The organism is Nocardia sp. bgisy118 (assembly GCF_057708605.1).
The window spans coordinates 56542-113996 of record NZ_JBYISM010000033.1 but is presented as its reverse complement, the minus strand read 5'-3'; the positions used below and the strand labels follow the sequence as shown (position 1 = coordinate 113996).

Here is a 57455-nt window from a genome sequence, read left to right as displayed (position 1 = left end):
GTCGAAGTCGACACCCCGTACGGCAAGCCCAGTGCCCCGATCGCGGTGGGCGAGGTCGAGGGACGGCCGGTGGCCTTCGTGCCCCGGCACGGCAAGCGGCACGAATACGCCCCGCACACGCTGCCGTACCAGGCCAACATGTGGGCGCTGCGCGCGCTCGGCGTGCGCCGGATCCTGGCGCCGTGCGCGGTGGGCAGCCTGCGCGCCGACTGGGGACCGGGCACCGTCGCGGTGCCGGACCAGCTGGTCGATCGCACCTCGGGTCGTCCGCAGACCTACTTCGACGGCGGCGGCGTGCACGTCTCGTTCGCCGATCCGTACTGCGAGGAACTGCGCGTCGCGGTGACGAAGTCCGAGGTGGAAGCCCTGCCGCTGAAGGCAGGCGGCACCATGGTCGTGGTGCAGGGCCCGCGCTTCTCCACCCGCGCCGAGAGCCGCTGGTTCGCCGGTCAGGGCTGGGACCTGGTGAACATGACCGGTCACCCGGAGGCCGTGCTCGCCCGTGAGCTGGAGATGTGCTACGCCGCGGTCGCTCTGGTGACCGACCTGGACGCGGGTCTGGAAGAGGGCGACGGCGTGCACGCCATCGACGTCTTCGCCGAGTTCAAGCGCAACCTGGCCCCGTTCAAGGAGCTCATCCGGGCCTCGGTGGCGGCGATCGGCGAAACCGACACGTGCGATCGGTGCCGTGTCCATACCGGCGTGTCGCTGCCTTTCGCACTACCGTAACCGTATGGGACGGTGCGACGTTCGTGCCGCCATCGGCTCGGAGTCGGCCGGGGGCGGCGGGGTGTGGTTGCGATGAAAGTACTGCTCACCGGAGCTGCCGGATTCCTCGGATCACATGTGCGCGGCGCGCTGACGGCCGCCGGGCACGAGGTGATCGCACTCGATCTGATGCACGGCGACGTGCACGGGCCCGACGCCGAGCCACCCGAGGGCGTCGCCAGGGTGGACGTCAGAGACGCCGACGGGCTCGCGCCGCTGCTGCGCGGCGCGGAGGTGGTCTGTCACCTGGCGGCCGTCACCGCGCCGAACGGGGAATCGGATTCCGGCATCGCCGCGTTCGCCGCGCACAACGACCACGGCACGGCGGTCCTGCTCGCCGCCATGAGCCAGGCGGGCGTCCGGCGACTGGTGCTGGCGTCCTCCATCGCCGTGTACGGCGAAGGCCGCTATCGCAGCGTGCGCGGCGGGCCGTTCTTCCCCGGCCTGCGCTCGCGCGCCGATTTGGATCGCGGCATGTTCGACCACCGCGCGCCGCGCACCGGCGAGGTGCTCACCTGGGAGGCCGTCGGCGAGGATGCGCCACTGCGCCCGCGCGGCTTCTATGCCGCGAGCAAGGCGGCGCAAGAGCAGTACGCGCTGGCCTGGGGTCTGAGCACCGGGGCGGCGGTGACCGTGTTGCGCTACCACAACGTGTACGGCGAGGGCGCGCGCTCGGGTCTGGCCACCCGGTTTCGCGAGGAGCTGCTCGCGGGTCAGGCGCCGCGGGTGTTCGAGGACGGCGGGCAGGTGCGGGATTTCCTGCACGTCCGCGATGCCGCCGCCGCGACCCGTGCCGCGATCGAACGACAGCTGCCCGGTTTCGTGCCGCTCAACATCGCCTCCGGCCACCCGATCACGCTGTGGGAGGTGGCGTCGATCATGGCCAAGGCCCGCGGCGGGACGTCGCCGATCGTGACCGGTCAATACCGGATCGGCGACGTGCGGCATTTCGTCGCCGATCCCGAACGGGCCAGGCGTGCACTGGATTTCAGCGCATCCGTGGTTCCGGTCGACGGGCTCGCCGAATTCGCGAGGAGCGCCGCGGAAGTCGCCGCAGCGGGCTGACGTGCGCGACTGCGCTCGCCGAATCGGTTCGCGATCGCGGATTGTCAGGAGGCCGCGGTCCGGAAGGCGTCGGCATGCGCTTCGGCCCACTGCCGGAAGGTACGCGGCGGTCGGCCGGTCACCTCGCGCACGGTCGGGTGGACCTCGGATTCGTCCAGTGTGCCGTCGATGAAGAAGCTCGTGAACGCCTCGGCGTAGGCGCGGGGCATGGTCGCCGCCAGTTCGGCGCGGGTCTCCTCCTCGTCGAGCTCGCGGCACACGAGCGGTCGGTCGAGAACCTCGGCCAGCACCGCGACCTGCTCGGCGGGCAGCAGCGCCTCCGGGCCGGTGAGATCGAGGATCCGGCCGTCGAGATCGCCGCCGGTCAGTGCCCGCGCCGCCACCGCGGCGATATCGGCGGGGTCGACGGCCGCGACCCGCACCCACGAGAACTGGGCTCGCACCACGTCGCCCGTAGTCAGTTGGGGAAGCCAGCGCAGCGCGTTGGACATGAACGAGCGCGGCCGCAGAAAGGTCCACGGCAGACCGGATTCGCGCACGGTTTGTTCGGACAGGGTCATGTACCGGGAGACCGCGTTGCCGAGATCCGCCAGCGCCGCGGAGCCGCCCGAGAGCAGCACCACCCGCGCCAGCCCGGCCTTGCCCGCCAGCGCGAGCAACTCCTCGAGGTTCTCGTAGCCCGGCATCAGATACATCCCGTGCGCGCCGTCGAGCGCGTCGGCCAGGGTCTCGGGTCGGTTCAGGTCGCCGGTGACGGCCTCGACGCCCGCCGGTAGCGACGCGCGCGCCGGATCACGCACCACCGCCCGGACCGGCTGCCCGCCCTCGGCGAGCGCGCGCACGAGTTCGGCGCCGATGTTGCCGGTCGCCCCGGTCACCACGTACATAGCGTCTCCTTCGGCTTCGTTGCAAAACATCGCCCCCGCAACGTCTTTCGGTGTCGCCCGTCCAATGTACGTGCCGTCCGCGCGGAGTGCCGGAATCTCGCGCTCGGCGTAACTCCGCTTGTCACGTGGACGTTCGCGGACTGCTTCCGGCAGCGTCTTCTATGCTCGCCGGATGGACACCCCGCTACGGCTCGAGGTCATCGTGGCAAGCGTGCGCCCGGAGCGGTTCGCTCCGGTGGTCGCCGATTGGTTCCTGCGCGTGGTCCGGACGCGGCCCGAATTCGACACCGGCGTCATCGATCTCATCGGGACGCCGCTGCCGACGGACCTCACCGACACGCCGGAGGCTCAGGCTTATCGGGCCAGGCTGGCGGCCGCGGACGCGTTCGTCGCGATCACCTCCGAGTACAACCACGGCTACCCGGCCTCCCTCAAAACCGCGTTCGACACCGCGAAGCGGGAGTGGCGCGCCAAGCCCATCGGCTTCGTCTCGTACGGCGGACTCTCCGGCGGCCTGCGCGCGGTGGAACAGCTTCGCCAGGTGGTCGCCGAGATCCACATGGTCTCGATACGGGAGACCGTCAGCATCCACCAGGCCAAGCGGCAGTTCGATGCCACCGGCACGCCGACCGACGGCGCGGCGATCGACGCGAGCGAGCGGCTGCTTCGCCAATTGGACTGGTGGGGACGGCATTTGCGGACCGCGCGGACGGCCGATCCCTATCCCGGCTGACGCCGGACCGTCAGTGCGCGGCGTTCGCGACGGGCCTGCGCCCGCGCGGATGCCCGATGTAGGTGGCCTCGCGAGGAATCGAGACGAGGGTGAGATCCACCTGCGCGGTTCCGGTGCGCAGCACCACGCGGTTGCCGATCGCGCCCGGCTGGTGGATGGACAGGTCCGGCCTCGTCGCGGGCCAGCCCATCGGGTCACCGGTCACATAGATCGTCGTGACACCGGCGTGCGGTGCGGGCGCGAGCACACCGTCCACCACCGTCGCGGTGAAACCCGCGTCGGACTGGTGGGTTTCGACGGCGATGGCGAGTCGTTCCGGGTTGCCGATGGTCTGCACCAGGTTCTCCCACGCGTGCGCCCGGTCGGTGCGGATCAGGATGCGCTCCCCGACGGCCAGCGCGCGGAACACCAACTGCTGCGCCAGGTAGAGCTCGCCCGCCACGTACACCGTCGAGATGCCGGTGCCGATGATGCGGACGGCCACACCTTGGTTGTTCTCGTCGGAGCCGATGAGCTGACCGCACCCGGAGGAGGGCAGGTGCAGTGCGCCGATGACGTCGATCGGGTACTCGGTCATCGGCACGGTGTCGTCGAGTCCCGGTACGGCCAAAGGCAAGTGCGCGAGCAGGCTGTCGCGGTGGCGTCCGTTCATCGACACCATGCCCTTGAGCTTGCCGTTCTCGGGCAGTTCGCGGGCGGTCAGTCGCCAGGCCGCGCCGATGCTCACCGATTCGGCGGAACTGCCTGGGCGCAGCCGCACGGTGACGGTGGTGCCGCGCGAGGGCGCGACCCACAGCTGCGCGAGCAGATCCGAGCCGAGCTGCTTCGGATCGACCGCGCTGCCGACGTTGACGGCGTTGCCGATCTCGGCGTAGCGCCAGCGATGAGTCAGGGTGCGCGGGTCGAAGCCCGAGGTGATCTGCAGGACCGCCTTGCGGATCTCGGGGGCGGTCAGGATGCGCGCGCTGCAGTCGGCGTCCTCCAGCGCGCGCATGATGCGTTGCGTCGCAATGGTTACCGCGCGTGACGCGCCTTCGCTGCCGCCGCCGCGGCGCGCCGCGGCCTCCGGGCAGGCGATCGCGTCGAAGCCGATCGCCAGCCAGACGGCGCGGTGCGCGGTGGCGGGCAGCGGGCCGAGCAGCGTTTCATAGATCTTGCCCGCCGGGGTGCCAGCGCGGCTGCGGTGTCCGTGGCTGATGATATCGATGCCGCTGAGCAGGATGTCGTGCTGGTTGAGGCAGGCGGCGAGTTCCGGCAGCGGGAGCAGGTGCGAGGCGTGCACGGTGCTGCTGGAGATGCGGGTCAGCCCACCCTTGGGCGGCAGCACCTCGACCACCGTCACCACGCGGGTACCGTCCCAGTACAGGCCGAGCGAGCGATCGTCGGGGCCGCGGAAGTCGACGGTGTCGCCGATCTCGTACTCGCGGTGGGTGACATAGCGCCACCAGGTCGCGATCCAGTCCAGCACGGTGCGTTTGGCGATCGGGATCAGCGGCAGCAGGCCGACGACAACGGCGACGCCGAGCGCGATCCACCCGCCGAGGCCTGCCACCAGCGCGATCACCGCCACGATCAAGCCGATCACCTGTGCGATCAACAGATTCGGCAGCGAGATGCGACCAAGCAGCGGGCGCGGTCCCACCCCTGTGGCTTCGGCCATCAGCGTCCCCCAAAGTACCCGGTATCGACCGTTTTCCACCGGCCGAGCTGAACAAGAGTCCCAGGGAACTGTACTGTGTTCCGCGAACGTGAGCACTGTTCGGGGGAGGAACCATGCCTTCAAAACCCACCACTCGCTGGCAGGTGAGCGGTTACCGCTTCCTGGTTCGGCGGATGGAGCACGCGCTGGTGCGCCGGGATGTCCGCATGTTGCACGATCCGATGCGCTCGCAGTCCCGCGCCTATGCGGCGGGACTGGTGCTGGCCTGCGTCGTGCTCGCCGGCTGCGGCATTCTCGCGTTGCTCCGCCCGCAGGACAAGATCGGCACCAACACGCTGCTGATCGGCAAGGAGTCCGGCGGCGTCTACGTGATGATCGACGGCGTGGTGCACCCGGCGCTGAACCTGGCCTCGGCCCGGCTCGCCTCCGGTGAATCGGGCAAGGCGGTGATCGTCAAGGAGTCCGAGCTCGGCAAGAAGCCGCGCGGCCAGCTGATCGGAATCCCCGGCGCGCCCGCGGCTTTGCGCTTCGACAAGGACGGCAAGGGCCGGGCGTGGACCGTCTGCGACGTGATGAAGGTCGACGGTTCCAAGGACCTCACCACCACCGTGCTGGCAGGTGATCTGGAGCTGGGTGAGAAGGCCTCGGAGGTGCCCGCGGACCAGGCGCTGCTGGTGAAGGTCAAAGAGCAGGCGTACCTGGTCTACAACGAGACCCGCGCCCGCGTCGACATGACCGACCGCAGGGTGACGGACGCGCTCGGCATCACCGGCGCCACCCCGCGTCCCGTCAGCGAGGGCCTGATCAACGCGATTCCCGAAGTGCCACAGATCATTCCGCCGAAGATCAACGACCCGGGCGCCGCCGTGAGCTATCAGATCGGCGGGCACCGCGTGGGCGACGTGGTGCAGGTGTCCAGCGAGCCGGACGTGGATTACGTGGTGCTCCAGGACGGTCTACAGCAGGTGTCCGAGCTGACCGCCGACATCATCGGCAACACCCACCGCCCGTCGTCCAGCAACACCGTCATCGCCCAGACCGACAAGGTGAGCGCGCCGCCCGCCAGGTCGCTTGCGGTGGACACCTATCCGCGGGCACGGCCGAGCATCGTCGAGGTCAAGGACCGTCCGATCAGCTGCCTTTCCTGGAAGCCGAACCCGGCTGCCGCCGACAACAAGGACGGCGGTAAGCGCGCCGACCTCTCGGTGATCGCGGGCGTCGCACTGCCGATGCCGGACAAGGCGAAGGCGGTGCCGCTGGCCCAGGCCGACGGCTCGGGTCCGAACGCGGACTCGGTGTACGTGCCGCCGGGCACCGGCGCGTTCGTCCAGACCACCGGCATCGAACCCGACAGCAGGCGCAAGGACTCCCTCTTCTACGTCGCCGACACCGGCGTGCGCTACGGCATCAAGAACGCCGACGCGCAGAAGGCCCTCGGCATGGACGCCCAAGCCGGAGTGAAGCCAGAGCCAGCGCCGTGGCCGATCATCGGTCTCCTCGCCAACGGTCCCACCCTGGGTCGCGAGGAAGCGATGGTGGCCCACGACGGTGTCGCGCCTGACCCGTCACCGGCCGCGAAGCCCGTGGGCAATCAGCAGAAGTAGCCGTTCGCCGGGTCAGCGGCGGTCGGCGTCGGCTTCGCGCAGCGAGGCGACTTCGCTGCGGAGCGCGCGGACTTCGTCGAGCAGCACGGAGATCTCGCGATCGGTGCGCTCGGCGCTGGCCTCGACGGACTTCAGCTGGTCGATCACCCAGCTCGTCGTGGTGCCGATCGCGAAGCTGATCAGGCCGATGCCGAAGGTCATCAGGATCAAGGAGATCAAGCGGCCCTCGGTGGTCACCGGATAGATGTCGCCGTAGCCGACGGTGGTCACCGAGACCGCCGACCACCACAGCGCGTCACCGAAATCGGTGACCTTGCTGTCGGCCACGCCGTACTCGGCATCGAAGAACGCCAGGCTGCACAGCAGCAGGATCAGTACCGAACTGGCGCCGACGAACACCGCGAGCCGGGCGCGCGTGACGGTGTTGCGATTCAGCGTGTCCAACAACAGCAGTGCCGCCCGCAACAGCCGCAGCGGGCGGAACGGCGGCAGCACCACGATCAGCAACTCCAGCGGATGACGCCGCACGAACCGAAGCCGGTCCGTCGACAGCCACAGCCGCACCGCGAAGTCGCCCGCGAACAGCGCCCAGATCAGGATGTCCACGCCGGTCAGCCAGGAGTCCAGCCGGGGCGAGGCCCCGGTGTCGAGCACGTGCCACGCGTACACCCCGAGAAACGTCACCGCCAACGCCATCATCGGAACGTTGGTAGCGCGCTCCCACGCCTGCCTGCGGGTCGGTTGTTGCGAGTCGATCATGGAAACTGCCTACGTGCCTGGTGGAAAGGTCCGCCGCGCCTTCGGGCGCGAACTTTCGCAGACACTACGCGACGCGTGGGGCGCGGCGGGCGGTGATCAAGTCCGGGAACATCTGAAGCGGTACCGGATCGACTGACAGGTGGGGCTCGAGCATCCGCGGGATGTTCGAGCCCCACCTGCGTTGTCACTCGATGCCGGTCGACTTTCGCTGCGGAAAGTCGATCTTCACCGCGACCTCATAGATCGTCGGAGGCAACACCGAACCGTCGCCTTATCGGAAATGACGCGAGATAGCCGAGGAGTAGTAGGCCGGCGATCGTGCCGGAGCCGATCAGCGCGACATCGCGTGCTCGATTATCCGGCGGCGGTGGCGGCGCGGGCACCGCCAGCTGCTGGTTCTGAGCGGGACTCGGCCGCTTGGGAGGGAGCTGGTTCGGCACCGCATTCGTCAATGCCGCGATCGGGTCGACCGCGCCGTACCCGAGGAAAGGGTTCCAACCCTCGGCGGGCGCGTGGGCCGTCGCCTGCAGACGTTTGATCACCTCGAGGGCCGACAACTCGGGAAAGCGAGCGCGCACGAGTGCGGCAACCCCCGAGACGTACGGCGCCGCGAAGCTCGTACCTTGCATGGGGCTCGGCTGATTCTGCTTTCCGATCGTCCCATTGGCGGTGCCATTGCTGTTCGTGTCCAGTGAGACGATGTTCTCGCCCGGCGCGGCGATGTCGACCCACGGGCCCGGCACCGTGAACTGTGAAGGCTGACCATTCTGGTCGATGGAACCCACCGCGAGCACATAATCGTCGAACCGCGCGGGTGTCACATTGGTGGACAGCTTTTGCCAGAGATCACCCCCCGGGTCGAGCGGGTTCACGTCAGGGTTCCCTGCTTGACATTTGTCTTCTTTGTTCCCGGCGGCAACTACTACCACGACATCTCGCTCGATCGCGGCGTACTGAAGCGCCGCGCCGAGGGGGCCGTCGTTCGGACTCGTCGAGCCTGCCACGCAAGCGACAAGCGAGATATTGATGACCGTTGCCCCCATATCCGCCGCGCGCCGCACAGCCGAGGCCAGCGCTTCGATGCGGCCGTACCCCTCCGGCGGATCCTCCGGACGCTGCTCTTGCGATCGACCAGCGACCTGGAACAGTTTGCTGGTTTGCCTGATCGACAGGATTCGCGCGTCGGGGGCTACGCCGGAGAATCCTTGACCGTCGATCTGTTCGGCCGCGATGATGCCGGCCACCGCAGTGCCGTGGGCATCGCAATCGCTGGTGCCGTCGCCGCCTTCGGCGACGTAGTCACCACCCGGTTCGAGGCCAGGAAGGCGGGGGTGTCGCGCGACACCGGTGTCGATGACGGCGACGACTTGACCTGAGCCGCGGGAGAATTCCCAGGCGCGGGGCAAGTCGAGCGAACGCTGCGGCAGCGGGATGAGAGGACCGTCCCCACCCGATTGCGTACTGACGCACGGGTTGTTCGCCTTCTGCTCGGTCTTCTCCGGCGGGACGGCGGGGTCGCCAGGTGGGAGCAGAGCAGGATTGATCGGAGGCGGTCGATCGGCGTAAGCGGTGCCTTGTCCGAGACCGATCGATGCGCTCAAGCCGAGTGCCACCGCGACGATGAGCACTCGGGGACTCGCGTTCACAGCCCGCGGACGAGCGAGTAGAGCGAGGCCACCCAGAACACCAGCGGCAGCACCGCCGCGACGAACGCGTACTCGAGCAGCTCGACGCCGCGCCGCATCGGCGGCGTCGCCGTCTGGTTCGGGATGATGATGCCGAGAATCAGCGCCGCCACCAGAATCAGCATTGCGGCACCGAAGACGGCCAGCGGCATGTCCATCGCGAAACCGGCGCCGACCAACATGATCAGCACGATCGATGCGCCACCGGCGATCAGCACGACGGCCTGTTCGGCGCCCGCGTAGGTGCGGCTGCGGAACATCAGCACCGCCGCGCAGACCAGCGCCAGCGCGATGCCCTGCCAGTACGGGTCGCCGGACTCGGGATCGGTGGCGGCGAGCGCGCCCGCGACGGTGACCAGCGTGGTGGCGGAGACCAGACCCGCAAGGTACATCCGGGCCCGTTCCGACTTCACCCGCAGCGCCTCCATGGTGGGCAGCGCGCGGTGGTCGTCAGGGTCGTCTTCGGTGGGGTCGATCGGGGTGCCCGGCGAAGGCACCGGCGGCAGCGGCAGCTTGGCCAGCAGCATCGAAACCCGCGGCGACAGCGAAAGACCCGCGAGGCCGAGCGCCGCGGCCACCGCGCCGATGGCCTTCAGCGGCTGATCGGTGAGCAGCCCGACCAGGGCGGCGGGCACCGCGTACACCGCGAGCGTGGCCGCGCCGATGAACAGCGCGAGACCGACGCCGGTGACGCGCCACGCCAGGATCGCGGTGGCCCCCACCAGAACCGATCCGAGCAGGATGTGCGCCCAGCCGTAATGATCTGGCACATAGAGCATTCCGGCCGTGAACGCGGCGGGAAGCGCGCAGCCGCCGAGGACGAGCGCGGTCGCGGTGTCGCCGTACATCCGGCTCAGCACCATGCCCGCGACGACGAGCAGGATCGCCACCGCCAGCGCGATCGAACCGCTCACCCACTCCGGTAGCTCGTCCGGCGCGAGCAACAGTCCGAGGCAGCCGACGATCATCGTCAGCGCGGCCAGGATGGAGCCGGTGATCCGCGCGACCTTTGGGGTCCAGCTGCGGTAGTGGTCGGTGTCCGCGATCGCGACGTTGTACATGATGTCGTCGAACAGCGGCGTCGGCGCGGTGTGCGAAGCGCTTTCCAGCATCAGGAGTTCGCCGTCGCGCACGCCGTGCTCGCCGAGGCTGAGCGAGTTGGAGAACGGCGGGTGGCCGATTCTGGCCAGCACCCACTCGGCGGGCTCGAAGCGCTCGCCGTCGTTGTCGAAGTCGTTGGTACGGCTGTGCTGGGCGACCATGTCGACGACGCTCGGGATGACCAGCGCGACCGGCACGTCGACCGGAATCGCCATGTCCACCTGGGTGTGCTTGGCCAGGATCGTCACCCGAGCCAGGTCCGGCGCACGGACGATACCGCGCGAGGAGTCTTCGTCGATATGGTCAAGTCGCGCGTGCGTCAAACTTCCCCCAACCTGGTGTTCTACCTCGATTTTCCGCTGACCCGTCGCGCTGGGGGGCGAGCTTGCGACCCTGGCGTCGGGGCAGCAGAATGCAGGTCGAACTGTACGACATGTCGGCGGTGGCCTCTACACTGAGCCCGAAGTCGCAGCATGTGAAGAGGGGGAATTCTCGTACGATGAGCGAACGCAGTGAGCGATTCATGTGCCAGCGCGCATCGCGCATGCCGGAGCCGAGCGTCAGCGAGGCGCAGGCATGAGCGAACGCGGTGAGCTAGTCATGTGCCTGTGCACATCGCGTATGGCGGAGCCGAGCGAGGCGCGCGCATGAGCACCGTCCGGTTCCAGCGCCGTGCTCGTCGGGAGATGCCGCGTACGCCGGGTGGCGAGGTCACCCTGCAGCCGCCGCCCGAGATCCCAAGGGTGACACCGGGAAATCTGCTGATGAAGCTGATGCCCGTCGTCATGGTCATCGGCATGGTCGGCATGATGGCGCTGATGTTCACGCAGGGCGGCGGCATCGCGTCGAACCCGATGAGCATGATGTTCCCGGTCATGATGCTGTTCTCCATGGTCGGCATGTTCGCGGGCCAGGGCGGCGGCAAGGGCCAGAAGGCCGCCGAGGCCAACGAGGACCGCAAGGACTACCTGCGATACCTGGACCAGGTGCGCAAGGACGTCGACGACACCGCCAAACAGCAACGCGCCTCGGTGGAATGGAGCCACCCTGAGCCCGGGCTGATCTGGATGCTCGCGGGTACCAGCCGCATGTGGGAGCGCCGCGCGGGGGACAAGGACTTCTGCCACGCCCGCATCGGCATCGGCGGGCAGCGCCTCGCCACACGGCTCGTCGCGCCGGAGACCGGCCCGGTCGAGGAACTGGAACCGATCGCGGCGGTGTCGCTGCGCCGTTTCGTGCGCGCCCACTCGACGGTGCCCGACCTGCCGACCGCGATCGCGGTGAAGGGCTTCGCGACCATCGCGCTGGACGGCGACCGGACCGAGGCGCGCGACATGGTGCGCGCGATGTTGTTGCAGCTGTGCATGTTCCAGGGCCCGGACCAGGTACTCGTCGCGGTCGTCTGCGGTCCGGACACCGCACCCGAGTGGGAGTGGACCAAGTGGCTGCCGCACACCCAGCACCCCGACGCCCAGGACGGCATCGGCACCCAGCGCATGTTCTTCGGATCGATCCGGGAGGCCACCGCCGGCCTGCATCCGCTGCTGGCCAACCGCGTCCGCTACTCGCGTAACCAGCCGGCGAATGCCGGTCTCGTGCAAGTCATTCTCGTGGTCGACGGCGGTCTGCTCGAGGCCGAGGACGACCACCTGCGCGAATCCGGCTACGAGGGCGTCACCATTATCGACCTGTGCGGATACGCACCACGGCTGGCGGTTTCGCGCGGCATCAAGATGATCGTCGAGAACGGCGAGTGCGTCGGTCGTGGCGCCACCGGCAACCAGGAGCGGTTCGCGCTCATCGACCGGGTCAGCGCGCACCAAGCGCAGCAGGCCGCGCGCAGGCTCGCGCCGTACCGCGCCGCCACCCAGCGCAGCAGCGACGTGGAAACCGAGGACGCCGAGGTCATCTCGACGTGGGCGCAGCTGATGAACCTCGGTGACATCGGCTCGTTCAACCCCGAGAGCGCGTGGCGCCCGCGCTACGGCCGGGAGCGGCTGCGCGTCGCGTTCGGTGTCGACGCCGCGGGTCTGCCCATCGAGCTGGACATCAAGGAAGCCGCCGAGAACGGCATGGGCCCGCACGGTCTGTGCATCGGCGCCACCGGTTCCGGTAAGTCCGAGTTCCTGCGCACCCTGGTGCTGAGCCTGCTCGCGACCCACTCGCCCGACCAGCTCAACCTGGTCCTGGTCGACTTCAAGGGTGGTGCGACGTTCCTCGGTCTGGACGGCGTGCCGCACGTCGCGGCCGTCATCACCAACCTCGAGGAAGAGGCCGACCTCGTCGACCGTATGAAGGACGCGCTGGCCGGTGAGATGAACCGCCGCCAGGAAGTGCTGCGCCAGGCGGGCAACTTCGCCAACGTTTCCGAGTACGAGAAGGCCCGCGCGGCGGGCGCCGATCTCGACCCGCTGCCCGCGCTGTTCGTGGTGCTCGACGAGTTCTCCGAACTGCTCACCCAGCACCCGGATTTCGCCGAGCTGTTCGTGATGATCGGCCGCCTCGGCCGCTCGCTGCATGTGCACCTGCTGCTCGCCTCGCAGCGGCTGGAAGAGGGCAAGCTGAAGGGCCTGGAGAGCCACCTGTCCTATCGGATCGGTCTGAAGACGTTCTCCGCCAACGAATCCCGCCAGGTGCTCGGCGTACCCGACGCCTACAACCTGCCCAACAGCCCCGGTGGCGGCTACCTCAAGTCCGACTCCGGCGAGATCCAGCGGTTCCAGGCGTCCTACGTCTCCGGCGCGTACGTCGGCGGCGGCTCGCAGCGCGAGGTCACCCAGGCCGGTGTCGCGGGCGGCGAGATCGACGTGAAGGCAAGGCCTTTCACCGCCCACCACGTGGACTTCCGTGCCATCGACCGGGTGCCGCTGCCCTCCCAGGCGAGCCACGAGCCGGAGGAGCATCGCACCGAAGAGGGCGAGCAGATCTCGAACGTCAACATGCTCGTCTCGCGCATCCGCGGGTACGGCCGTCCGGCGCACGAGATCTGGTTGCCGCCGCTGGACGAGGCGTCCACCCTGGATCAGCTCATCCCGCGCTCGATCCTCACCGGCGAATACTCGGCCGTCGCGACGCTGCGCGCGCCGATCGGCATCGTCGACCGCCCCTACGACCAGCGTCGCGATCCCTTGGTCGTGGACCTCTCCGGTTCGCGAGGCAACGTCGCGGTGGTCGGCGGTCCGCAGTCCGGCAAGTCGACCGCGCTGCGCACCATGATCATGGCGATGTCGATGACGCACACCGCCGAGCAGGTGCAGTTCTACTGCCTCGATTTCGGTGGCGGTACCTTGGCCAGCCTGGAGGGCCTGCCGCACGTCGGCTCGGTGGCCAGCCGTCTGGAAGAGGACAAGGTCCGCCGCACCATCGCCGAGATGACCACCATCGTCCGCCAGCGCGAGGCCCGCTTCCGTCAGCTCGGCATCGAGTCGATGGCGGAGTTCCGCCGCCTGCGGTCGATGGATCCGTCCAGCAGCCCGGGCGCTGCGGGCGCGCACGAGGACCCGTTCGGCGACGTCTTCCTGGTGATCGACGGCTTCGGCTCGATCCGCCAGGATTTCGATCCGCTCGAGCAGCCGATCATGAACCTTGCGGTGCAAGGCCTTTCGTACGGCGTGCACGTCGTCATCGCGCTGGCCCGCTGGGCCGAGGCCCGTCCCGCGCTCAAAGACCAGATCGGCACCCGCATCGAGCTGCGGCTCGGTGACCCGATGGACTCCGACCTCGGCCGCAAGTTCGCGGCGCTGGTCCCGATGGGCCGCCCCGGCCGCGGTATGACGCCGGACTGCCTGCACATGCTGACCGGTCTGCCGCGCATCGACGGCAGCGCCGACCCGACCACCCTCGGCCAGGCCGTTGCCGACGCCGTCGCGACCATCGCGCGCCTGACCCCGGGCAGGCACGCGCCCGCCGCGCGCATGCTGCCCGAGGTGCTGCCCCGCGAACAGCTGCTGCACCTGGCCGGGAATTGGCCCTCACAGCTCACCGTGGGTGTCAAGAACATGCGAATCCCGCTTGGCATCAACGAATCCGAGCTCGCGCCGGTCTACATCGACTTCAACGAGAGCCCGCACTTCGTCATCATCGGTGACACCGAGTCGGGCAAGACGACGCTGCTGCGCTCGATCATCGAGGGCATCGCCGCCGCCAACTCGCCGAACGAGGCCCGCTTCATCCTCGGCGACTACCGGCGCACCATGCTCGGCCTGGTGCCCGACGGCTATCTCGCCGGATATGGTTCCACCGCACCGCAGTTTACGCAGAACATGACCGACCTAGCCGCATACGTCGCCCAGCGAACGCCCGGCCCGGACGTCACGCCGCAGCAGCTGCGCGAGAGGTCCTGGTGGAGCGGACCGGAGCTGTTTGTCATCGTCGACGACTACGACCTGGTCGCCACCTCCATGGGCAACCCGGTCTCGGCCCTCGTCGAACACCTGCCGCACGCCCGCGATCTCGGCTTCCACCTGATCGTGGCTCGTCGCGCGGGTGGCGCCAGCCGGGCCATGTACGAGGCCACCATGGCGCGAATGAAGGACCTCGGCTCGGCAGGTCTGATCATGAGCTGCCCGAAGGACGAGGGCGTGCTGATGGGCACGGTGCGGCCGAGCCCGCTGCCGACCGGCCGCGGCACGTACATCACCCGTAACGCGCAGGAGCTGATCCAGCTGGCATGGATGCCGGCGGCCGAGTGATGTCGACGGTCGACCTTGTCCTGACGGACACCCGTATCTGGGCGCGCGGCCCAGCCACGCACTGGGACGCGCCGCCCTCGGTCGTGTTGGGCAGCAACGGAAATCTGGTCATCGGGGAGTCGTTGAACCCGCCGACCCAGGTCAGCTCCGCCGTCCAATTCGTACCCGCGGACCGGATCGCGCTACTGCCGCGCGTCCCGGCGGTGTCGGAGGCGTTGACCGCGGTCTTCGGCACGGCGTTGCAGAACCTCGGCGTCGCCGTGCCGTGTGAACGCATCACCCTCGTCTGCCCGACGCAGTGGGGCGGCCCGCGGCGCGCCGTGCTGGACGCCGCCGCCCGCCGGTTCGCGCACGACGTGGCATTCGAGGACATGGCCGCGCGCGCGGTGGCCGCCGACGAGCGCACATCGCGCAGCCGCCGCACCATCGTGCTGGAATTCGGCGCCACCACCACCGCCGCCACCGCGGTGACGCGCAGCCATCTCGGCGTCCACGTCGAAGCCTGCGAATACGAACCGAATCTCGCCCTGGCCGACCTCGGTCTCGACCAGCGAGCGTTCGACCTGCTGACCGCCCTGATCACCCGTCTGCTCGACGGCAGGCCTGCGGATGTGATTCAGGCCGTGGGTGTTTCCGATCCGGCCAAGCTCGACCTCATCGGCGCCGCGGTGCAGCAGTCCTGCGGTGCAGACGCCGAGCTGCGTCCGATCTCCGGGGCTGAACTGGTCCGCGGGACACATCAGGAACCGGAGTACCGGCCCGAAGCGGCCCCCGCCCTGCCTACCAACGAATGGCTCCAGCCGCTGCGCGAACGCGCCGCCGCCCAGGCCCCGGACCGCCCTATCGCCAAGTACGTCCTCGCGGGCGTTGCCGCGGTCGCGGTGATCGCTGCCGTCGTCGGTGGTGTCGTCGTGGCGGGCGGTTCCGACGAGGCCACGACCGCAGCCCCGACCTCCACCACAGCGGCCGCAGCGACGACCACTGCTGCCCCTGTCCGCCCGCCGCACCCGACGGGTGCACCTGGGGCACAGGAAACCTTGGGCCGCATCCGTTTCCAGGTTCCGGAGGGCTGGCGCCTCGCTCCGCCTTCCGCTCAGAGTGGCGGTCGCGTCGACCTGTCTCCACAAGACGGCGCGCGCCTGCGCATGACCCTCGTCCAGACCCCGGTCGCCCCCAACGCAGGCTACGAACAGATCGCCGCCAATCTCGAAGCCCAGATGAGAACGAAGCCGTCCATCGGCGACCTCCGCAGCGACGTCGTCTTCGGCGGCCGCTCCGGCCTCTCCTACGTGGAACGCCCGGAAGGCTCCACGGTCCAATGGCATGTGCTGGTGGAACACGGAATCCAGGTCAGCATCGGCTGTCAGTACGTGGGCAACACGTGGAGCGGTTTCGAGCCCACGTGCGAGAATTTCGCGTCGACGGTGCACGTGATTCCATAAGCGGGAACCTGCTCGGCACAAACTGATTCGGGCCCCCAGCGAAACGCTGGGGGCCCGAATCGTTCGAGTCGATCCAGTCGAACTCAGAAGAGGTTGGCGAGCGCGACGTCGGTGCCCTGCAGCTCAGCATTGCCCGTACTGACGAGCTGGCCCGCGCCGCGAAGCGTGTCGTTCAGCTGGCCGACATGCTGGTTCCAGACCCCCTGGAACTCGAGGACGGCGTTGCGGGCCTGACCGCCCTGCTCCATGAAGAACGCTTTGATCTCCGAGTGGAACCGCTGCAGCTCATCCCCGATGTCCTCGGCGCGACGGACGATCTGCTTCGCGCCCTCGTCGACGCCGGCGAAATTGGCGGAAATCGGCTTGCTCATGTTTGAAGCTCCTTCTGTGCGGGATTCTGGGTTAGACGGCAGGAAGGTCGAGGCTCGAGACCTGTGCCTGCACCTTGGCGGCGTGATCCTGGTCGTGTTCCGAGAACTGACTGGACATCTTGAAGAGCTTCTCAGAGGTTTCCATCAGCTTGTCGTTCATCTTGTCGGCCTGGAAGTAGTACCGCTCCATGAACGCGTTGAACGCGTCGCGGGCCGCTCCCTGCCAGTTGGCGCCGTTGGTGACATTGTCTTCATCCGACTTCAGCTGCCGGATGGCCTGCATGAGCCGGTCATGCTGCTCCTGGAACTGCTTCGCCTTCGCATTGATGCCCTCGGTATCAGCACTGAAGTTCGTGGAATTCCCTGCTTCAGACATTGCGATTCGCTCCTGCTTCTGCTCACGGTCAACGTCGCAACAGTCAGCTGACCTCGTTCATATGGTTGGACGCGTCTTCGGCTCGATCGGTTCCATCGAATGACGAAAAATTCGATGGATTCCGTCGCGTCTTGCCGTCTTGCGCGTTGTCGACTGGCTACACCGTGGACTGGCGGGCCTGGATGAGATCCCCCGGACATCTCGGACCGCGGTGTCTCCACGTCGGTCGCTGCCAGCGCTACGCTCCCCTCCTTCCCCCTGCTCGCGACCACTTGAACTGGCGAGTGGGCTGGCTTCGCATACCCTACCGAATGGCGCCTTGGAACGCTACAGCGTTAGCGACACTGCGGAGCGTCCGTGAAGCTTGCACGCCTGGTGGTAGGCCTATTTCACTACCTTTGCGATGACGGGCACCATCTTCTCCGCGAGTCGGCCGGGGGACTGGTCGGTCCACACCTGGAACGCTTGCACAGTCGACAGGTCGTCCACCACGACGATTTTCGCCGCACTGTTGAGCAGACTGCTCGGAAGTCCGCGCAAGCCACCGTTTCCGGCTTCGCTGTCACTGCGCAGAACGATCACCACTTCGGAATCCAGGTCGGACAGTGTGCCGCTCACCGACAATGGACGCGGTGACTTCTCCTCACCAACGGCTTTGTACTTGTTGCTGTACCGGAAACCGATGTCCTGCAGGAACTCCGCCTGATCACTCGGATTCAAGATCGCCGAGAGCGTTGCGTTGCCGAAATTCAATGCAGTGACTGTCTTGCCGTCGAATTGCGGATAGTTCTTTCGGACCTCGGCCAGCGTCTCGCCGCCGGGTCCGGCATCGGAAGGGCGAGTGAAGAAATACGTGCCCGCTGCGACGGCGATGGCGGCCACCAACGCGACAATCGCGGGCGCAAGCAGCTTGCGTGCCCGTGACGGCCGGTTCCCGTTACGCAGGGTCGTTACGCGACTCTGATCGGTGCTCTCCTGCGGCGGTTCGTACCTGGCCACCGACATGTGCGGAGCGGTCGGATAGGCGGCGCTAGGCGTGTGGGGTTCCGTCGGCTGGTGGGTAAAAGACGTGCGAGGATCGGTGTCGTGCGCGGGGCCGGGCGCCCGAAAGTGCTGCGCGCCGTACAACGCAGCCTCCGCATCGTGGATGAACTCGCGGCAGGTGCTGTATCTGGCGTTGGGATTCTTCGCCAGTGCCTTTTCCAGGACCGCGTCCAGCCCGTGGGGCAGCCCAGGGCGAGTCGCGCTCAGCTTGGGCGGCTGTTCATGGAGATGCCCCATCATGACAACCGCCGGCATGGTCGACGGATACGGGTTTTGCCCCGTCAGGAGCCGGTACAGGGAGCAGCCGAGACTGTAGATGTCGGCGCGGTGATCGAGACGGTTGCCTAGCAGCTGCTCAGGAGAGGCATACGCCACCGTGGCCATGAAGTTGCCTGTGGCGGTTAGATCCTGGCCGTCTTCGGCGGACTTGGCGACACCGAAGTCGGTCAGCAGCACGCGTTCTTCATCGCCCTCGTCAGCGGCGGAGAGCAGGAAGTTGGCGGGCTTGATGTCACGGTGCAGCAACCCTCGCCGATGCGCGTAGTCGAGTCCCTTGCCGACCTCGGAGATGATCCGCAGCGCCCGCTGCGGCGTCATGATCGACGGACCCTTCTTTGCTTCTTCCGCGGCGTCGGTGCCATCGACATACTGCATCGCGATCCAGAGCTGGCCGTTTTCCTCACCGCGGTTGTACACCGCGACGATATTCGGATGATCAAGCCCCGCAGCTAGATTCGCCTCCCGCTCGAAGCGGGCGCGGAACTCGGCGTCGGTCGAGAGTTCGGCGCTCAGGACTTTCAGTGCGTCGCGTCGCGGCAGGATCGGGTTCTGGGCCAGGTAGACCGTGCCCATCCCCCCACTGCCGAGAGTTTGGATCACCCGGTATCCACCCACGATTGCGCCGGGTCGCAACGCCATTCGGTCCTCCTAGCGATATCGAAAGCACGGGCCCCGAGCCTTCCGAAGAAAAATCTAGCAAGCCGCCGTCGGGTGCACGACTCAGATCAGGCGTCGGACGAGGGTGTCCGCGGCGAACATCTGCTCAGGTCGCGCCCGCGAGGAGATCGTCTTTGCCGCGATTCACCGCGCGAGGCCCAGTCTCATCGGCAGTGCGGGACAGCGCGAGCCGGTTGGGGCTCGGCGTCGGTCACCTGCTGGTAAGCAAGGCGTACTGTGCCGAGGTCCGCTGGTGCAGGTCTTGCAGCTGCTTCCCGGATGCCTGCACCACGTAGCGATCCACCTGGAACGTGCAGAAATTCATGAGGACGGTTTCCACGCCATCGGTTTTACGAACGATCGCAAGGCATTCGACGCGATCTCCCAACCCGGACGGGCTGGCGACGATCTTCTGGTCCGGCTTCAGGTCTGCCGACGACTTCATATGCGCCCAGAACTTCTCAGAAGACTTGCTGGTTCGGCTGCGAAACACGACGGCATCTCCGAATGCGACCAGATCGACTTCACTCTGTTCCAACTCGGTGAGCAGGCTGTGGCCGGGCTGCTCCATCAGCGACAAGATGCCGCGGCCGGTGTAAGTTCCATCGGGCTCGCCTCTTGCCGGCGACTCGGGATTGCTCGCGAGCGTGCGCCCGAGGAGGCCCTGGGGGTCGAGCGGAATGCGGGGCAACTCGGCAGCCGGTGTGGGCTGGAACTTGCCGAGCAGTGGGATCTGAACATCGAGCATGCGCTCGACATGTCCGACCAGCGCCGGTAGATCGGGCGCTGCGGTGTCGTCCACGAGCTTTATGAAGACGACATAGCGGTCGTGTACGGTCCAAGAGCCGATCGATGAGACGCCAGGGCGCCAATGAGCCTGGGTATTTGGGTATTTGGCAATCTCGACCGGCTGATTGTCATGGTTGTAGGTGAAGTCGTCGTGCTCTAGCGCCGGCCCAACCGCTGCGGCCGTTGCCGCGTCGGGGAACATCAGCACGGCAATGTTCATTGTGCGCCGCTTTTCGTCTGGAGCGCCACCGGTCGACCATGAATTGACCCAACCGGCGACAAGGTCCTCTGCCACATCGTCGAACGTGTCGTTGATGACAAGATTGCCCAGTGTCTTTCGGTTGAGCACGATGTGCGGGCGAAGAAACCACGCATCCTCCACGTACGAGGGGTCGGCCTCGTAAGGAAGGGCGACATAATCCGCGAGGCGTTGCGACTCACGGGCCCTGGCTTGCTTGTCGCCCTTGGCGTTTCCGATGGTGCGCGGCTCGGTGGGGTAATTGCCGACTTCGAGTGTCGACTTGTCCGGCTCGACGCGCACGGCGGTTCCGGAGATGCTCGCGGAGCACGCGGCCGACCCGAACACCAGCAAGCCCGTTGCGCATACCGCCCAGATCGCCTGGGCTGGCCGCGATCTCGTGGTTCTGAACCTCATTCCTGCTCCCTAGCGATCGTGAGCTAGCAGCTTGTATTGCGCGGCTGCCTTCTGGTGCAGTTCTTGGATGTTCTTGCCCTGTACCCGCGCGACGTACCGGTCGTAGGCGAAGTAGCAGACCGGCGGGTAGCGATCAGTGCTGATCTTGGGACTCTTGGCTTCGAAGCACTTCGCGCTCGGCAGATTGGGCGGGCCGTCGATCGACTTGTACCCCTCGGAGGCTTGGTCGATCAGCGCGGCAATCAACCGCACCGTGCTGGCTGCGTTTTCGGTCCGATACAACCTGCCCGCGGCATTGGCAACGAGATCGACCCCGGCGTCATCGAAGGCCGCCTTCATGCGATCGGGTCGATGTTCGCGGTGCAGAGCGGTCTGTTTCGGTCCGACCGTGGACGGATCCTCGCCGTTGGCGTACTTCTCCTTGTCCTCCAGTGGCAGTGTGCGTCCGAGGAGTCCTTCCGGGTCCATGGGCAACGAAGCGAGTTGATCGACGGGGGTCGGCGTATAGCCTTTCAACATCTCCAGTTGGGTATTGAAGGCTCGCGTGGTGAAATCGATCAGCGGCGCCGTTTCGGAGGGCTCGGTGACCGGGTCTTCGATGTGTGTGTAGAGCAGAAGTGTGTCGCGGGTTAGCCAGGAGTCGAGGGTTCTCTTGCTCTCCGACCATCGCGCCCTGACTTGCGGGTGGTCCGGAATCGTTACCCGCTCGCCAGCGGTGGTCTCTGCTTGCCGATCGGCGATCCGCTGCGCAGCGGTCTCGGCCTGCGCAGCGGTTCCGAAGCGCATGACCTTCATGACAACCTGACGACCGAGCGACGGACTTCGCCGACGCTCGCCGTTGGTTTCCCATCCCGCGATGAGTCCCTCGGTCAAGCCCGAGAATTCCTCGAGGGAGCTCACATGCGGAATGTATCCCCTGAGAACCGAGCTGAGCCGCGGATCTGGATAGATCAACCGCATGTACGCGTACTTTCGATCCACGTCGTATGCCAGCGGAAACGCGTTGCCGATACGCATCGCCTCGAGGGCGAGACCCGTCTTATCCGTCCTGGTGGCATTGACGTCACGAGGTGCCGTCGGGTAGTTGCCGGAGTCCAGCTTCGAGATGTCGACTGCGGGCTCATCGAGGCGATTGTCGTTGTCGCCGCACGCGGCCGTCAGCGCGACGGTGGTTGCGATCATTGCACACAGCGCATGCCGAATTCGCATGAGTATCACTCGCTTTTCGCCAGGACGGCATACTGCGCGGCGGCCCGCTGATGCAACGTGTAGTCGACCCGGCCCGACAAGCGTGACTTCGCCACGACGACCCCGACGTAGCGGCCGAACACGACGGCGCAGAGTTCGTCGAAGTTTCGGTTCTCGTCGATCTTGTCCAACTTCACGCAGCGGGCATCGGGTAGACCCGGTGGTGGCTCGAGCTCCTCATCGTTCTTGCCGATGCGGACAAGCGTGGACTGGAGGCGAAACGCGCCGGCCAAGTCCCGAGCGCGGTACACAACGCCGCCGCGGCGCCCGATCAGGTCGACACCGCTCTCCTCGAATGCCTTCTCGAGCTCGACCGGATTGCGCTCGAAATGCAGCTCGCCTGCGGGTTGGTAGGCGGCGAAGTCCTGGTCGTCGCTGAATGGGTCACTGTAATCCGGCGCCTTCGGTAGCGCGCGTCGCATGATGCCATCCGGATCGAGCGGTGTGTCCAGAATGTCGTCCCAAGCCGGTGGCGTTTGGTTGTCCAATGCGGCGATCTGTTGATCGAGGGTGTTCTTCAGCACGCTCGACAGCGCGGCTCTATTCGGCTGTGGAACTCCGGGATTGGCCAGAATCACGTACGTCCCGTGTGCGAGGAAAGACAGCGCCGTGATGTCGTCGCCCGAAGACACCTTGGCCTGAGGATGGCCCTCGACAGGAATCGAGTGCCGTCCCGGAGCCGCGTTGGTCGCCTGATCGAACTGCTCGACCGCCTTGACGCTCGCGGCCGCGGTGGGGAATCGAAGCACTCCTATATTCAGCTTCTTGTGAGCTCGCGCGTTTCCGTTGGAGCGGGAGACGTAGGCTCCAGCGAGCATGTTGTTATCGACTACGGCGGGCCGATAACTCTCCGGGAAGACCTCGCGGATGAATGGGTACTCAGGTATGTGGAATAAATGGACTTCGCCGACCTCGGAAAGTTCGTTGTCGATATCGAACGGATGCACGACGTGGTTGATCAGGCGTTGTGCTTCGATCCTCCGCAGGTCAGTCTTGTAAGAGAGCGAACTAGGTTCGTAGTCACTAGGTTCTGGCGAATGGGCCCCGGTGTTCAGCGTCGATACGTCAACGGGCGCCAGCCCAGGCAGTGGGTGGCCGACAACAGTCGCGGAGCACCCTGCGCAGGCGACTGTCGTCGTCGCTACCAGCGCCAGCAAGCCGCTTCGAAACCTCATGGTTCCCCCTCGGATTCGCGGACCGAGTCCGCACGACTCAGCGTCGTCCTCACACACAGCATTGCCGCCCCCATAGATCGCGTACTTCCTGCCGGATCCTACGTCAACCCGCTGCACTGTGGGCGAGCAGCAGGTACTGGGCGCTCGTCCGCTGCGCGAGGTCCTGCGGTTGATTCGCCGTGACCTCTGCGACGTAGCGGCCGTGGGAGAAGTAGCAGCGGTGTTCCAGGATGATGCGGGCGCTCTGCGGTGGACCCGAGTCTTCGCGGAAGCATCGAGCCTCGGGGAGGCCGGGAGGGGCGGCTATCGGGTCGTAGCCCGATGGGGCTTGGGCGGCAAGGAAAGCGGTGAGGCGGGCCGCGGCGGCGGGGTCGCCCGCACGGTAGACACGAGAGCCCGCGTAGGCGACCAGGTCGACCCTCGCGTCGTCGAAGGCGCGGCGGGCCAGATCCGGGCGGCTTTCCAGATGCAAAGCGGCGGGCACGGTGTAGGTGCCGGTCACGTCGTCGAGGGTGCCGGGGCGTTCGGCGGCGAGAGTGCGGGCGAGCAGGTCGTCTGTGGGAGTGTCGGCGAATTCGCCGACGGGAGCCGGGGTGAAGCCGCGCAAGAGCTCGAACTGCCGGTCGAAGAGCTTCTTGGTGAAGGCCAGCAGCGGCGCGGGGTCGGGTGGGGTTGCGAGACCGTCGGAGACGAAGGTCCATAGCAGGTATACGCCCTGGGCGGTCCACGACTGCACGGAATCGTGGGCGCTGAGATAGGTGCGGCCGGTGGGGTACCCGGGCATTTCGAGGGTCTGCTTGGGCGGATACTTTTCAATTCCCTTGTTCGCGAGCAGGTGCATGGCATGGGTGGCCTGCTCGGGCGTGCCGAATCGCAGCAGCGCGATGCTGACATCGAGTCCGAAGTTGCGATTCGCGCGGCGGGAACCGCCGGTGTGCCACCCGGCGACCAGACCGGGCACCCGCTCGCCGAAGTTCTCGAGATTGCTGATCCCGCTGCCTCGGTACGGTGGATTCCGGGCTGTGTAGTGGTGACCCGCGAAGTTGGTGCGGCCGTAGACGAGCCGACTATCGAGATCCATGGGCAGCGGGACCAGGCTGCCGAGTCGGATGGATTCCCGGACGGCTCCGCTGTCCGCGGTGCGCAGCGCGGACAGGTCCCGAGGTGCGGTCGGGTAGTTGCCTGGATCGAGAGCCGAGGTGTCGACGCTCGCCTCGGGCTCGGAGCCGCAGCCGACGGTGAGGGCGAGCAGCGCCGTTAGGCAGGCGAAGGCGATGCGGGAACGGGGCATTGGTCAAGCACCCCGCGACAGGATCGAATATTGCGCAGCCGCACGCTGATACAGGCTCGGATCGAATGGCCCGCCGGGCAGCCCGTCGGCTTCGACGACCGCGACGTAACGACCGTGGACCAAGACGCAGGTGTAGTCGTAGCGCGGGTCGAAGGCGTCCGCATCGCGCTGCAGACACTGGGCGTCGGTGATGCCAGGCGGGCTCTGGAAGAGTTGCTCGTCGTCCTGGAGATCGGTGAGGGCGTGCTGGAGGCGGAACGCCGAGTCGAGATCGCGGGTGCGGTACACGGTCGCGTCGTTGCGCGCGACCACGTCGACGCCCGCGGTCGTCAGCGCTGCCTTCAGCTCGGCGCCGCGCGGCTCGAAATGCGCTTGCCCCATAGCGTCGTAGACGCCGACCGGCTGGGCGCGCTGTGAGGTCGGGCTGCCGCCCGCGGGCAGCGGCGGCAACGCCAAACGCATGACGCCGTCCGGGTTCAGCGGCAGATCGAGGATCTGGTCGACCGGTGTCGGCACGAACCCGGACAGCCGTTCGAGCTGTAGATCGAGCATCTTTCGCATTTGTGTCGCGAGGGCGGTCGGGTCGGGCTGCGGGACCGTGGACATGCTCATGATCACCATCGGTCCGCGGGCGGTGAACACATAGCCCTTCTGGTCGTTCGCGGTGGAGGCCAGGACGGCCGGGTGACCCGTGATGTCGAGGGCGTGGCGGTTCAGTGTGAGTTCGTCCATGGCGCGGTCGAATTCCGTTGCGGCGGATCGAGCCGCCTCCTCGGAGGGAAACCGCAGCAACGCGATCGACATGTTGCGCATGGCCCGCAGTTTTTGATTCGAGCGGGTGGTGACGACACCCGCGATCAGCTGGTTGCGTTCGGCGATCGGCTCGAACTGGGCGGGCAGGGCGCCGAGAGAATCGCTGAACACCGAACCCGGGGCGGAGACAATACGCGTTGTGTCGAGGGCGGACATCTCGCTGTCGACTTCGTACGGCGCGACGAGATAGCTGAACAACCGCCGCGATTCGATCGCGAAGACGTCGACCTTGGTTTCCAACTTCGGCTCGTAGTCGACGGGCGCGGAGGGAAACGGTCCGACTGTGAGACTCGCCGGATCGACGGGAGTCATACCGGGCACGCCCCGCCCTTCGACAGTCTGCGCGCCGCAGCCAGACGTCACACCGGCGATTACGACGAGCGCCGCGGCAGCGAAAGGAAGGGCGCGGAATCCCGAAGCGGGGCGCGGCACGGTTCTCCCTTCGATCGAATGCGCGCGGCGACGGACTTTTTCACAAGGACGTGCCGACGTCCGGGTCCGGCGGGTCCGGTCCGCCGCCGTGCTCACAAACTGTTCGCGAGCAGCGCGTACTGGGCCGCCACTTTCTGGCGGACGTCGGGCTCCTTGTCGCTGGTCACCACGCCGACGTAGCGCTTGTACGGCACGTAGCAGCGGTACTTGTACTCGCGCTCCGGGTCGCCTTTGCTGTTGAGCTGCAGGCATTTCGCGCCGGGGACGTCGTTGGGGGCGCCGATCGGGTCGAATTGGTCGCCGACGGTATCGATGAGGCCGGTGACGAGTTTCTGGGCGGCGTCGTTGTCGCGGGTGCGGGTCACCGAGCTGGCGTCGACGATGGCGATCTTGTCGACGCCCGTCTCCTCGATGAGGCGCTGGGTGGCGGCTTCGTCGTCGGAGGAGTGGATGCCGTGGTTGCCGCTGTAGATGGCGAAGGTGTCCGGATCGGGGGAGTGGCCGCCGCGGTCGGCGACGGCGACGCGTGCCAGCAGGCCGTCCGGATCGACCTTCAAGGTGTCGAGCTTGGCGACCGGGGTCGGTTGGAACTTGTCCAGTGCGGGCACCTGGGCGGCGAAGGTCTTGTCCACCCAGTTCACCAGGTCGGTGCTGTCGGCGCGGGGACGCTGCACGAACAGTGAGATGACGAACTCGCGGTGGGCGAGGAAGGCGCCGACGTTGGGAACGCCTGGGCGCCAATGCAGATAGGCATCGGGGTATTTGGTGGATCCGAGCCTGCGGTTCTGGTCGGAGACGCCGATGTCGGCGTCCTCGAGTTCGCGGGCGGCGAGCTTGGCGGTGGCCTCGTCGGGGAAGCGGAACACGACATTGGTGACCGCGGTGGCGTCGGAGGCGGGGCGGGTCTGCCCGGCGGGATCGGCCTTGTCGGAACCGCTCGCGGCGAACCCGGTCACCATCTTGCGGTTGTCCAGCACCGGTTTGGAGACGTTGGCGACGAAGTCGAGGGCGGCTTCGGTGTCGGTGAGCACGGTGCTGCCGCGGCCGAACTTCAGCGACGGATCGATGCGCACGGTGGGCACCACGGCTTCGGACATGCGCATGCCCTCCAGCAGCGCGCCGTCGCCACCCGAATCCTGGTCGTAGGCATGCTTGTCCACCGGATAGGTGCCCACTTCGAGTTTGCGGACGTCGAGCTCACCTGGTAGCGCGGTGCCCGCCACGCCGCTGCACCCGGTCAACGCACCGGCCGCCACCACACACGCCGCCAAGATCGCGATGCGCGAAGTCCGAACCATGACAGGCCCCTCGTTCCTCCCGTACCTGCCCTTGAAGTTACCCGACGAACGCCGGGCAGAGCGACCGATCAGACACCGATTGCAATACGCTGGGGGACATGGCGACGACCTTGAACCAGACCCCCGGTGGAGGCCGATAACGGTGAAGGATCGGCAGGTCGAGGTCGTCGCGGGAAATCACGCCGTCGCCCGGGTCGCGGGCGCGGTGCTGGTGGTCGCGCATCGGGGCCGGGACGAGCCGACCGAGAACGCGCCGGCCGTCATGGCGCTGGAATCGCTTGCGGAACTGGTCAGAGCGGCCGTCGAGCAACAGCCGAACGGCCCCGGCGCGCTGGTCGCGCGGCAGGCGACGCGCTGGCTCATGAAGCACGCCGAGCAGATCAGCCCCGGCGTGCCGATCGATTTCGGCATTCTCTCCGCCGCGGAGAACGGCGGGGTGGCGATCTTCCTGCACGGCGCGGTGACCGCGGTGCTCGCGGGCGACGACAGGGTCGAGCGGTACCGGGGCAGCGACGCGGCGTTCACCGTCGACCGGGTCGCGTCCGTTCCTGCGCTCGGTGTCGCGCTGTTCGTCGACGACACCAAGGGCCGGGTCCCCGAAATTCCCGAGCAGCGCGGAATCGGCTGGCTGGTCGAGGGCATCGCGCAGGCCGGAGGCGCGATCGTCTGGTCGGACGGCGCCCGTTCGCGTCCGGCGCCGGTCGCGCAGCCGGAGACCGCCGAGCAGCGAGCGCCGCAGCACCACCGCACACCCGCCGCGCCGCTGCCGACCGCCCGCATCGATCCGGAACCGCGTCAGCGGCCCCGACCCGAACCGCAACCCGCGGCGACGCAGGCGTCGACCTCGATGCTGGACTCGGTGACCGACCAGGCCGATCCGCACGAGGCCGACACCCAGATCGGCGGCACCAACCCGGCGCCGCTGCCCGATCCCGATCTGCAGCGTCGCCTCGAGGCCACCGCCAAGGCCACCGCGCTCACCGTGAAGGTGATGGGATTCAAGTGCGCGCGAGCCCATCCCAGCGATCCGCGCGCGGCGTTCTGCACCGTCTGCGGCATGCCGGTGGATCAGACTCAGGCGCTGATCGAGGTGGTCCGCCCACCGCTCGGCATGCTCATCCTCGATGACGGCATGACCTACATGCTGGCCGCCGACGCGGTGCTCGGCCGCGATCCTGAGCACTCCGAGGCGGCGCAGCGCGGGCTGATTCCGCTGAAGGTCGAGGACAACTCCGGCGGAATGTCGCGCGCGCACGCGGAGATTCGGCTGATCAACTGGGACGTGACCGTGGTGGACCGCGGCTCGACCAACGGCACCCGCACGCGGCTGCCCGGCTACCGCGACTGGATTCGCCTCAATCCCAACCAGCCGATGATCCTGGTGCCGGGCACCGAGGTGATGATCGGCAACCGGGTCCTGCGCTTCGAACCGGCCGCGCCGCCGCCGTTCGGGGGCTGACGGCCCGATCGACGCGTTCGCGCGGGGCCAGGGCTAGGAGTACCGCGACATGCAGGTGTTCTCGCCGTTGAGCACACCTGCGCGGAAGGCGTCCACCCTGGCGAACCCGCTCGGCACCGTCTTGCCCTGCACGTCGCTGGCCGCCAGGCCGTCGGTGAGCAGCCCCGACACCGCCTCGTCGAGATCGCCCGCGGCCAGGGAGATATCGCCCTGGGTGCGTTGGCGATTCGGGTCGGCCAGCTTGCCGGTGACCACGCCGGCCAGGCAGGCGGCGCGCAGCCCGGTCTTGGCGCCGACCAGCGACTGGCCGTGGCTCTGCTGCACCGCGAGGGTGTAGCGGGCGATGAAGACGACGTAACCGTTGTAGTCGCCGGTCACCTTGAGCGGTAGCGGATTGTCTTCGTCGATGTCGGCGGTGCCGCGTTTAGCCAGTTCGGGGATGTCGGTGGCGATGAGATTCTCGGCGGGACAATAGGAGACCGGTTCAGTGGTGGTGCCGTCGCGGCAGTCGATCTTCGCGCCGTTGTAGTCGTAGGTCGGGTTGTCCTCGACGGGCAGGATCGCGGCGAGCGCCTTGGTGAGCTCGATCAGGCTCTCCTTGTCGATCGGGTACTCGCCGGTGCTGCTGCCCAGCGTCTGCGGCAGACCGCCACGGCGCTGGTTGATCTCGTCGATGTCGATGCTTTTGCACGCCTTGGGGCCATCGGTGAATCCGATCTGCACCGCGGTGACCCGCTCGAACGCGGAGCCGTGCACGCTCTCCGGGTCGTCGGGGTCGGAGTCGCGGATCGCGACGGTGGCGGCGAGCACCGTGTTCAGGCCGTCGGAGGTGTTGATGGTGAAGTGCTTCGACTTGCCCTCCGCCACGTGACGAATGAACGCGCCCGCGAAGCAGTCGGCCTGCTGTTCCTTCACGATCACCGGATCCTTCGGATCGACGATCTTGGCCTGCGCCTGCACGGCGTGCCCGTACTCGTGGGCGAGCACCATGACCACGGCCATCTTGCCGAAAGTGTCCTCCATGGTGGGCAGCAGCACTGAGCGGTCCCACCCGATGGAGTTGTCCAAGCGACAGAAGGCCGCGTTCACCAGTCGGTAGGTGGTCTCCTTGCAGAACTCCGGCGCGTCGTTGCGCGGCGCCTTCGCACTCCAGGAGATGAGCCGCTCGACCGGTTCGAATTCGCCGTCGAACTCCTTGCCGTATTCGCCGCGCCAGTAGGTCTGGATGTCGTCGATGGCGTTGAGCGCCAGGGTGTCGGTCGCGCCGCCGTCGCCGTTGGCCGCGGTGAGGTCGGAGTCGGTCACCCCGGGACGCGGTCCGCTCGGGCCGCTCGTCGTGGGCAGTCCGGCCACCTTGAACGGGTCGTCGTAGACCGAGACCGCGCGGCCGTCCACCTCCCGCGTACATCCCGCGATCAGGGCCATCGCGCACAGCACAACCGTAATGACAGCGGTCGCTTGGAGTTTCGGCAAAGCTCCCCCTAGTCGGCCGGTAGCACGTTCTCGTCGGTCGCCGGATCGGGGCGAGAGGCACGTCGGGGGCACCGCCGATGTCCGGTTGATGGCATAGTATCCGCTGCATGTCTTTACCGGGGGCGCAGACCATCACCGTGCGCCATGATGGAACTGAACGGGTCTTCGATTCGAATCAGAAAGTCACCATGGGCCGTGCGCCCGAGGTGACGCTGTTCGTCGACAGCCCGCTGGTATCGCGGGTGCACGCGACGCTGGCCTGGCAGGGGAGCGGCTGGGTTCTCACCGACAACGGCAGTACCAATGGCGTTTTCGTGGACGCGCGCCGGCTGAGTCAGCCGGTGTCCATCGATCGGCCGACGCAGGTCAGGCTCGGCGATGCGATCAGCGGTCCGCTGCTGCACCTGCTGCCCGCCGCGGCGCCGGTCCGGCACGCGCACACGCCGCCGCAACCGTCTTCGCAGCCGCAGCAGGCGGTTCGGCAACGGCCGAGTTACCAGCATCCGAACCGTCCGCCGATCGGGCAGGCATCGCATCAGCCCGCCCCATCGCATCAGCCGCCGACGCCGCATCATCCGCCGCAGCAGCACCAACCTGTCGGTGCGCACCCACCGCCTTCGCAGCCGACGCCGCAGCAGCCGAACTTCAACATGACCACCAAGGCCGACACCTCGGCGCTGCCGCCGCTGCGCACGAGGGCGTCGACCGCGCCGATCGCCAGGGCCGACCGGATCCCGTCCGGCGGCTTGGCCATCGGCCGCACCACCGACAACCAGATCGTCGTCAACGATCCGCTGGCCTCGCGCAAGCACGCTCGGCTCGTCGCGGCCACCGAGGGCCTCACCATCGAGGATCTCGGCTCCGCGAACGGCACTTTCGTCAACGGCACCCGCCAGCAGCGCGCGGCGCTGCGCGAGCGCGACATCGTCACCATCGGCAACGTCGACTTCGTCGTCCAGCAGGGCACCCTGGTGCACCGGCAGAAGCCGGTCGCCGAACAAGGTCTGCACGTGCACGGCGTCGGATTCACCGTCGAGGGCAACAAGCAGCTGCTCGTCGACGTGAACATGCAGGCGGGTCGCGGCACGCTCACCGCGCTCATCGGTCCGTCGGGCGCGGGCAAGTCGACGCTCTCGAAGCTGATCGCGGGTACCACTCAGCCGTCCGGCGGTGTGGTGACCTTCGAGGGCCGCAACCTGCACGCCGAGTACGAGGCGCTGCGTTCCCGTATCGGCATGGTCCCGCAGGACGACGTGCTGCACCGCCAGCTCACGGTGCGCCAGGCGCTCGGCTACGCCGCCGAGCTGCGGCTGCCGCCGGACACCACCAAGGCCGACCGTCAGCAGGTGATCGACGGTGTGCTGAAAGAGCTTTCGCTCACGGAACACGCCGACACCAGGGTCGACCGGCTCTCCGGCGGTCAGCGCAAACGCGCCTCGGTGGCGCTCGAACTGCTCACCGGTCCCTCGCTGCTGATCCTGGACGAGCCGACCTCGGGTCTCGACCCGGCGCTGGACCGGCAGGTCATGGTGATGCTGCGCGAGCTGGCCGACGCCGGTCGCGTGGTCATCGTGGTCACTCACTCGGTGGCCTGCCTCGACATGTGCGATCAGATGCTGCTGCTGGCGCCGGGCGGCAAGACCGCGTTCTGCGGGCATCCGGCCGGTGTCGGCGGGGCCTTGGGCACCAGCGACTGGGCCGAGATCTTCGCGAACGTGGCGGCCAATCCGGATCAGGCGTTCGCCGCGTACCGATCCAGACAGGCGTTCGCGCCACCGCCGCCCCCGCCGCCGCGCTACGGACCCGCGGGCAGCCCGCCGCAGTCGAGCGGGTTCAAACAGTTCTCCACATTGGTGCGCAGGCAGATCCGGCTGATCTTCGCCGACCGCGGCTATCTGGTCTTCCTCTTGCTGCTGCCGTTCATTCTCGGTGTGCTGTCCCTGGTGGTGCCGGGCAAGAACGGTTTCGCGCCCGGCGGACTGACCACGTTGCCCACCGGTGAGATCGTGCGCGTCGGCGGCGGCGAGACCCAGCAGTTGCTCGTCGTGCTCATTCTCGGCGCCTGCTTCATGGGCGCCACCCTGACCGTGCGCGACCTGGTCGGCGAGCGCACGATCTTCTACCGCGAGCGCGCGGTCGGCCTGCTGCCCTCGGCATATCTGATGGCCAAGATCGCGGTGTTCAGCGTCACCGCGTTCCTCCAGGCGGCGGTGCTGGTCGGGATCACGCTGGCGGGCAAGAACCCGCCCGGCGCGGGTTCGTTGTTCTCCTCCGGCAGTGCCGAGCTGTACATCGACATCGCGCTGACCGCGGTGTGCTGTGTGGTGTTCGGTCTGCTGATCTCGAGTCTGGCGAAGTCGAACGAGCAGGTCATGCCGATGCTCGTCGTCATGATCATGGTGCAGCTGGTGATGGCGGGCGGGCTCATCCCGGTCACCGACCGTGTCGTGCTCGAACAGCTGTCCTGGGTGTTCCCCTCGCGCTGGGGTTACGCGGCCGGGGCGTCGACGGTCGATATCAAGACGATCTTCGCCAACGCCCAGCAGGACAAACTCTGGGACCACACCTCGGGAATCTGGATCCTCGACGTGACGCTGCTGCTGGTGATCACCGCGCTGCTCGCGTTCGTGACCTGGCAGCGGCTACGGCTCAAGAAGTCGGCGGCGTGACCACCTACTCGGGCCGCCACGACCTGGGGTCGGCCGGGATCGCGCGCGTGTCGCTCACGCAGCAGGCACACTTATGACTGTGACGGTGCGAGTAGGGGCAGTGCATCTCGGCTGGGATGTGGTGTCCGTGGCAGCGGGCGGTGGACGTACTCCGATCCGGCCGGTGCAGGTGGAGGGTACATACACGCCGCCGGCGTATTTGCTGGCCGATTCGTCGGGACGGCTGCACACCGCGGGCGTCGACCGGCAGCGTCCCGATCTCGGGATGGCCATCGCCGACGTGCGCGACATCCTCGGCCACCCGCAGATCGTGGTGGCCGGGGCGACCTGGCCCGCGGAGATGGTCTTCCGCGCCCGGATGTACAACCCGCTCGCCGCCATCGGCAAATACCTGCGCGGCAAACCGGATGTGGTGGCGCTGCCCTTCCCGGACGGCTGGCCGGACGAGAAGGTCGAGGTGTACGCCGAACTCGTCGAGACGCTCGACGTGGTGGTGGAACCGCTGCCGGAGAGCGTCGCGCTCTCGGGGTACGTGCGGGCCCTCGGTTTGGTGCGCGCGCCCGATGAGCGCAATCCGCGCGGAATCGGCGCCACCGGCGTGTACTCCGACGGCCGCACGATGCTCGTCGTCGCGGTGCACGGGGACGACGAGCAGCCCACCGAATCCGTCGACGTACCGGTGACCAGCGACGCGATGCGCGACGCGCGCTCGGCCGACAACGTGGTGATCGAGGTCATGGCCGCGGCTCGCTCCATCGGGGCGGACACCTCGACGGTGCTGCTGAGCGGCAATGTCTGTTTCAACGAGGCGTTGCGGCTCGCTTTCCAGAACCACCTCGGCCATCGGTTGCATGTCGCCGATCATCCGATGCACGCGCTGGTGCTCGGGGCCACCCATCTGCTGGTGACAGACAGTGAGGCGGGCGAGCCGGAGCAGGGCGGCAGGCATGCCGAGGGCGGGCCGCGCAACGACTACGCCCCGCCGCAGCAGGCGCATCCTCAGCATCAGATGCAGGCGCCGCAGTGGCAGGCGGATGCTGGGCAGCGGGCGCCCGAACCGCCTCAGCGTCCTGTCGAGCCGCAGCGCCCACCGGAAACGGTTCAGCGGCCCGACCTCGGTCCGCCGTCTTCACCGGGATCGCCCGTAGTCACCTACGGCCCCGGCTACCCGACCGCTCCACCGAACGCCGAACCGCCGCCCAGCGAGGAGCCGACCACCCGCGTCACCCGCGAGGATCTGGCGCGCGGTCTCCCGCCGAACCTGGCGGAGCTCGGCAGCCGGTTCACCAGGCCGCCCGGCCAGCACCCCGAGGATCAGCGGACCACCGCGCTGGGTCGGCAGGCGCCCGGCTCGCAGCCGCCCGGTTCCCCGACACCGTACCCGCCGCCCAGCCACCAGGGCTCCTGGCAGGAGCCGTCCGACGAGGACGACGAAGACGGCAGGGAGCGCAAGGGCAAGCTCTGGAACAAGATGAAGGGCAATCTGTTCGGTGCGAACGCCGTGGTGGGCGTGGTGGCGCTTGCCGTCGTGGCCATGCCTTCCGACGGCAACCGGGTCGAGCTCACCGGCGCCGCAGAGCCGGTCCGCTCGGTGATCGGCGAGGTCGTTTCCGTATCCTGCGGGCTGACGCCGCACGTCGCGCCCGAGGACCGCAGGCAGGGGATCGCCACGGTGCGGGTGCCCTCGTCGACGGAGTCGGAATGCGCGCCGCCGAGCATGGACACGCTCCGGTATGTGGTGCCGGGACCGCCGGGCGCGATCGATCCGGGGGCCCCGGTCGAGATCTGACCGGATTCGGGTCCTTCGATACCTTCCTGGTATCGTTCTGCGTTGGCGTGTGGGCGGCCGGGCGATTCCCCGTGGATCATCAGGTCGTACACCGAGGCCCGGGTCTCAACCGGCCGCCGGGGTCACCTCGACCGCACGCTTGGCCGGCAACACCGACTACAGACAGGGAAGCACTGTGCCTACGTACAGCCCCAAGGCGGGTGACGTGACCCGTAAGTGGTACGTCATCGACGCCACTGACGTAGTGCTCGGCCGTCTTGCCGTCCAGGCAGCGAATCTGCTGCGTGGCAAGAACAAGCCGACCTACGCGCCGAACTTCGACGGTGGCGACTTCGTCATCATCATCAACGCGGACAAGATTGCCATCTCCGGCAACAAGCGCACCGACAAGCTCATCCACCACCACTCCGGGCACCCGGGCGGCCTCAAGTCGCGCACTGTCGGTCAGGTGTTGGAGACCCGTCCGGACCGTCTCGTGGAGAAGGCCGTCAAGGGCATGATCCCGAAGAACAAGCTGGGCAACGCCATCGCGGGCAAGCTCAAGGTCTACGCGGGCCCGAGCCATCCGCACGCCGCTCAGCAGCCCGTTCCGTTCGAGATCAAGCAGGTGGCCCAGTGACCGCTCCCGAAGAATTCAACGAGGACTTCGCCGAAGAGGCCGCCGTCGAGGTCGTGGAGGAGGACTACGGCTACGAGGCCGAGCCCGCCGCCTACGCCCCGGTCGTCATCGACCGTCCGGTGCAGACCGTCGGCCGCCGCAAGGAGGCCGTCGTCCGCGTCCGGCTGCTGCCCGGCGCCGGTAACTTCGTGCTCAACGGCCGCACCATCGAGGACTACTTCCCGAACAAGGTGCACCAGCAGCTGGTGAAGTCGCCGCTGGTGACCGTGGAGCGCACCGAGTCCTTCGACGTGCACGCCCGCCTGGTCGGCGGCGGCCCGTCGGGCCAGGCAGGCGCCCTGCGTCTGGCCATCGCCCGCGCGCTGATCGAGGTCACCCCCGAGGACCGTCCCGCCCTGAAGCGGGCGGGCTTCCTGACCCGTGACCCGCGTGCCACCGAGCGCAAGAAGTACGGTCTGAAGAAGGCGCGTAAGGCGCCTCAGTACTCGAAGCGCTGATTTTGGCTTCGTCGATCTCCGCCATCCGGCACCCTGGAGGTGCCGGGGGCGGTATGGTCGGCGCTGCAGCTGTACGAGAGCAGGCTTCCAGCACCGCTGGTCGCCTGCTCTCGCTGTATTGACGTTCGCGGGCCTCGCACGGTTGACAGGCCGACGCCTGCGGGATCATTCGCATGTCGCGAAACCACCTATGAGGGGCGAGGTATGGGACGTTTGTTCGGCACCGACGGTGTCCGCGGGCTTGCCAACGGATCGCTGAGTCCGGAACTGGCCCTGCGGCTTTCCGGAGCGGCGGCGCAGGTGCTCGGCCGCGGCAAGAAGCGTGCGCTCGCGGTGGTCGGCCGCGACCCTCGGGCATCCGGCGAGATGCTGGAGGCCGCCGTGACCGCCGGGCTGACCGCGGCGGGTGTCGACGTGCTCTCGGTGGGGGTGCTGCCGACTCCGGCGGTCGCCTACCTCACCGGCCTCTACGACGCGTGTCTCGGCGTGATGATCTCCGCCTCGCACAACCCGATGCCGGACAACGGCATCAAGATCTTCGCCGCGGGCGGTCGCAAACTCGACGATGCCGTCGAGGATCGGATCGAGGCGCTGGTGGCCGAGGACGCCATGGTGCGCCCGACCGGCGCTGGCATCGGGCGGGTGCTGAACGCCTCCGGCGCGCGCGATCACGGCCTCGTCATCCCGGACCAGTACAGCCTGGAAGGCACCCACGAGCGGTACGTCGAGCACTTGGTCGAAGCCACCGGGCAGGACCTGAGCGGGCTCACCGTGGTGGTCGACTGCGCGCACGGCGCGGCCGCCGAGGTCGGTCCTGCCGCGTACCGCGAGGCCGGCGCGACGGTGTTCGCCATCAACGCCGAACCCGACGGCCTCAACATCAACGACGGCTGCGGTTCGACCCACCTGGAGCAGGTGCAGCGCGCGGTGCGCGAACACGGCGCCGATCTCGGCCTCGCCCACGACGGCGACGCCGACCGCTGCCTCGCGGTGGATGCCGAAGGCAATGTCGTCGACGGCGACGCGATCCTCGCGATCCTCGCCCTCGCCATGAAGGACGCGGGCGACCTGGTCGGCGACACGCTGATCGCCACCGTCATGAGCAACCTCGGCCTGCACATCGCGATGCGCGAGGCCGGAATCACCCTGCGCACCACCGCCGTCGGCGACCGCTACGTGCTGGAGGAGCTGCGCCGCGGCGGATACAGCCTCGGCGGCGAACAGTCCGGTCACGTGGTGCTGCCGAAGTACGGCACCACCGGCGACGGCATCCTCACGGGCCTGCGCCTGATGGCCAGGATGGCCCAGACCCACCGCACCCTCGCCGACCTGGCGAGCGTGCTGCGGACCGTGCCCCAGGTGCTGGTGAACGTGCCGGTTGGCGACAAGGCGGCTGTCGCCGCTGCGCCGGAGGTGCGGGATGCGGTGCTGGAAGCCGAGCGTGTGCTTGGGGATACCGGACGGGTTCTGTTGCGGCCCAGCGGTACCGAGCAGCTGGTGCGGGTGATGGTCGAGGCGACCGATCTGGTGCAGGCCAAGCAGCTTGCGGACGATCTGGCGAAGCGGGTTGCGTCGGTTTAGGTTTCGCTGAGTGATGCGGCTCGGGCGGTAGGATTTCGCACCGCGTTCAGTGGTGGCATCTGCCGCGATACTCCTGGCTCGGTCGGGTCGGTGACGGCGGCTGAGCTGCGGGGTTGCGTGTGTATCCCTGGGGTTCTGCCTGTTCGGATTTGCCTGCCTGCCATGGTTTCACCGTGAGCGGTGCTGGGCGCGTCGTGCGGCGTACCCGGCTTACCTCCCGCTGCCGGGTGGGCTGGTTCGGCTTCCGGCGTGGTCGACCGGCTGTGGTTGCGTTTCGGTCGGGTTGAGGGGGAAGTGATCGCACGTTCGTTGAGCGGCTGAGTACTTCGGACCCGAGCACTTTCGACCTGCCTTGGCTGTCAACCCCCGAACCACCATTTGACTACCGTCGATAGAGAAATGGTTTCGACGGTAGTCAAATGGTTGCTGAAACCGCCTCGAGAACCACCATTTCTCTCCCGTCGATTTCCTCTCCTCCTCCAGCTCTTTGGACGGGACCACAGGCGGTTGACCGGGCTGGGACTTGCGCCCACTCACCTGACCGCGGGAGGTAAGCCGGGTACGGCACGCGACGCGCCCAGCACCGCTTCGAGGAATACCTGAGCAGGCACCCCTTAAAGAGGACCCTCAGCAGCGGGAGTCTCGCCTCAGCCACCGCGATCACGCGAGTTGTCGGCGGAATCCGGCCTTGGCGGGCTCGCCTCAGCCACCCCGATCACGCGAGCTGTTCGTGGAATCCGGTCCGGCGGGCTTGCCTCAGCTACCGCGATCACGCGAGTTGTCCGTGGAATCCGGTCGGCGGGCGCGTCTCATCCACTCCAATCACGCGAGTTGTCGGCGGAATCCGGCCTTGGCGGGCTCGCCTCAGCCACTCCGATCACGCACGTCGTTCGCAGAATCCAGCACCAGCGGTCTCGCCCCGCCCACGCCGAACAGGCGAGTTATCTTCCACCCAGCGGCGGTCTCGCCTCGGCCGCGTTGATCAGGCGAGCTGGTCGCAGAACCGAGCGGCGGTCCCACCACGGCCGCCAGATGAGGCGAGTTGGCCGCAGAATCCGGCGGCGGTCTCACTTCAGCGAACACGGATTGCTGAGTTGCCGCGAGCCCAGTCACGGAAGCCTCACCGCACCGGCCGGACAGGGCTGTTGACCTGCAATCCAGCAGAGAGAGCCCCGAATCCGCCACCATGTACAGCCGAGTTGTCCACAGCTCCCGCGTTATCCACCGCCCAACCATTTCCGCAGGTCACCGAAAACGCGTTCGCGGCGAGGTGACCGATGGTGGTCTCATGCGACCGGGACTGATGGAAGTTCGAGACAAGCAATTCGGCGCCTTCACCGCCTGGCAGGCCTTGTGCGAGTACACCCGCGCCGAAATGCGCACTCGCGTGGACCGTGGCGATTGGGTGCGCGTGTTCCACGGCGTCTACCGCGAGGCCGCGACACCGCCGACTCCGCAACTGCGGGTCGAGGCGGCGCGGCTGTCGATCGGCGCCCAGTCACTGGCCGCCGCATACGGGACCAGCGCGGAGCTACATGGATTCGCGGTGGGCGAAAGCCGGGCGACACATGTGCTCGGCGCTCAGCGGTCGCGAACCTCGCGTCTGGTCGTGCACAGCGACCGGACCGAGCCGGGCGAACTGGACCTGATCAAAGGCACCGTGACGACGAACGCCATCCGCACCACGGTCGACGTCGCGCGCACCACCGATCGGCTCGACGCACTGGCGACGCTGGATTCGGCCCTGCGCCTCGGGGTCTCCCGTACCGCATTGCTCGCGGAGAGTGAGCGGCACCGAGGACGTCGCGGCTATGTGCAGGCGGTGGAGCTGATCGAACTGGCCGATGGCCGCGCGGAGTCGCCGATGGAGTCGCGGACGCGCCTGCGCTGTATCGACGCCGGATTGCCGCGACCCGAGCCGCAGGTGGACGTGCTGACCAGCAATGGGCTACGAAGACTCGACCTGGGCTGGCCCGAGTGGCGTATCGGCCTGGAGTACGACAGCGCCGCATGGCATTCGGGCGACGCGGCGGCAGCGCGTGACGACCTGCGGCACAACTGGCTCTCGGCGGATGGGTGGACCGTCTACTACGCCACCGCCTCCGACGTGTACTTGCGACCCGAGAACTTCGTAGAACCCATCCGATGCGCGATGAGGGGGCGGTAGCTAGTGGTTGGGTTTCGCATGCTGAAGCCGCGTCGTGCGCGAGGATCAGTCTTCGATGAGCCGCCCGTTGTCCATATGCCAGCGGCGGTTCGCGCGGACCGAGTCAAGCATCCGCCGGTCGTGCGTGACGAGCAGCATTGTGCCGGTGAAGGATTCGACGGCCTGCTCGAGCTGTTCGATCGCGGGCAGGTCGAGGTGGTTCGTCGGCTCGTCCAGCACGAGCAGGTTCACTCCGCGTGCTTGCAACAGCGCCAGCGCGGCGCGGGTGCGCTCGCCGGGCGAGAGAGTGTCGCAGGCGCGCAGCACGTGCTGCCCGCGCAGGCCGAACTTCGCCAGCAGCGTGCGCGCCTCCGCGTCCGGCCAGTCCGGCATTTCCGCACTGAAAGTGTCCGCGAGGGAAGCGGTTCCGCGGAAGAGTCCGCGCGCTTGGTCGACCTCGCCGATCTCGACACCGGAGCCGAGCGACGCGGTCCCCGAGTCGGGCTGGATCTTGCCGAGCAGCAGCGCGAGCAGCGTCGACTTGCCGGAACCGTTCGCGCCGGTCAGCACGATCCGATCGGCCCAGTCCACCTGGGTCGTCACCGGGCCGAGGGTGAAGTCGCCGCGGGTGACCGTCGCGTCGGAGACCGTGGCGACCACCGATCCGCTCCGTGGCGCCGCGGCGATAGACATCCGCAGCTCCCACTCCTTGCGCGGTTCCTCCACCACTTCCAGCCGCTCGATACGGCGTTGTGTCTGACGGGCTTTGGCAGCCTGCTTCTCGGTCGACTCCGCGCGCATCTTGCGGCCCGCCTTGTCGGAATCGAGTTTCTTCGGGTCGCGTGCCTTGCGGCGGGCGTTGCGCACCCCGTGCTCGAGCCAGTTGCGCTGCATCTGCGCACGCGCCTCCAAGCCCGCCTTGGTGTCGGCATACTCCTCGTAGGCGTCCCTGGCGTGCTGGCGGGCGATCGCCCGTTCGGCGAGGTACGACTCGTAGCTGCCGTCGTACACACCGACCTGCTGCTGCGCGAGATCCAGTTCGACGATCCGGTTCGCGGTGCGCGCCAAGAACTCTCGATCGTGGCTGATCACCATCAGCGGCACTCGCACGCCGGTGACGAACTGCTCGAGGCGAGCGAGTCCGTCCAAGTCCAGATCGTTCGTCGGCTCGTCGAGCAGCAGAATGTCGAAGCGGGACAACAAGACCGATGCCAGACCGGCCCGCGCCGCCTGACCGCCCGAGAGACCGGTCATCGGCGTGTCCAGCCCGCTTGCGAGGCTGGAAGTGAGACCGAGCTCCGCGGCGACCTCCTCGGCCCGCTGATCGAGGTCGGCTCCGCCGAGTGCGAGCCAGCGTTCCAGCGCGGGCGTGTAATCGTCCGCACCGCCCTCGGCGAGCCGTTCCGCGGCGGAGTCCATTGCGTGCTGCGCCGCCGTGACCCCCGTCCGTCGGCCGAGGAACTCCAGGACGGTTTCGCCCGGAATCCGCTCCGGCTCCTGCGCCAGGTAACCGACCGTCGCGTCCGGCGGGCTGAGGGTGATCGAGCCGGTGGGCGCCGTGCGGTCGGCGAGCACGCGCAGCAACGTCGACTTGCCCGCGCCGTTGACGCCGACCAGGCCGATCACGTCCCCCGGAGCCAGCGTCAGGTCCAGCTCGGCGAACAGGGTGCGTTCGCCGTGTCCGGCGGAGAGTCCGCGCGCATGCAAAGTGGTGCTCACTGGGAGAAGTCTGCCGTGCTCGCGTCAGCGCATCGCACGGGGTCGCACTCGGAAGACCCTCACCGGCCGCCGAGCAGGGCGGGTTCGCGGTCGTACTCGGGGTTCCACCCTGAGTCGAGGCTCCGAGAATTCAGGGTGCCGATGGGTCACCGGACCGATGTGCGTGAGCGCGTTTGTGCGGAGAGTGGATGGCACAGCGTTCGACACCAGAGAGGGAAATCCGATGACCGCACCCGCCCGCCGCCTCACCCGCACCTCCCACGACAAGTGGATCGCCGGAGTCTGCGGTGGCATCGCACAGTACTTCGGCTGGAACGCAGGCATCGTCCGGCTGCTGTTCGTTCTGTCCTGCCTGCTGCCCGGACCGCAGTTCATCCTGTACCTCGTTCTCTGGCTGGTGATTCCGAAAAAGTGACCACCACGACCGGGTCGGGGGCTGCGCCAGGGACTCATGGATGACAGGATGGAGTGATTCCCCGCGTCCTGCGGGAGTTCCGTACCATCGCACGAGTCCCGTCCGAGGAGGAGCCATGATCACGTCCGGCGAGTTCCCGGGCATGGATCTACCCGACATCGACGCATCCACGCCGTTGGGCGGACTCGGTGCGGTCGAACTGGACCAGCCCACCCAGGACATCAACGCCGACGGCATCCTGGATTCCATCACCACCCAGGGCGACGACGCGATGCAGGTCTGGACCGACTACGACCACGACGGCTTCGCCGACCACGTCACAGTCGTGGAAAAAGACGGTGACTACGCCGCCTGGGAATTCCACCGTCACCCCGACGGATCCTCCGAATGGGTGCGTACCGATCAGGGCAAACTCGGGCAGTAGCCGAGTCCGTCGGCGGGTGCGCCGCCAAAAGGCACCCGCCACAGACTCTTCCGAGAGACGCCGCACGGCCTCGTGATTCCGCACCGGCAAGACTCGTCCGACGACGGCCCCGCACGCGGCCGAAAGCCGAGCGCCCCCAGAGGAACCCGACGATTGCGCTCGCCTCCGACTACACTCCCTCCCATACGGCCCCCGAACGCCGACCCCATGGAGGGGTGAAACAGGCCGCAGGCTGCAATGATCCGCACATCATCCGTGCGGATCATTGGAACCTGCGTCCACGTCCCCACGAGCCCGATTGAGCCTCGTTCCGGCGCCCAGTAAGTTCTCTGTACGACTGCGGCGCAGTGCTAGAGATCCGACGGAACCGAGCAACGCCCAAGCGCGTCGAAGAAAGTAAGGCGATTCTCGGCGTGCCTAGGCTCCCTAGGGTTCCGAGCTGGGGATCGGACGAAGCGACTACGGAGGGGCCCCGTACTGATGACCGACTCGAGCAGCACGCTTGGTGTGAAGACCGGTGAGCTCGGCAAGTTGAGCAACGAGCTTCAGGCGTCGACCGACGTCGTCAAGAATCAGATCAAGAAGATCAGCGACAACCTCTTCGGGCCGGGCGACGCCGGAACGAAGTACCAGAGCAAAGGCAAGGACATTCAGAGCGGGCTCGAAGCGCTGCGGCAACGCATCGACGACTGGTCGAACGCGAGCGGCGCCACCGCGGACGTGATCGGCGCCGCGGTGGTCAGCTACTCCACTGTGGACGAACAGCGTGCCAGCGAACTGAACACCAAGTGACCTGGGGGACCGAAGAATGACTGATGCGCCCGTCTCCAGCACTATCGCGCAGCTGCTGGACTACGGATCGAAGATGCTGCTGTACTTCGAAAACTTCGAGCCGCGCTACAAACGAGCCTTCGGTGACTTGCCCAGCAGCCTGAAGAGCTACGAAGACCTGCACAAGCGGTACTACGAGCAGAACGGGCTGAACGAGGACAAGCTCACGAATACGGTCGACGCCTTGAAAGAGGTCGTCAAGGCGATGCAAGAGCAGTACGGTGCGCAATCGAAGACCTCGGAGAGCATTTCGCAGGCCTGGCAGGGTGACGCGGCGACCGCGGCGCTGAACATGATGTCCACTCAGCTCAGGCTGGCCGACGCAGATGCCAAGATCGCCCAGGAAATCCTCGGGGCTTTCGAAAAGGCTCCGCAGAGCCTTCGTTTGGCCGTCAAAATCAAGTCGGACCAGGTTCTCCAGATTTTGGAGAATGGCGAACATGTAAAGATCGACGGCAAAACGCCGGAGGATGTAGACGCGATCATCTCGGGAGCGGGGGGCGTGTCGTGGACTAACACTTGGTCCGGGGACAGTGAGGCCAATAAGGTCGTCCGTATCTTCCCCGACATGCTGGAAGGGGCCAAAGACGGCTTCACAGGATGGGTCACAAACAATTTCATGGGTGGCGTGATATTCCCGGGCTCGCCCTACGAGCAGATGATCAAAGACAGATGTCAGCACTGGCTGGACAATGTCTTCAAGCCGGATTATGCCTCGAAGACAACGAAATTCATCGAAGCCTGTGACAAGACGGATACCAAGGTCACGGAAGCTTACGATCTGATCATCACCGCGGTGAAGAAAATCTCCGAGGAGCCGTATCCCCGGCCCGCCGGGACACCCAAGACATCCAATCCCGCACCAGGCAATAACAATCCAGGCCCGAGCCCCGGTCCTAGCCCTGGACCCAGCAACAACCCTGGTCCGAGCACCACGCCGGATGACACGACGACCGACGACGATGACGACGACTCGACGCAATCGGCGTCGTTGGAGGGTCTCGCGAGCTTGGCCGAGTCGCTGTCTTCGGCGGCGAGCACCATTGCCACGGGGTTGAGCTCGGGTCTCAGCGCGCTGAGCGGTGTCATTCAAGACGGCGTCGACACGGCGTTGGAACAGTTGGAAGCGGCTACCACACCGACGGAAGACGACGCCAAGACGGACGAGGAGAACAAGGACGACAAGGCGAAGGCCGAGTTCGATCTCGCGGGAAAGCATGTGACGGTCGAAATGGGACCGGACGGACAGTTGAAGCTGGTCGCCACCGATCCCGATGGCACATCGCACGAATACGGCATGAAGTTCGACGAGAACGGCAATCCGGTCATCACCGATACCGAGCAGAAGCCTGGCGAGGACGAGACTCCTCCTCCCGGGGAGGAGAAGCCCGCCGACGGTGGTCAGAATCCGGAGGGCGGTACCGGCAATCCCGGTGGGTCCACGCCGGTTCCGCCGGGTACCAAGCGGGAAGAGGACGGCGAGTACAAGCCGGAGCCCATTCCGGCGCCTGTCATCGAAGAGGACACCACAGAACCGGAAGAGCCGTTCGACAGCGGTGCGCAGCTGGCCGAGGCGGGACCATTGTGATTCCGGCTCGCGCAGCATGATCGGGATCGGCTAGGAGTGCAGCCATGGTGAATTACGCCCAGGAGATGGAGCGGATCGGTGACGAGTGCCGCCGGATATCCGCAGCGATCTCAGAAGATTTGATCGAGATAAACCGGAGGACGGCCGACAAGAGCCGCGAACTCGCGGAGCAGTCCGCGGCGGCGATGCGGGAGTTCTGGGAAGAGCACGGCGAAGAAATCGCCAAGGCCCAAGCCGAGGCCGAGGAGAAGGAACGGCAAGAGGTCGAGGCCAGGGCCGAACAGGAGCGGCTAGCGGCCGAGGCGCGCGAGCAGCGGGAGGCGATCGCAAGGTCCATCGCGGCACGCAAATCGAAGGACGTCGTCACGCCGATCGACGAGGACGACGATCCCGAGTCGGAGTACTACCGACGGAAGAGCTGGTTGATCTGAGGGCGGGGAGCGTCTGAAGGCCGGGAGCGCCGCCTGCGTTCGAGCGGGCGGCGCTCTCCTCTTACTTCCGCAGCAAGTGGGCGAGGGTGCCGATGGAGAGCTTCGGCCGTTCCTCTTCTTCCTGCGGCGCGTTCGGGTCGACAAGGTGGGTGTGGGGGATGACGGTTTCCGGGTCGGCGAAGGGCTTGTAGGTCTTGTCGCCGAGGAGGGTGTAGCTGAGGTAGCCGACGAGGAGCGCGCGGGTGGTGCGAGCGGTTTTGGCTTCGTGCTTGCCCGCGCCGAGGGCGGCCAGGGCGCGGCGGCCCTCGATGATGCCGTTGTGCGAGGCGCCGTCGACTGTCCGCAGGAGCGCGTCGCCGCCCCACGCGGCGGTGAGCGGGAACGCGTTGGAGCTGACGGAGGAGACGTCGGTGGCGCCCGCCACGACGAGCGCGGGGATGTCGAGGTCGGGGGCGAGGGTTTCCGCTGCGGGAGCGGTCGGCGCGGGGTAGAGGGCGGCGAAGGCGGCGACCTTGCGCTGCGCCGCGGCGATGACGGCGGCGCCCGCACCCATGCCGTGCCCGACCAGGGCGAGCTTGTCGGGGTGCACGCTGATTTCGCCGTCGCCGAGGCGGACGCCGGTGCAAATGTCGAGGCTGGTGAGCAAGTCGGTCGCGAGGCCGAGATGTGACGGAATCGGTCCGCGCTCGGTGTCGGGAGCGGCGACAACGAAACCCCAGGACGCGAGGTGTTGGAGCAAATCGCGATAGTTGCCGACGCCGGTGAGCCAGCCGTGTCCGAACGCAACGGCTGGTAGACCGAGTCCGCTTTCGGGCGTATAGACGACCCCGGGCTGGCCCGCGATGGCCAGATTTCCCCGCAGCACCCGGTGCGGGCCGCGGCTGGTCAGGGTGCTCAGTAGCGATTTCACAGACGCCGACACGACGTGAACGTTAACCGATAAGTACTCTGGGGAGCCATGTGCGGAATCGTTGGCTACGTCGGATACCGGGACGCGCTCGGCGTCGTCGTTGACGCATTGCGCCGCATGGAATATCGCGGGTACGACTCCGCGGGCGTCGCAATCCTGGACGGACAGGGCGCTCTCGCGGTGGAGCGCAAGGCGGGCAGGCTGGCCAATCTGGAGGCCGAGCTGGCCGAAGCCGGGGCCGTGAGCTTCGCGGGCACCACCGGTATGGGTCACACGCGCTGGGCCACGCACGGCGCGCCGACCGACCGCAACGCGCACCCGCACCGGGATGTCACCGGCAAGGTCGCCGTGGTGCACAACGGCATCATCGAGAACTTCGCGCCGCTGCGGCGCGAGCTGGAGGACGCCGGGGTCGAGCTGCGCAGCGACACCGACACCGAGGTCGCGGTGCACCTGGTGGCCCATGCGTACGCCGACGGTCCGACCGCGGGCGATTTCCCGGCCAGCGCGCTGGCCGTGCTTCGCCGCTTGGAGGGCGCGTTCACGCTGGTCTTCACCCACGCCGATCACCCGGACGTGATCGTCGCGGCGCGCCGCAACACCCCGCTGGTAGTCGGCGTCGGCAAGGGCGAGATGTTCATCGCCTCGGACGTCACCGCGTTCATCGAGCACACCCGCGAGGCGGTCGAGCTCGGCCAGGATCAGGCCGTGGTGATCACCTCCGACAGCTACCGGGTCACCGACTTCGCCGGCGTCGAGGACGGGGTGCGCACCCGCCCGTTCACCATCGACTGGGATCTGGCGGCCGCCGAGAAGGGCGGCCACGATTACTTCATGCTCAAGGAGATCGAGGAGCAGCCGACCGCCGTCGCCGACACCCTGATCGGGCATTTCACCACCGACGAGTCCGGCGGCCGGATCGTGCTGGACGAGCAGCGGCTCGCCGATCAGGAGCTGCGCGAGTTCGACAAGGTCTTCGTGGTCGCGTGCGGCAGTTCGTATCACGCGGGCCTGCTGGCCAAGTACGCGATCGAGCATTGGACGCGCCTGCCCGTCGAAGTGGAGCTGGCCAGCGAGTTCCGCTACCGCGACCCGGTCCTGGACCGGTCGACGCTGGTGGTGGCGATCTCGCAGTCCGGTGAGACCGCCGACACGCTGGAGGCGGTGCGACACGCCAAGGAGCAGAAGGCGCGCGTGCTCGCCATCTGCAACACCAACGGCGCGCAGATCCCGCGCGAGTCCGACGCGGTCCTCTACACCCGCACCGGTCCGGAGATCGGCGTCGCCTCCACCAAGGCGTTCCTGGCGCAAGTGGCGGCGAACTACCTGGTGGGTCTGGCGCTGGCGCAGGCGCGCGGCACCAAGTACCCCGACGAGGTGGCGCGCGAGTTCAACGAGCTGGAGGCCATGCCGAAGCTGGTCGAGCAGGTGCTGGAGACGGCGCCGCAGGTGCGGGCGATCGCCAGGGAGCTGGCGCACGTGCCGACCGTGCTGTTCCTCGGCCGCCACGTGGGGTACCCGGTGGCGCTGGAGGGTGCGCTCAAGCTCAAGGAGCTCGCGTACATGCACGCCGAGGGCTTCGCCGCCGGTGAGCTCAAGCACGGCCCGATCGCGCTGATCGAGGACGGACTGCCGGTGATCGTGGTGATGCCCTCGCCGAAGGGTCGCGCGGTGCTGCACTCCAAGCTGCTGAGCAATATCCGCGAGATCCAGGCGCGCGGCGCGCGGACGATCGTGATCGCGGAGGAGGGCGACGACACGGTGCGCCCGTTCGCCGACGACCTGATCGAAATCCCCTCGGCGCCCACTCTCTTTCAGCCGCTGCTCTCGACCGTCCCGTTGCAGATCTTCGCCGCCGAGGTGGCGCAGGCCCGCGGCTACGACGTCGACAAGCCGCGGAACCTGGCGAAATCGGTCACGGTCGAATAGACCTCGGCCGGGCGTGTCCTCCCGGCTGCCGCCGCGAACGACCGAGCCACAAGCCGTCCGGCCCGTTGGCCACTTTCGGCCGAGACGACGGCCGCGGCGGACGACCAACCCAGCCGCGCGGCACCTTGATCACCTTCGGCTGAGCCGCCCAGCCGGCAGAGTGCGGGCACGCCGCGGAACCTGGATCCGTGCTGTCGCAACCGGACTCGGCGGCAAACGCCGACGGGCCTCGGAGTAGTGACACTCCGAGGCCCGTTCTACGCACGCATCACCCGCGACTGGCGATGGGTTCCCGCTCGACATCGTCGGCATCCCGAGCGCTTCCACGCTCCAGCGCACCCGACACCACCGCCCAACCCCAGCGCGCTGACCGCCGCGCCGTCCTGATCCAGTTGGGTGCGGCATACCCGTAGCCCGCGCCCGTAGCCCGCGGCGATGACCAGCCCGCCGAGCAGGGCCGAAAGCGCGTTGCCGAGGTTGAAGGCGCCGATGTTCACCGCGGAGGCGAGGGTGGGGGCGCCCGCGGCCTGATCGAGAACCCGTTTCTGCGGCGGCGGGACGGTGGCGAACACGAACACGAACACGAGCACGACGGTGACGGCGGCGGCGGGCTTGCTGTGCGCGGTGAGCGTGAACAGCGCGAGGACCGCCGGCCGACCCCGAATTCGCGCTGCTCGTCGCGGCCGTCGAGGCGCTGAACACCTCGTCCGCGCGCGGTGCGCGGACCAGGGCGTATCGGCCGGTGTGACCGGAACTACTGCACGGTGACGGTGCCGCGCATCTCCGGGTGCAGGGTGCACAGGTAGCGGTAGGTGCCCGCCTGGGTGAAGGTGTAGCTCCACTCGCCCTTGTCGAAGATCGGGCTGTTGATGCCCATGGCCTTGTCGCCGATGCCCTGCACGGCGTGCGGCGCCTTGTCGGAGAACTTCCAGGTGACGGTGTCGCCGATGCCAATCGTGACGTTCTCGGGGGAGAACTTCATGTCGTCCACGTCGACGGTGACGGCGGCCGCCTTGCGTTCGCCGGTCGGGACGGCGGTCGCCGACGTGGCCTTCGCGGTGGTGGTGGGCGCGGTGGCGGAATCGTCGGAGCCGCAGCCTGCCAGTACAAGCGTCGCCGCCACGGCGAAGGCGGGGACGAACGGAGCGGGCTTGGCGCGGCTGACCATCGACATGATGTCCGAGCCTAGTCGCCGGGTGGACGGGGAACCGCCGGGGCTTGCGGCACGGCGGATTTCGCGGTGCATGGCGGTAGTGTCCGGACATGCGGGCGGCAGGCTCGCGGCACGCAGGTTCCGAACCAGTGGAGGCGCCGATGTCCGTTCAACGGGGCTATTTCACCGCCGACGAAGTGCGCGCGGCCGAGGCCGAACTGTTCACCAGGGTGCCCGAGGGTGTGCCCATGCAGCGCGCGGCGCACGGCTTGGCGACGGTCGTCGCCGGTGAGCTTCGAGCGCGCACGGGCGGCGTCGCCGGACGGGCCGTGACGCTGCTGGTCGGTTCCGGCGACAACGGTGGTGACGCCCTGTGGGCGGGTACGAAGCTGCGCCGAAGGGGCGTGGCGGTGACGGCCGTGCTGCTCGATCCCGCTCGCGCGCACACGAAAGGGCTTGCCGCGCTGCGTGCCTCGGGCGGCCGGGTGCGCGAGGAGCTCGGCGAGCCCGATCTGGTCGTGGACGGCATCGTCGGCATCTCCGGGCGCGGATCGCTGCGGCCGCGCGCCGCGGAACTCGTTGCGGGGGTGGATGTTCCGATCGTGGCGGCGGACCTGCCGAGCGGAGTCGACCCGGACACCGGCGCGGTGACCGGGCCCGCCGTGCGCGCGGCGGTGACGGTCGCCTTCGGCGCGTACAAGCCGGTGCACGCGCTGGCCGCGCCGTGGTGTGGGCGGATCGAGTTGGTGCCCATCGGGTTGCGGCTCCCCGAGCCCGATCTCGCAGCCCTCGAACCGGCGTGGATCGGCGCGCGGTGGCCGGTGCCCGGACCGGCCGACGACAAGTACACCCAGGGCGTCACCGGAATCTGCGCGGGCAGCGCGACCTATCCCGGTGCGGCCGTGTTGTGCACGGGCGGTGCGGTGGCAGCGACCTCCGGCATGGTGCGCTACGCGGGTACCGGATCGGCGCAGGTGCTCGCGCACTTTCCGGAAGTGATTGCGGCGCAGAGCGTCTCCGACACCGGGCGGGTGCAGTCCTGGGTGTTCGGCCCGGGGGCGGGCACGGACGCGGACGCGTACGAACGGCTCGAGGAGATCCTCGCCACCGACCTGCCGGTGGTGGTGGACGCCGACGGGCTGACCCTGCTCGCCGCCGCACCCGAACTGGTGCGCAGCCGCACCGCGCCGACGGTGCTGACGCCGCACGCCGGGGAATTCGCCCGCCTGACCGGGCAGGAGGTGGGCGCGGATCGCGTCGGAGCGGTCCGCGACCTCGCCGAGAAGTGGCAGGTCACCGTTCTCCTCAAGGGCCGGGCCACCCTCGTCGCCGCACCGGGACATCCGGTGCTCGTCAACGAGGCGGGCGGTTCCTGGGCGGCTACCGCAGGCGCGGGCGACGTCCTCTCCGGCGTCATCGGCGCCCTGCTCGCGGCAGGGCGCGACCCCGCTTGGTCCGCCGCGGCCGCCGCCCGTGCGCATGCTCTGGCCGCCAACCTCGCCGCCCACGAGAATCACCCGACCGCCGCTCCCACTTCGGCGACCCCGCTTCTGAACCACCTCCGAGCGGCGATCCGCACTCTGCGTTCGTTGAGCGACTGAAGCCGCCGGTTGCCCACTCGGCCGCGGCGTTCGCCGACCCGGGTGTCCCGTCGAGCTCGCTCCTCCGTCATCGAGGGTCGATCCCGGCCCGAAGCTGATCGAGCGGTTGTCGCTCGCTGGGGCCGCAGAACGATCGACCAGCGGTCCCCTTCATTTCGCGGATGCGCTGGGTACAGGCGCGTAGCGACGCCTCGCGATTGCCGGAGGTTGGCTGTGCTCGACAGCGGCTTTGACGAGGGCGAATGCCGTCCCGATGGACGCCAATGTTTCACTTCTCCGGCCGCGCTCGACCCGTCCGAAAGGGCTCCGACGCCGTGTTCGGGCCCGGGCCGCCGACGTCCGGTACACCTCGATGACCTGCGGTATCGGTACTCCCTCGCGACGCAGATCCCGGGAATGGCAGGATCGGCAGCTGTGAGTGCGCAAGTGGAGACGGTCGTCGATCTTGATGCCATTGCCCACAATGTGCGGGTCCTGCGTGAGTACGCGGGAGACGCGGCGGTGATGGTGGTGGTGAAGGCCGACGGCTACAACCACGGCGCGGCGGACGTCGCGCGGACCGCGTTGGCGGCGGGAGCTCGTGAGCTCGGCACGACCACGATTCCGGAGGCGCTGCAATTGCGGGCGGCCGGGATCGACGCGCCGATTCTGTGCTGGCTCAACAACTCCGGCTCCGACTACGCCGCCGCGATCGCGGACGACATCGAGATCGGCATCTCCTCGCTGGCGCATCTGCGGTCGGTCGAGGCGGCGGCCCGGCGGGTGGGCCGGACCGCGACGGTCACCCTCAAGGTCGACACCGGGTTGAACCGCAACGGCATCGCCCCGGACGAATACCCGCGGGTCCTCGCCGCGCTGCGCGACCTGGTGGCGGAGGGCGTCGTGCGCTTCCGCGCGATCTTCTCCCACCTGGCGCACGCCGACGAGCCCGACCACCCGTTCCTCGACGTGCAGCGCGACCGGTTCGTCGAGGCCATCGCCGAGGCAGAGCGGCACGGTCTGCCGCCCGAGGTCGCGCACCTGGCCAACTCCGCCGCCGCCGTCACCCGGCCCGACCTGGCCTTCGACATGGTCCGCCCGGGCATCGCGGTGTACGGCCTCAGCCCGGTCCCCGAGATGGGCGATTTCGGGCTGCGCCCCGCGATGACGTTCCAAGCCAAAGTCGCGCTCGTGAAACGGGTGGCCGCAGGCGAGGGCGTCTCGTACGGGCACCAGTGGATCGCCCCGCACGACACCACCGTCGCCCTCGTCCCCGCCGGGTACGCCGACGGCGTGTTCCGCCCGCTGAGCGGCCGCTTCGAGGTGTGGCTCGGCGGCATGCGACGCCCCAACGTCGGGCGGGTGTGCATGGACCAGTTCGTCGTCGACCTGGGCGACAACGCCGCGGGTGTGGCGGAGGGCGACACCGCGATCCTCTTCGGCGGCGGTGTGGACGAGCCGGGCGCGCAGGACTGGGCGGACCTGCTCGGCACCATCCACTACGAGATCGTGTGCTCACCGCGCGGACGGGTCGCGCGACGTCATATCGGAGCGGATCCGGCTTGCCCGCGCTGACACCGTGTGCTGGACTCGTCGACGTGTGTGCCGCTGACAGGTGAGGGGTTCTCGATGCGATCGCGACGTCCGAAAGTAGTGCGGGGCAACAACAATCACTCGACCGTCTGGCGCGGTGGGATGGCGACCGCCGGTATGGTCGGCGCGCTCGCGGGCGCGCACGCGCTACGCCGCGCGGGCGCGAAGGTGCTCTGGCCCGCGCGCCGCGACGAGTACCGCGACGAGAACTTCGCGCTCATGACAGAGGACGGCGCGGGCGCGGTGATCGCCGAGGACGGCGTCCGGCTCGCCACCAGCGAATGCGGTCCGGCCGACGCGCCGCTCACCGTCGTCTTCGTGCACGGTTTCTGCAACAGCATGGAGTCCTTCCACTTCCAGCGACGCGATCTGGAGAAGCGCTGGGGCGCGCAGGCCCGCCTGGTGTTCTTCGACCTGCGCGGACACGGGCGCTCCGGCACGCCTGCCACCGAGAGCTGCACCGTGGCGCAGCTCGGCCGCGACGTGGCCGCCGTCATCGAGGCGAGCGCACCCACCGGACCGGTCGCGCTGGTGGGTCACTCGCTCGGCGGTATGGCCGTGCTCGCCGCGGCGGCCCAGTTCCCCGAGCTGTTCGCGCGCCGGGTGATCGCGATCGCGCTGCTCTCCACGGCGGCCGCCGAGGTCACCGGGGCGGGCATCACCCAGCTGCTGCGCAATCCGGCGATCGACGGCTTCCGGCTCGCGGTGCACACCGCGCCCGCGCTGGTGCAGGCCGGTCGATCCACGGTGCGGCACCTGATCACGCCGATCCTGCACGTCAGCTCGTTCCGCGGACCGGTCAGCCCGACGCTGTCCAGGTTCACCACGCTGATGATCGACGACACCCCGGTGGAGACGATCGTCAAGTTCCTGAAAGCCATTGAGCTGCACGACGAATCGGCCGCCCTGCCGACGCTGGCCGGACTTCCGGTGCTGGTGCTCGGCGGCGCGCACGACCTGGTCATCCCGTTCCGTAACTCGCGCGCCCTCGCCCGTGAGCTGCCCAACAGCGAACTGGTCCGCCTCGCCGATGCCGCCCACATGCCGCATCTGCAGTTCCCCGACACCGTCAACTACGCGCTGCACCGGCTGCTGGTGCGCGCCGGGTTCTTCCGCGCCGACGAGGCCGACGAAGCCGACGCGGCCTCGGCAGGGTGAGCGAGGCCCGTCCCGGCGACCCCGAAGCTGATCGCGGCCGGGCCGACCCGCGCCGGTACGCTCGACCCGGATCAGCGGCAAGGCGAGAACGGATCGGAGGGCGGCGGTGACGCAGCAACGGCGAACGCTGCCGACCGTGGAGGACACCGAGGCGCTGGGCCGCGAACTGGCAGGCGAACTCGGCGCGGGCGACCTCGTGGTGCTCGACGGTCCGCTCGGCGCGGGCAAGACAGCATTGACGCGCGGCATCGCCGCCGGCCTCGGCGTGCAGGGCCGAGTGAGCTCGCCCACCTTCATCATCGCCAGGCAGCACCGCGCGGGCCTGCGCGTCGGCGCCGCGCCGGTGCCCATGGTGCACGTGGACGCCTACCGGCTCGGCGGCGATCTGGACGCGCTCGACGCCCTCGACCTCGACACCGACCTGCACGAGGCGGTGGTCGTCGTGGAGTGGGGCCTCGGGGTCGTCGAGCACCTGGCCGAGCGGCACCTGCGCGTCCTGCTGACCAGGGAACCGGAATCCGATGTGCGAACAGCGGTCTGGGAGTGGGTCGAGTAGACGCAGGTCACAGTGGGCGCCGGGCGGATCGGCCGCCGGGTTTAGCTACCCGGTAGCTCCGCGCCGCGGCGAGGTACCACCCGGTATCGTTGGGCCAATCATGCTTGTACTAGCTGTCGACACCGCGACACCCGCCGTTACAGCGGGATTGGTGGAACTGGAGCAGGCCGCGCCCGATGCGGTCACCGCGGCCGAGCTGCGCACCGTCGCCTCGCGGGTCCGGGTCGATGCCCGCGCCCACGCCGAGGTGCTGACCCCGCAGATCCTCGAATGCCTCACCGAGGCAGGCCGTTCCAGGACCGATATCGCCGCGGTCGTCGCCGGTATCGGGCCCGGCCCGTTCACCGGCTTGCGGGTCGGCATGGCGACCGCGGCCGCCTTCGGTGACGCCCTCGACGTCCCGGTGTACGGCGTGTGCAGCTTGGACGCGATCGCCTCGGACGTCTTCGCTCAGGGCGAGTTCACCGCCGACGGCGAGCTGCTCGTCGTGACCGACGCGCGCAGGCGCGAGGTGTACTGGGCGCGCTACCGTGCCGGGCTGCGCGTCGCGGGGCCGGACGTGGTCAAGCCCGCCGCGCTCGACCACGACTCGGCCGCGGCGGTCGCGGGCTCCGCCTCGCACGTCGACCTGTTCGATCTTCCGGTGCTGCCGGTGGAGACGCCCTCGCCCGCAGGCTTGGTGCGCGTCGCCGCCGCCGAGCTGCTCGCGCGCGCCGTGCCGGAACCGCTGGTGCCGCTCTACCTGCGCAGGCCGGACGCGGTGGAGAACGCCTACCGCACCCTCGACAGGACGGGAGCGTGATGGTGGACGACGAAGTACGCACCGCCGCCTTCCGCATCGAGCCGATGAACATGGGCGACATCGAGCGCTGCGTCGAACTCGAACAACTGCTGTTCCCGGAGGACGATCCGTGGCACGCGGTCGCCTTCCGCTCGGAACTCGCCGGACGACACAACCGCTACATCACCGCGCGCGACGAGGACGGGCGGATGGTCGGATACGCGGGCGTGGCGCTGCTCGGTGACGCAGCACACCCCGAGGCCGAGGTGCACACCATCGGCGTCGACCCGAACTACCACCGCGGGGGCATCGGCACTCTGCTGCTCGAGGCGCTGCTCGCGGAGGCGGGCAAGCGCGGCGGACCGGTTTTCCTGGAGGTGCGCACCGACAACGCGCCCGCCATCGCGCTCTATGCCAAGCACGGATTCCACATCATCGGCTTGCGCAAGAACTACTACCACCCCAGCGGCGCCGACGCCTACACCATGCGCAGGCCGGAACTGACCGCGCTCCCGCTTCCCGACGAGGTGCTGTCGTGATCGTCATGGGCATCGAGTCCTCCTGCGACGAAACGGGAGTCGGCATCGTCCGCCGCAACCCCGACGGCAGCTGTGAGCTGCTCGCCGACGAGGTCGCCTCCAGCGTCGACCAGCACGCGCGCTTCGGTGGCGTGGTGCCGGAGATCGCCTCGCGCGCGCACCTGGAGGCGATCGTGCCCGCTATGCGCCGGGCGCTGTCGGCGGCGGGCATCGCCAAGCCCGACGCGCTCGCGGTCACCATCGGCCCCGGTCTGGCCGGAGCGCTGCTGGTCGGCGTCGCGGCCGCGAAAGCTTATGCGGCGGCCTGGGATGTACCGTTCTACGCGCTGAACCATCTCGGCGGCCATGTCGCGGTGGACACGTTGGAGCACGGACCGATGCCGCCCTGCGTGGCGCTGCTGGTGTCCGGCGGGCACACCCATCTGCTGCACGTCACCGATCTGGCCGAGCCCATCGTCGAACTGGGCAGCACGGTCGACGACGCGGCGGGGGAGGCCTTCGACAAGGTGGCCCGGCTGCTCGGTCTCGGCTTCCCCGGCGGACCCGCGCTGGACGCGGCCGCCGCGAGCGGCGATCCGAAGGCGATCGCGTTCCCGCGCGGCATGACCGGGCCGCGCGACCCGCGCTACGACTTCTCGTTCTCCGGCCTCAAGACCGCCGTCGCCCGCTACGTGGAGGCCGCGCAGCGCAGCGGTGTCGCGCCCGAGGACCTGCCGATCCCGGATATCGCCGCGTCCTTCCAGGAGGCGGTCGCCGACGTGCTGACCATGAAGGCCATTCGCGCCGCCCAGGACGTGGGTGCAGGCACCCTGGTGCTCGGCGGTGGCGCCACCGCCAACTCGCGGATTCGCTCGCTGGCCGAAGAACGCTGCGCCGCGGCGGGTTTGACGCTGCGGGTGCCGAAACCGCGGCTGTGCACCGACAACGGCGTGATGATCGCCGCGCTCGGCGCGCATGTCATCGCGGGCGGGGCGAAGCCCTCACCCCTCACCGTCGCGACCGATCCGGGGTTGCCGGTATCGGTCAGCCAGATCGGCTGAGCCGTCGGGTGCCGATCTGGCTGCCTGCGGGCCGAATCGGATCGTCTACCAGCGAATGGCATTCCGTCCGGGGGTGATTCGTTCGGTCGGATCGAGCGTGCCGTTCAGCGGTGCGGGGCGAACTCGACCTCGAGCAGCGGCAGTGCGCTCGTCGTGTCCTGCCCGGCGGAGCCCGAGTTGGAGCGCGGCATCGGGATCGGAATCCTGGTGTGTGCGGGCGCCTGGGGCGGCCCACTCGCCGGAGGGGGCGCCGGGCTCGTCGACGGCCCGTATTCCTCGCGGTTCTGCTGCGTGGGCAAGAGGGGGTTACCAGGGGGATTCAGCAGCGGGCCGAGCAGTTCCGGGAACGGGATCGGCGGGAGGTTCGGGTCGGGGCGCAGCGTCGGCTGGGCCGATGGGATCGGCGCCGGTGTCGGGATCGGCGTCGGTGTGAACACGGCGCCGGTGCGGGTCGACGGCAGACCGGCCTCCTGGGTGCCCGGCGGCGGCGATGCGACGGTGGACCCCTCGGTGGTCTCGCGGCCGCCGGAGGTGACAGTCCCCGCGCCGGTCTGCGGGGGCACTGTGACCGACGTCGGCGGCAGTTGCGCGCTACTCGTCGTACCCGCGGGCGAGACCTCCTCGTCCGACGTCGGCGCGAAGGTCTTGAAGCCGTAGCCGACCACCAGGCCGACCACCACGATGGCTCCGGCGAGCGTGCCGATGACCTTGGTGAAGGTGCCCGCGGGCGCGTCGCCGCCGATCCCGGCCGCCACCGGGAACCCGGAAGGCTGTGCGGCGTCGGCCACCAGCGCGGCGCCCTTGGCGATGACCGCCTCCGGATCGTCGACGGTGAGCACCGGCACATCGAGTGCGCGTTCGAGGGTCTCGAGGACGGCGGGGATGTTGGCGCCACCGCCGATCACCGCCACCGCCTCCGGGGACTTGGGCGCCCGCGCGAACACCGCCGCGGTGAACAAGGCGGTGTCGCGCAGCAGATCTCCGATCAGTTCCTCGAAATCGGCCCTGGTGAGTTTGAGCGGCCTGCCCGCGACGTGGTCGATGGTGACGGCGGGCGAAACCGAGAGATGTTCCTTGGCGGCGCGGCCGCGGTTGGTCAGCATGCGGCGGTTCGGCCTGGTGCCGCGCCGGGCGTAGTGGAGGTCGACCAGGTGGTGGTAGATCAGGTCGTCGATCGCGTTGCCGCTGATCGCGTGGATGCGTTCGGAGCGAAGCACGGTGCCGTCGGCCTGCTCGGCGACGGTGACGCTCAGACCGGTCGCGCCGAGGTCGACGACGGCGACCGTCTCGTAGCGGTCGAGCAGCCCGGTGTGGCGCAGGAAGGTGAGCGCGGCGGTGCCTTCCGGGACCAGCTCCAGCTCACGCTGTTTGCCGGTGGCCGAACGGATCACCTGCGCCTGCTCCTTGCTGCGGTAGGCGACGGCGACGCTGGTCGGCGGCCTGCCCGCCGCCGCTTCCAGCCCGACCGAGCCGGTGCCTGCGAATCGGACGCCGACCGGCTGAGTGGGCCACGCGATGTCGTGCGGCACTTGCTGACTCGGTAGCTGGGTGGTCATCAGGTCGATGGACGACGCGACCAGATCACCGATGTCGGAATGGGCCGCGTCGGCGGAAACGACGCGGTAGTCGAAGCTTTGGGCGCCGTTCGGCGCGGTGGCGACCAGCGCCGAGCACACGACCTCGTTCCCGGCGGAGATGCCGAGGGATGTTCGCATGTTCACCTCCCTTCGAGCGGATGGTCATCCTGTCGCC

The 57455-nt window shown here is 68.2% G+C and carries 46 protein-coding genes (1 of these 46 running past the window's edge); 26 read left to right on the top strand and 20 right to left on the bottom strand.

Features of this window, described 5'->3' with window-relative positions; genetic code table 11:
- On the top strand, nucleotides 1–729 hold the 3' portion of the coding sequence (locus AC3EO7_RS31700; protein WP_431964139.1) for an S-methyl-5'-thioadenosine phosphorylase. Its footprint begins 81 nt before the window's first position; the window shows 729 of its 810 coding nt (coding positions 82–810); the start codon falls outside the window, past its left edge; it ends in the stop codon at nucleotides 727–729.
- Between the two features lie 72 nt (nucleotides 730–801).
- Nucleotides 802–1833, top strand: a complete 1032-nt coding sequence (locus AC3EO7_RS31695; RefSeq protein ID WP_435593209.1) for an NAD-dependent epimerase/dehydratase family protein — start codon at nucleotides 802–804, stop codon at nucleotides 1831–1833.
- Between the two features lie 44 nt (nucleotides 1834–1877).
- Here AC3EO7_RS31695 and AC3EO7_RS31690 read toward each other — a convergent pair whose 3' ends face one another.
- Nucleotides 1878–2720: an NAD(P)H-binding protein gene (locus AC3EO7_RS31690; protein ID WP_431964143.1), complete on the bottom strand. Its 843-nt coding sequence runs from the start codon at nucleotides 2718–2720 to the stop codon at nucleotides 1878–1880.
- Between the two features lie 172 nt (nucleotides 2721–2892).
- Between AC3EO7_RS31690 and AC3EO7_RS31685 the strand changes: the two genes are divergently transcribed.
- Nucleotides 2893–3453 carry an NADPH-dependent FMN reductase gene (locus AC3EO7_RS31685; RefSeq protein WP_431964145.1) on the top strand — a complete coding sequence of 187 codons (561 nt, stop codon included), beginning with the start codon at nucleotides 2893–2895 and terminating at the stop codon, nucleotides 3451–3453.
- Between the two features lie 10 nt (nucleotides 3454–3463).
- Here the strand turns inward: AC3EO7_RS31685 and eccE are convergent, their stop codons facing one another.
- Complete coding sequence (gene eccE / locus AC3EO7_RS31680) at nucleotides 3464–5113, bottom strand: type VII secretion protein EccE (RefSeq protein WP_431964147.1); 1650 nt, start codon at nucleotides 5111–5113, stop codon at nucleotides 3464–3466.
- 113 nt (nucleotides 5114–5226) lie between these two features.
- Here eccE and eccB point away from each other — a divergent pair, with 113 nt between their 5' ends.
- On the top strand, nucleotides 5227–6717 hold the full coding sequence (gene eccB, locus AC3EO7_RS31675; protein WP_435593208.1) for a type VII secretion protein EccB: 1491 nt from the start codon (nucleotides 5227–5229) through the stop codon (nucleotides 6715–6717).
- 12 nt (nucleotides 6718–6729) lie between these two features.
- Here the strand turns inward: eccB and AC3EO7_RS31670 are convergent, their stop codons facing one another.
- From AC3EO7_RS31670 to eccD, 3 genes are all read right to left on the bottom strand, one after another.
- Complete coding sequence (locus AC3EO7_RS31670; protein WP_431964151.1) at nucleotides 6730–7476, bottom strand: potassium channel family protein; 747 nt, start codon at nucleotides 7474–7476, stop codon at nucleotides 6730–6732.
- A gap of 236 nt (nucleotides 7477–7712) precedes the next feature.
- On the bottom strand, nucleotides 7713–9104 hold the full coding sequence (gene mycP, locus AC3EO7_RS31665) for a type VII secretion-associated serine protease mycosin (protein WP_431964153.1): 1392 nt from the start codon (nucleotides 9102–9104) through the stop codon (nucleotides 7713–7715).
- Nucleotides 9105–9118: 14 nt separating this feature from the next.
- On the bottom strand, nucleotides 9119–10585 hold the full coding sequence (gene eccD / locus AC3EO7_RS31660) for a type VII secretion integral membrane protein EccD (RefSeq protein ID WP_435593207.1): 1467 nt from the start codon (nucleotides 10583–10585) through the stop codon (nucleotides 9119–9121).
- Between the two features lie 324 nt (nucleotides 10586–10909).
- Here eccD and eccCa point away from each other — a divergent pair, with 324 nt between their 5' ends.
- The gene (eccCa, locus tag AC3EO7_RS31655) at nucleotides 10910–14953 is read left to right on the top strand and encodes a type VII secretion protein EccCa (protein ID WP_435593206.1); all 4044 of its coding nucleotides are present in this window, start codon (nucleotides 10910–10912) and stop codon (nucleotides 14951–14953) included.
- Nucleotides 14932–16395 carry a type VII secretion-associated protein gene (locus tag AC3EO7_RS31650; RefSeq protein ID WP_431964159.1) on the top strand — a complete coding sequence of 488 codons (1464 nt, stop codon included), beginning with the start codon at nucleotides 14932–14934 and terminating at the stop codon, nucleotides 16393–16395. Before eccCa ends, AC3EO7_RS31650 begins: the two co-directional genes overlap by 22 nt.
- Before the next feature lie 83 nt (nucleotides 16396–16478).
- On the opposite strand, the gene AC3EO7_RS31645 is transcribed toward AC3EO7_RS31650, so the two are convergent.
- The 9 genes from AC3EO7_RS31645 to AC3EO7_RS31605 form a co-directional block, all read right to left on the bottom strand.
- On the bottom strand, nucleotides 16479–16766 hold the full coding sequence (locus AC3EO7_RS31645; RefSeq protein ID WP_431964161.1) for a WXG100 family type VII secretion target: 288 nt from the start codon (nucleotides 16764–16766) through the stop codon (nucleotides 16479–16481).
- A 31-nt stretch (nucleotides 16767–16797) separates the two neighbouring features.
- Complete coding sequence (locus AC3EO7_RS31640) at nucleotides 16798–17142, bottom strand: WXG100 family type VII secretion target (RefSeq protein ID WP_431964163.1); 345 nt, start codon at nucleotides 17140–17142, stop codon at nucleotides 16798–16800.
- A 384-nt stretch (nucleotides 17143–17526) separates the two neighbouring features.
- On the bottom strand, nucleotides 17527–19104 hold the full coding sequence (locus AC3EO7_RS31635) for a serine/threonine-protein kinase (RefSeq protein ID WP_431964165.1): 1578 nt from the start codon (nucleotides 19102–19104) through the stop codon (nucleotides 17527–17529).
- 229 nt (nucleotides 19105–19333) lie between these two features.
- Entirely contained in the window at nucleotides 19334–20566 is a 1233-nt protein-coding gene (locus AC3EO7_RS31630) for a DUF7373 family lipoprotein (protein WP_431964167.1), read from the bottom strand.
- A 9-nt stretch (nucleotides 20567–20575) separates the two neighbouring features.
- Nucleotides 20576–21748: a DUF7373 family lipoprotein gene (locus AC3EO7_RS31625; RefSeq protein ID WP_431964169.1), complete on the bottom strand. Its 1173-nt coding sequence runs from the start codon at nucleotides 21746–21748 to the stop codon at nucleotides 20576–20578.
- A gap of 32 nt (nucleotides 21749–21780) precedes the next feature.
- Nucleotides 21781–22989 (bottom strand): DUF7373 family lipoprotein, encoded by a 1209-nt coding sequence (locus AC3EO7_RS31620; RefSeq protein WP_431964171.1) that lies wholly within the window; start codon nucleotides 22987–22989, stop codon nucleotides 21781–21783.
- Between the two features lie 103 nt (nucleotides 22990–23092).
- The gene (locus tag AC3EO7_RS31615; protein ID WP_435593205.1) at nucleotides 23093–24280 is read right to left on the bottom strand and encodes a DUF7373 family lipoprotein; all 1188 of its coding nucleotides are present in this window, start codon (nucleotides 24278–24280) and stop codon (nucleotides 23093–23095) included.
- A 3-nt stretch (nucleotides 24281–24283) separates the two neighbouring features.
- Nucleotides 24284–25405: a DUF7373 family lipoprotein gene (locus AC3EO7_RS31610; RefSeq protein WP_431964535.1), complete on the bottom strand. Its 1122-nt coding sequence runs from the start codon at nucleotides 25403–25405 to the stop codon at nucleotides 24284–24286.
- A gap of 212 nt (nucleotides 25406–25617) precedes the next feature.
- Nucleotides 25618–26823 (bottom strand): DUF7373 family lipoprotein, encoded by a 1206-nt coding sequence (locus AC3EO7_RS31605; protein WP_431964175.1) that lies wholly within the window; start codon nucleotides 26821–26823, stop codon nucleotides 25618–25620.
- A gap of 142 nt (nucleotides 26824–26965) precedes the next feature.
- Between AC3EO7_RS31605 and AC3EO7_RS31600 the strand changes: the two genes are divergently transcribed.
- Nucleotides 26966–28282 carry an FHA domain-containing protein gene (locus AC3EO7_RS31600; protein WP_431964177.1) on the top strand — a complete coding sequence of 439 codons (1317 nt, stop codon included), beginning with the start codon at nucleotides 26966–26968 and terminating at the stop codon, nucleotides 28280–28282.
- Between the two features lie 33 nt (nucleotides 28283–28315).
- On the opposite strand, the gene AC3EO7_RS31595 is transcribed toward AC3EO7_RS31600, so the two are convergent.
- Complete coding sequence (locus AC3EO7_RS31595) at nucleotides 28316–29707, bottom strand: neutral zinc metallopeptidase (RefSeq protein ID WP_431964179.1); 1392 nt, start codon at nucleotides 29705–29707, stop codon at nucleotides 28316–28318.
- Nucleotides 29708–29862: 155 nt separating this feature from the next.
- Between AC3EO7_RS31595 and AC3EO7_RS31590 the strand changes: the two genes are divergently transcribed.
- The 6 genes from AC3EO7_RS31590 (at nucleotide 29863) to AC3EO7_RS31565 (ending at nucleotide 39077) form a co-directional block, all read left to right on the top strand.
- Nucleotides 29863–32424 (top strand): FHA domain-containing protein, encoded by a 2562-nt coding sequence (locus tag AC3EO7_RS31590; protein WP_435593204.1) that lies wholly within the window; start codon nucleotides 29863–29865, stop codon nucleotides 32422–32424.
- Between the two features lie 73 nt (nucleotides 32425–32497).
- Nucleotides 32498–34213 (top strand): hypothetical protein, encoded by a 1716-nt coding sequence (locus AC3EO7_RS31585; protein WP_435593203.1) that lies wholly within the window; start codon nucleotides 32498–32500, stop codon nucleotides 34211–34213.
- A 175-nt stretch (nucleotides 34214–34388) separates the two neighbouring features.
- Nucleotides 34389–34832 carry a 50S ribosomal protein L13 gene (gene rplM, locus AC3EO7_RS31580; protein ID WP_431964185.1) on the top strand — a complete coding sequence of 148 codons (444 nt, stop codon included), beginning with the start codon at nucleotides 34389–34391 and terminating at the stop codon, nucleotides 34830–34832.
- On the top strand, nucleotides 34829–35329 hold the full coding sequence (gene rpsI, locus AC3EO7_RS31575; RefSeq protein ID WP_431964187.1) for a 30S ribosomal protein S9: 501 nt from the start codon (nucleotides 34829–34831) through the stop codon (nucleotides 35327–35329). The genes rplM and rpsI overlap by 4 nt, the downstream gene beginning before the upstream one ends.
- A gap of 204 nt (nucleotides 35330–35533) precedes the next feature.
- Entirely contained in the window at nucleotides 35534–36910 is a 1377-nt protein-coding gene (glmM, locus tag AC3EO7_RS31570) for a phosphoglucosamine mutase (RefSeq protein WP_435593202.1), read from the top strand.
- Between the two features lie 1288 nt (nucleotides 36911–38198).
- Entirely contained in the window at nucleotides 38199–39077 is an 879-nt protein-coding gene (locus tag AC3EO7_RS31565; protein ID WP_431964191.1) for a hypothetical protein, read from the top strand.
- A gap of 45 nt (nucleotides 39078–39122) precedes the next feature.
- On the opposite strand, the gene AC3EO7_RS31560 is transcribed toward AC3EO7_RS31565, so the two are convergent.
- The gene (locus AC3EO7_RS31560) at nucleotides 39123–40775 is read right to left on the bottom strand and encodes an ABC-F family ATP-binding cassette domain-containing protein (RefSeq protein WP_435593201.1); all 1653 of its coding nucleotides are present in this window, start codon (nucleotides 40773–40775) and stop codon (nucleotides 39123–39125) included.
- 223 nt (nucleotides 40776–40998) lie between these two features.
- Between AC3EO7_RS31560 and AC3EO7_RS31555 the strand changes: the two genes are divergently transcribed.
- The 5 genes from AC3EO7_RS31555 to AC3EO7_RS31535 all read left to right on the top strand — a co-directional run bounded on the left by AC3EO7_RS31555 (nucleotide 40999) and on the right by AC3EO7_RS31535 (nucleotide 44464).
- A complete protein-coding gene (locus tag AC3EO7_RS31555; RefSeq protein WP_067784968.1) occupies nucleotides 40999–41190 on the top strand; it encodes a PspC domain-containing protein in 192 nt (63 codons plus the stop codon).
- Nucleotides 41191–41305: 115 nt separating this feature from the next.
- A complete protein-coding gene (locus tag AC3EO7_RS31550; protein WP_431964195.1) occupies nucleotides 41306–41614 on the top strand; it encodes a DUF6802 family protein in 309 nt (102 codons plus the stop codon).
- Nucleotides 41615–42094: 480 nt separating this feature from the next.
- The gene (locus AC3EO7_RS31545) at nucleotides 42095–42406 is read left to right on the top strand and encodes a hypothetical protein (protein WP_431964197.1); all 312 of its coding nucleotides are present in this window, start codon (nucleotides 42095–42097) and stop codon (nucleotides 42404–42406) included.
- A 16-nt stretch (nucleotides 42407–42422) separates the two neighbouring features.
- Nucleotides 42423–44033, top strand: coding sequence for a hypothetical protein (locus AC3EO7_RS31540; RefSeq protein ID WP_435593200.1), 1611 nt, complete (start codon nucleotides 42423–42425; stop codon nucleotides 44031–44033).
- Between the two features lie 65 nt (nucleotides 44034–44098).
- Complete coding sequence (locus AC3EO7_RS31535) at nucleotides 44099–44464, top strand: hypothetical protein (protein ID WP_435593199.1); 366 nt, start codon at nucleotides 44099–44101, stop codon at nucleotides 44462–44464.
- Between the two features lie 61 nt (nucleotides 44465–44525).
- Here the strand turns inward: AC3EO7_RS31535 and AC3EO7_RS31530 are convergent, their stop codons facing one another.
- Entirely contained in the window at nucleotides 44526–45386 is an 861-nt protein-coding gene (locus tag AC3EO7_RS31530; protein WP_435593198.1) for a dienelactone hydrolase family protein, read from the bottom strand.
- Nucleotides 45387–45422: 36 nt separating this feature from the next.
- On the opposite strand from AC3EO7_RS31530, the gene glmS reads away from it, so the two are divergent.
- Entirely contained in the window at nucleotides 45423–47303 is a 1881-nt protein-coding gene (gene glmS / locus AC3EO7_RS31525) for a glutamine--fructose-6-phosphate transaminase (isomerizing) (protein ID WP_435593197.1), read from the top strand.
- A 257-nt stretch (nucleotides 47304–47560) separates the two neighbouring features.
- Here glmS and AC3EO7_RS31520 read toward each other — a convergent pair whose 3' ends face one another.
- Together AC3EO7_RS31520 and AC3EO7_RS31515 are read right to left on the bottom strand one after the other, a co-directional pair.
- Complete coding sequence (locus AC3EO7_RS31520; protein WP_435593196.1) at nucleotides 47561–47887, bottom strand: hypothetical protein; 327 nt, start codon at nucleotides 47885–47887, stop codon at nucleotides 47561–47563.
- A gap of 170 nt (nucleotides 47888–48057) precedes the next feature.
- The gene (locus AC3EO7_RS31515; RefSeq protein ID WP_435593195.1) at nucleotides 48058–48477 is read right to left on the bottom strand and encodes a cupredoxin domain-containing protein; all 420 of its coding nucleotides are present in this window, start codon (nucleotides 48475–48477) and stop codon (nucleotides 48058–48060) included.
- A gap of 140 nt (nucleotides 48478–48617) precedes the next feature.
- Between AC3EO7_RS31515 and AC3EO7_RS31510 the strand changes: the two genes are divergently transcribed.
- The 7 genes from AC3EO7_RS31510 to tsaD all read left to right on the top strand — a co-directional run bounded on the left by AC3EO7_RS31510 (nucleotide 48618) and on the right by tsaD (nucleotide 55703).
- Entirely contained in the window at nucleotides 48618–50057 is a 1440-nt protein-coding gene (locus AC3EO7_RS31510) for an NAD(P)H-hydrate dehydratase (protein WP_435593194.1), read from the top strand.
- A gap of 396 nt (nucleotides 50058–50453) precedes the next feature.
- Nucleotides 50454–51611 (top strand): alanine racemase, encoded by a 1158-nt coding sequence (gene alr / locus AC3EO7_RS31505; protein ID WP_435593193.1) that lies wholly within the window; start codon nucleotides 50454–50456, stop codon nucleotides 51609–51611.
- 120 nt (nucleotides 51612–51731) lie between these two features.
- Nucleotides 51732–52787: an alpha/beta fold hydrolase gene (locus tag AC3EO7_RS31500; RefSeq protein WP_435593192.1), complete on the top strand. Its 1056-nt coding sequence runs from the start codon at nucleotides 51732–51734 to the stop codon at nucleotides 52785–52787.
- Between the two features lie 106 nt (nucleotides 52788–52893).
- Nucleotides 52894–53343: a tRNA (adenosine(37)-N6)-threonylcarbamoyltransferase complex ATPase subunit type 1 TsaE gene (tsaE, locus tag AC3EO7_RS31495; protein WP_431964217.1), complete on the top strand. Its 450-nt coding sequence runs from the start codon at nucleotides 52894–52896 to the stop codon at nucleotides 53341–53343.
- Between the two features lie 100 nt (nucleotides 53344–53443).
- Nucleotides 53444–54145: a tRNA (adenosine(37)-N6)-threonylcarbamoyltransferase complex dimerization subunit type 1 TsaB gene (gene tsaB, locus AC3EO7_RS31490; protein ID WP_435593191.1), complete on the top strand. Its 702-nt coding sequence runs from the start codon at nucleotides 53444–53446 to the stop codon at nucleotides 54143–54145.
- Entirely contained in the window at nucleotides 54145–54663 is a 519-nt protein-coding gene (gene rimI, locus AC3EO7_RS31485; protein ID WP_435593212.1) for a ribosomal protein S18-alanine N-acetyltransferase, read from the top strand. The genes tsaB and rimI overlap by 1 nt, the downstream gene beginning before the upstream one ends.
- Nucleotides 54660–55703 carry a tRNA (adenosine(37)-N6)-threonylcarbamoyltransferase complex transferase subunit TsaD gene (tsaD, locus tag AC3EO7_RS31480; RefSeq protein ID WP_431964221.1) on the top strand — a complete coding sequence of 348 codons (1044 nt, stop codon included), beginning with the start codon at nucleotides 54660–54662 and terminating at the stop codon, nucleotides 55701–55703. The genes rimI and tsaD overlap by 4 nt, the downstream gene beginning before the upstream one ends.
- Before the next feature lie 104 nt (nucleotides 55704–55807).
- Here tsaD and AC3EO7_RS31475 read toward each other — a convergent pair whose 3' ends face one another.
- Complete coding sequence (locus AC3EO7_RS31475) at nucleotides 55808–57418, bottom strand: DUF7159 family protein (RefSeq protein WP_431964223.1); 1611 nt, start codon at nucleotides 57416–57418, stop codon at nucleotides 55808–55810.
- Nucleotides 57419–57455: the final 37 nt, after the last annotated feature.

Bases quoted from the DNA above. Each gene is read 5' to 3' on its own strand.
- AC3EO7_RS31695 (WP_435593209.1), top strand. From the start codon at position 802: ATGAAAGTACTGCTCACCGGAGCTGCCGGATTCCTCGGATCACATGTG.
- AC3EO7_RS31690 (WP_431964143.1), bottom strand. From the start codon at position 2,720: ATGTACGTGGTGACCGGGGCGACCGGCAACATCGGCGCCGAACTCGTG.
- AC3EO7_RS31685 (WP_431964145.1), top strand. From the start codon at position 2,893: ATGGACACCCCGCTACGGCTCGAGGTCATCGTGGCAAGCGTGCGCCCG.
- eccE (WP_431964147.1), bottom strand. From the start codon at position 5,113: ATGGCCGAAGCCACAGGGGTGGGACCGCGCCCGCTGCTTGGTCGCATC.
- eccB (WP_435593208.1), top strand. From the start codon at position 5,227: ATGCCTTCAAAACCCACCACTCGCTGGCAGGTGAGCGGTTACCGCTTC.
- AC3EO7_RS31670 (WP_431964151.1), bottom strand. From the start codon at position 7,476: ATGATCGACTCGCAACAACCGACCCGCAGGCAGGCGTGGGAGCGCGCT.
- eccCa (WP_435593206.1), top strand. From the start codon at position 10,910: ATGAGCACCGTCCGGTTCCAGCGCCGTGCTCGTCGGGAGATGCCGCGT.
- AC3EO7_RS31650 (WP_431964159.1), top strand. From the start codon at position 14,932: ATGGATGCCGGCGGCCGAGTGATGTCGACGGTCGACCTTGTCCTGACG.
- AC3EO7_RS31645 (WP_431964161.1), bottom strand. From the start codon at position 16,766: ATGAGCAAGCCGATTTCCGCCAATTTCGCCGGCGTCGACGAGGGCGCG.
- AC3EO7_RS31640 (WP_431964163.1), bottom strand. From the start codon at position 17,142: ATGTCTGAAGCAGGGAATTCCACGAACTTCAGTGCTGATACCGAGGGC.
- AC3EO7_RS31635 (WP_431964165.1), bottom strand. From the start codon at position 19,104: ATGGCGTTGCGACCCGGCGCAATCGTGGGTGGATACCGGGTGATCCAA.
- AC3EO7_RS31630 (WP_431964167.1), bottom strand. From the start codon at position 20,566: ATGAGGTTCAGAACCACGAGATCGCGGCCAGCCCAGGCGATCTGGGCG.
- AC3EO7_RS31625 (WP_431964169.1), bottom strand. From the start codon at position 21,748: ATGATCGCAACCACCGTCGCGCTGACGGCCGCGTGCGGCGACAACGAC.
- AC3EO7_RS31620 (WP_431964171.1), bottom strand. From the start codon at position 22,989: ATGAGGTTTCGAAGCGGCTTGCTGGCGCTGGTAGCGACGACGACAGTC.
- AC3EO7_RS31615 (WP_435593205.1), bottom strand. From the start codon at position 24,280: ATGCCCCGTTCCCGCATCGCCTTCGCCTGCCTAACGGCGCTGCTCGCC.
- AC3EO7_RS31610 (WP_431964535.1), bottom strand. From the start codon at position 25,405: ATGACTCCCGTCGATCCGGCGAGTCTCACAGTCGGACCGTTTCCCTCC.
- AC3EO7_RS31605 (WP_431964175.1), bottom strand. From the start codon at position 26,823: ATGGTTCGGACTTCGCGCATCGCGATCTTGGCGGCGTGTGTGGTGGCG.
- AC3EO7_RS31595 (WP_431964179.1), bottom strand. From the start codon at position 29,707: ATGGCCCTGATCGCGGGATGTACGCGGGAGGTGGACGGCCGCGCGGTC.
- AC3EO7_RS31590 (WP_435593204.1), top strand. From the start codon at position 29,863: ATGTCTTTACCGGGGGCGCAGACCATCACCGTGCGCCATGATGGAACT.
- AC3EO7_RS31585 (WP_435593203.1), top strand. From the start codon at position 32,498: ATGACTGTGACGGTGCGAGTAGGGGCAGTGCATCTCGGCTGGGATGTG.
- glmM (WP_435593202.1), top strand. From the start codon at position 35,534: ATGGGACGTTTGTTCGGCACCGACGGTGTCCGCGGGCTTGCCAACGGA.
- AC3EO7_RS31565 (WP_431964191.1), top strand. From the start codon at position 38,199: ATGCGACCGGGACTGATGGAAGTTCGAGACAAGCAATTCGGCGCCTTC.
- AC3EO7_RS31555 (WP_067784968.1), top strand. From the start codon at position 40,999: ATGACCGCACCCGCCCGCCGCCTCACCCGCACCTCCCACGACAAGTGG.
- AC3EO7_RS31550 (WP_431964195.1), top strand. From the start codon at position 41,306: ATGATCACGTCCGGCGAGTTCCCGGGCATGGATCTACCCGACATCGAC.
- AC3EO7_RS31545 (WP_431964197.1), top strand. From the start codon at position 42,095: ATGACCGACTCGAGCAGCACGCTTGGTGTGAAGACCGGTGAGCTCGGC.
- AC3EO7_RS31540 (WP_435593200.1), top strand. From the start codon at position 42,423: ATGACTGATGCGCCCGTCTCCAGCACTATCGCGCAGCTGCTGGACTAC.
- AC3EO7_RS31535 (WP_435593199.1), top strand. From the start codon at position 44,099: ATGGAGCGGATCGGTGACGAGTGCCGCCGGATATCCGCAGCGATCTCA.
- glmS (WP_435593197.1), top strand. From the start codon at position 45,423: ATGTGCGGAATCGTTGGCTACGTCGGATACCGGGACGCGCTCGGCGTC.
- AC3EO7_RS31515 (WP_435593195.1), bottom strand. From the start codon at position 48,477: ATGTCGATGGTCAGCCGCGCCAAGCCCGCTCCGTTCGTCCCCGCCTTC.
- AC3EO7_RS31510 (WP_435593194.1), top strand. From the start codon at position 48,618: ATGTCCGTTCAACGGGGCTATTTCACCGCCGACGAAGTGCGCGCGGCC.
- alr (WP_435593193.1), top strand. From the start codon at position 50,454: ATGGCAGGATCGGCAGCTGTGAGTGCGCAAGTGGAGACGGTCGTCGAT.
- AC3EO7_RS31500 (WP_435593192.1), top strand. From the start codon at position 51,732: ATGGCGACCGCCGGTATGGTCGGCGCGCTCGCGGGCGCGCACGCGCTA.
- tsaB (WP_435593191.1), top strand. From the start codon at position 53,444: ATGCTTGTACTAGCTGTCGACACCGCGACACCCGCCGTTACAGCGGGA.
- rimI (WP_435593212.1), top strand. From the start codon at position 54,145: ATGGTGGACGACGAAGTACGCACCGCCGCCTTCCGCATCGAGCCGATG.
- AC3EO7_RS31475 (WP_431964223.1), bottom strand. From the start codon at position 57,418: ATGCGAACATCCCTCGGCATCTCCGCCGGGAACGAGGTCGTGTGCTCG.